General features: G+C 31.1%; 51 protein-coding genes and 1 pseudogene (1 of these 52 only partly in view). 24 read left to right on the forward strand and 28 right to left on the reverse strand.

All coding sequences use genetic code 11. From position 1 onward, the window contains the following. Positions 1–28 precede the first annotated feature (28 nt). From V9L05_RS23150 to V9L05_RS23160, 3 genes are all read right to left on the reverse strand, one after another. Entirely contained in the window at positions 29–994 is a 966-nt protein-coding gene (locus V9L05_RS23150) for a mevalonate kinase (protein WP_338815490.1), read from the reverse strand. 127 nt (positions 995–1,121) lie between these two features. Continuing rightward, positions 1,122–2,231 carry a diphosphomevalonate decarboxylase gene (locus V9L05_RS23155; RefSeq protein WP_338815491.1) on the reverse strand — a complete coding sequence of 370 codons (1,110 nt, stop codon included), beginning with the start codon at positions 2,229–2,231 and terminating at the stop codon, positions 1,122–1,124. Between the two features lie 143 nt (positions 2,232–2,374). Continuing rightward, a complete protein-coding gene (locus V9L05_RS23160; protein WP_338791045.1) occupies positions 2,375–4,237 on the reverse strand; it encodes an ABC transporter ATP-binding protein in 1,863 nt (620 codons plus the stop codon). A gap of 229 nt (positions 4,238–4,466) precedes the next feature. On the opposite strand from V9L05_RS23160, the gene V9L05_RS23165 reads away from it, so the two are divergent. The 17 genes from V9L05_RS23165 to V9L05_RS23245 all read left to right on the forward strand — a co-directional run bounded on the left by V9L05_RS23165 (position 4,467) and on the right by V9L05_RS23245 (position 22,343). Then, positions 4,467–5,732, forward strand: a complete 1,266-nt coding sequence (locus V9L05_RS23165; RefSeq protein WP_338815493.1) for an ABC transporter ATP-binding protein — start codon at positions 4,467–4,469, stop codon at positions 5,730–5,732. Between the two features lie 9 nt (positions 5,733–5,741). Continuing rightward, complete coding sequence (locus V9L05_RS23170) at positions 5,742–6,812, forward strand: DegT/DnrJ/EryC1/StrS family aminotransferase (protein WP_338815494.1); 1,071 nt, start codon at positions 5,742–5,744, stop codon at positions 6,810–6,812. After that, positions 6,809–7,510 carry a WbqC family protein gene (locus tag V9L05_RS23175; RefSeq protein WP_338815495.1) on the forward strand — a complete coding sequence of 234 codons (702 nt, stop codon included), beginning with the start codon at positions 6,809–6,811 and terminating at the stop codon, positions 7,508–7,510. The genes V9L05_RS23170 and V9L05_RS23175 overlap by 4 nt, the downstream gene beginning before the upstream one ends. Further along, positions 7,507–8,136, forward strand: a complete 630-nt coding sequence (locus V9L05_RS23180) for a class I SAM-dependent methyltransferase (protein ID WP_338815496.1) — start codon at positions 7,507–7,509, stop codon at positions 8,134–8,136. Before V9L05_RS23175 ends, V9L05_RS23180 begins: the two co-directional genes overlap by 4 nt. A gap of 20 nt (positions 8,137–8,156) precedes the next feature. Continuing rightward, the gene (locus V9L05_RS23185; RefSeq protein ID WP_338815497.1) at positions 8,157–8,819 is read left to right on the forward strand and encodes an acetyltransferase; all 663 of its coding nucleotides are present in this window, start codon (positions 8,157–8,159) and stop codon (positions 8,817–8,819) included. Beyond that, entirely contained in the window at positions 8,816–9,745 is a 930-nt protein-coding gene (locus V9L05_RS23190; protein WP_338815498.1) for a hypothetical protein, read from the forward strand. Before V9L05_RS23185 ends, V9L05_RS23190 begins: the two co-directional genes overlap by 4 nt. Further along, complete coding sequence (locus tag V9L05_RS23195) at positions 9,660–11,546, forward strand: hypothetical protein (protein WP_338815499.1); 1,887 nt, start codon at positions 9,660–9,662, stop codon at positions 11,544–11,546. The genes V9L05_RS23190 and V9L05_RS23195 overlap by 86 nt, the downstream gene beginning before the upstream one ends. Before the next feature lie 17 nt (positions 11,547–11,563). Then, positions 11,564–13,072: a glycosyltransferase gene (locus V9L05_RS23200; RefSeq protein ID WP_338815500.1), complete on the forward strand. Its 1,509-nt coding sequence runs from the start codon at positions 11,564–11,566 to the stop codon at positions 13,070–13,072. A 53-nt stretch (positions 13,073–13,125) separates the two neighbouring features. Next, complete coding sequence (locus V9L05_RS23205) at positions 13,126–14,199, forward strand: glycosyltransferase family 2 protein (protein WP_338815501.1); 1,074 nt, start codon at positions 13,126–13,128, stop codon at positions 14,197–14,199. A 29-nt stretch (positions 14,200–14,228) separates the two neighbouring features. Further along, the gene (locus V9L05_RS23210) at positions 14,229–15,371 is read left to right on the forward strand and encodes a glycosyltransferase (RefSeq protein WP_338815502.1); all 1,143 of its coding nucleotides are present in this window, start codon (positions 14,229–14,231) and stop codon (positions 15,369–15,371) included. After that, positions 15,368–16,237 (forward strand): NAD-dependent epimerase/dehydratase family protein, encoded by an 870-nt coding sequence (locus V9L05_RS23215; protein ID WP_338815503.1) that lies wholly within the window; start codon positions 15,368–15,370, stop codon positions 16,235–16,237. The genes V9L05_RS23210 and V9L05_RS23215 overlap by 4 nt, the downstream gene beginning before the upstream one ends. Before the next feature lie 39 nt (positions 16,238–16,276). Beyond that, positions 16,277–17,335 carry a glycosyltransferase family 2 protein gene (locus V9L05_RS23220; RefSeq protein ID WP_338791061.1) on the forward strand — a complete coding sequence of 353 codons (1,059 nt, stop codon included), beginning with the start codon at positions 16,277–16,279 and terminating at the stop codon, positions 17,333–17,335. Between the two features lie 7 nt (positions 17,336–17,342). Then, positions 17,343–18,461 (forward strand): DegT/DnrJ/EryC1/StrS family aminotransferase, encoded by a 1,119-nt coding sequence (locus tag V9L05_RS23225; protein WP_338815504.1) that lies wholly within the window; start codon positions 17,343–17,345, stop codon positions 18,459–18,461. A 100-nt stretch (positions 18,462–18,561) separates the two neighbouring features. Beyond that, positions 18,562–19,632: a glycosyltransferase family 9 protein gene (locus tag V9L05_RS23230; protein ID WP_338815505.1), complete on the forward strand. Its 1,071-nt coding sequence runs from the start codon at positions 18,562–18,564 to the stop codon at positions 19,630–19,632. A 156-nt stretch (positions 19,633–19,788) separates the two neighbouring features. Further along, complete coding sequence (locus V9L05_RS23235) at positions 19,789–20,811, forward strand: bifunctional phosphoglucose/phosphomannose isomerase (RefSeq protein ID WP_338815812.1); 1,023 nt, start codon at positions 19,789–19,791, stop codon at positions 20,809–20,811. An 87-nt stretch (positions 20,812–20,898) separates the two neighbouring features. Continuing rightward, positions 20,899–21,594, forward strand: coding sequence for a lipoyl(octanoyl) transferase LipB (gene lipB, locus V9L05_RS23240; protein WP_338815506.1), 696 nt, complete (start codon positions 20,899–20,901; stop codon positions 21,592–21,594). 125 nt (positions 21,595–21,719) lie between these two features. Next, positions 21,720–22,343, forward strand: coding sequence for an aminodeoxychorismate/anthranilate synthase component II (locus V9L05_RS23245; protein ID WP_338815507.1), 624 nt, complete (start codon positions 21,720–21,722; stop codon positions 22,341–22,343). Positions 22,344–22,425: 82 nt separating this feature from the next. Here V9L05_RS23245 and V9L05_RS23250 read toward each other — a convergent pair whose 3' ends face one another. Further along, complete coding sequence (locus tag V9L05_RS23250; RefSeq protein WP_338815508.1) at positions 22,426–22,872, reverse strand: hypothetical protein; 447 nt, start codon at positions 22,870–22,872, stop codon at positions 22,426–22,428. 380 nt (positions 22,873–23,252) lie between these two features. On the opposite strand from V9L05_RS23250, the gene ychF reads away from it, so the two are divergent. Next, positions 23,253–24,350, forward strand: coding sequence for a redox-regulated ATPase YchF (ychF, locus tag V9L05_RS23255; protein ID WP_338791068.1), 1,098 nt, complete (start codon positions 23,253–23,255; stop codon positions 24,348–24,350). A gap of 170 nt (positions 24,351–24,520) precedes the next feature. Next, positions 24,521–25,351 carry a tetratricopeptide repeat protein gene (locus V9L05_RS23260; RefSeq protein ID WP_338815509.1) on the forward strand — a complete coding sequence of 277 codons (831 nt, stop codon included), beginning with the start codon at positions 24,521–24,523 and terminating at the stop codon, positions 25,349–25,351. On the opposite strand, the gene V9L05_RS23265 is transcribed toward V9L05_RS23260, so the two are convergent. The 9 genes from V9L05_RS23265 to V9L05_RS23305 all read right to left on the reverse strand — a co-directional run bounded on the left by V9L05_RS23265 (position 25,352) and on the right by V9L05_RS23305 (position 34,864). Next, entirely contained in the window at positions 25,352–25,822 is a 471-nt protein-coding gene (locus tag V9L05_RS23265; RefSeq protein ID WP_338815510.1) for a GNAT family N-acetyltransferase, read from the reverse strand. It lies immediately after the preceding gene. Positions 25,823–25,832: 10 nt separating this feature from the next. Further along, the gene (locus tag V9L05_RS23270; protein WP_338815511.1) at positions 25,833–26,780 is read right to left on the reverse strand and encodes an MBL fold metallo-hydrolase; all 948 of its coding nucleotides are present in this window, start codon (positions 26,778–26,780) and stop codon (positions 25,833–25,835) included. Positions 26,781–26,939: 159 nt separating this feature from the next. Further along, the gene (locus tag V9L05_RS23275) at positions 26,940–28,313 is read right to left on the reverse strand and encodes a hypothetical protein (RefSeq protein WP_338815512.1); all 1,374 of its coding nucleotides are present in this window, start codon (positions 28,311–28,313) and stop codon (positions 26,940–26,942) included. Between the two features lie 113 nt (positions 28,314–28,426). Beyond that, entirely contained in the window at positions 28,427–29,299 is an 873-nt protein-coding gene (locus V9L05_RS23280) for a nucleoside phosphorylase (protein WP_338815513.1), read from the reverse strand. A gap of 123 nt (positions 29,300–29,422) precedes the next feature. After that, positions 29,423–29,950 (reverse strand): hypothetical protein, encoded by a 528-nt coding sequence (locus V9L05_RS23285; protein ID WP_338815514.1) that lies wholly within the window; start codon positions 29,948–29,950, stop codon positions 29,423–29,425. Between the two features lie 26 nt (positions 29,951–29,976). Continuing rightward, positions 29,977–31,362, reverse strand: a complete 1,386-nt coding sequence (locus V9L05_RS23290; RefSeq protein ID WP_338815515.1) for a caspase family protein — start codon at positions 31,360–31,362, stop codon at positions 29,977–29,979. A gap of 235 nt (positions 31,363–31,597) precedes the next feature. Continuing rightward, positions 31,598–32,590 (reverse strand): CPBP family intramembrane glutamic endopeptidase, encoded by a 993-nt coding sequence (locus V9L05_RS23295; protein WP_338815516.1) that lies wholly within the window; start codon positions 32,588–32,590, stop codon positions 31,598–31,600. A 95-nt stretch (positions 32,591–32,685) separates the two neighbouring features. Beyond that, positions 32,686–33,597 carry a succinylglutamate desuccinylase/aspartoacylase family protein gene (locus V9L05_RS23300; RefSeq protein WP_338815517.1) on the reverse strand — a complete coding sequence of 304 codons (912 nt, stop codon included), beginning with the start codon at positions 33,595–33,597 and terminating at the stop codon, positions 32,686–32,688. A 157-nt stretch (positions 33,598–33,754) separates the two neighbouring features. Beyond that, the gene (locus V9L05_RS23305) at positions 33,755–34,864 is read right to left on the reverse strand and encodes a phosphodiester glycosidase family protein (protein ID WP_338815518.1); all 1,110 of its coding nucleotides are present in this window, start codon (positions 34,862–34,864) and stop codon (positions 33,755–33,757) included. 133 nt (positions 34,865–34,997) lie between these two features. On the opposite strand from V9L05_RS23305, the gene rsmH reads away from it, so the two are divergent. From rsmH to V9L05_RS23320, 3 genes are all read left to right on the forward strand, one after another. Continuing rightward, entirely contained in the window at positions 34,998–35,930 is a 933-nt protein-coding gene (gene rsmH, locus V9L05_RS23310; RefSeq protein ID WP_338791087.1) for a 16S rRNA (cytosine(1402)-N(4))-methyltransferase RsmH, read from the forward strand. A gap of 66 nt (positions 35,931–35,996) precedes the next feature. Continuing rightward, positions 35,997–37,496 (forward strand): histidine ammonia-lyase, encoded by a 1,500-nt coding sequence (gene hutH, locus V9L05_RS23315; RefSeq protein ID WP_338815519.1) that lies wholly within the window; start codon positions 35,997–35,999, stop codon positions 37,494–37,496. A 9-nt stretch (positions 37,497–37,505) separates the two neighbouring features. Then, the gene (locus V9L05_RS23320; RefSeq protein WP_338791090.1) at positions 37,506–38,225 is read left to right on the forward strand and encodes a hypothetical protein; all 720 of its coding nucleotides are present in this window, start codon (positions 37,506–37,508) and stop codon (positions 38,223–38,225) included. Between the two features lie 90 nt (positions 38,226–38,315). On the opposite strand, the gene V9L05_RS23325 is transcribed toward V9L05_RS23320, so the two are convergent. From V9L05_RS23325 to V9L05_RS23365, 9 genes are all read right to left on the reverse strand, one after another. Beyond that, positions 38,316–38,609: a hypothetical protein gene (locus V9L05_RS23325; protein ID WP_338791091.1), complete on the reverse strand. Its 294-nt coding sequence runs from the start codon at positions 38,607–38,609 to the stop codon at positions 38,316–38,318. A gap of 402 nt (positions 38,610–39,011) precedes the next feature. Next, on the reverse strand, positions 39,012–40,292 hold the full coding sequence (gene argH, locus V9L05_RS23330; RefSeq protein WP_338815520.1) for an argininosuccinate lyase: 1,281 nt from the start codon (positions 40,290–40,292) through the stop codon (positions 39,012–39,014). Positions 40,293–40,463: 171 nt separating this feature from the next. Continuing rightward, positions 40,464–41,534: a M20 family metallo-hydrolase gene (locus V9L05_RS23335; protein WP_338815521.1), complete on the reverse strand. Its 1,071-nt coding sequence runs from the start codon at positions 41,532–41,534 to the stop codon at positions 40,464–40,466. Positions 41,535–41,751: 217 nt separating this feature from the next. After that, positions 41,752–42,531, reverse strand: a complete 780-nt coding sequence (argB, locus tag V9L05_RS23340) for an acetylglutamate kinase (RefSeq protein WP_338815522.1) — start codon at positions 42,529–42,531, stop codon at positions 41,752–41,754. A 124-nt stretch (positions 42,532–42,655) separates the two neighbouring features. Then, positions 42,656–43,666, reverse strand: a complete 1,011-nt coding sequence (locus V9L05_RS23345) for an N-acetylornithine carbamoyltransferase (protein WP_338815523.1) — start codon at positions 43,664–43,666, stop codon at positions 42,656–42,658. Positions 43,667–43,761: 95 nt separating this feature from the next. Continuing rightward, the gene (locus tag V9L05_RS23350; protein WP_338815524.1) at positions 43,762–44,892 is read right to left on the reverse strand and encodes an aminotransferase class III-fold pyridoxal phosphate-dependent enzyme; all 1,131 of its coding nucleotides are present in this window, start codon (positions 44,890–44,892) and stop codon (positions 43,762–43,764) included. Positions 44,893–45,005: 113 nt separating this feature from the next. Continuing rightward, a complete protein-coding gene (gene argC, locus V9L05_RS23355) occupies positions 45,006–46,058 on the reverse strand; it encodes an N-acetyl-gamma-glutamyl-phosphate reductase (protein WP_338815526.1) in 1,053 nt (350 codons plus the stop codon). Continuing rightward, positions 46,048–47,310, reverse strand: coding sequence for an argininosuccinate synthase domain-containing protein (locus V9L05_RS23360; protein ID WP_338815813.1), 1,263 nt, complete (start codon positions 47,308–47,310; stop codon positions 46,048–46,050). The genes argC and V9L05_RS23360 overlap by 11 nt, the downstream gene beginning before the upstream one ends. Before the next feature lie 19 nt (positions 47,311–47,329). After that, positions 47,330–48,025 carry a GNAT family N-acetyltransferase gene (locus tag V9L05_RS23365; RefSeq protein WP_338815527.1) on the reverse strand — a complete coding sequence of 232 codons (696 nt, stop codon included), beginning with the start codon at positions 48,023–48,025 and terminating at the stop codon, positions 47,330–47,332. Positions 48,026–48,477: 452 nt separating this feature from the next. Between V9L05_RS23365 and V9L05_RS23370 the strand changes: the two genes are divergently transcribed. Beyond that, entirely contained in the window at positions 48,478–49,308 is an 831-nt protein-coding gene (locus tag V9L05_RS23370; RefSeq protein WP_338815528.1) for a Sir2 family NAD-dependent protein deacetylase, read from the forward strand. Positions 49,309–49,661: 353 nt separating this feature from the next. Here the strand turns inward: V9L05_RS23370 and V9L05_RS23375 are convergent, their stop codons facing one another. Both V9L05_RS23375 and V9L05_RS23380 read right to left on the reverse strand, forming a co-directional pair. Then, positions 49,662–50,126, reverse strand: coding sequence for a nucleoside 2-deoxyribosyltransferase domain-containing protein (locus V9L05_RS23375; protein ID WP_338815529.1), 465 nt, complete (start codon positions 50,124–50,126; stop codon positions 49,662–49,664). A gap of 63 nt (positions 50,127–50,189) precedes the next feature. Further along, positions 50,190–50,588: a group III truncated hemoglobin gene (locus V9L05_RS23380; RefSeq protein WP_338815530.1), complete on the reverse strand. Its 399-nt coding sequence runs from the start codon at positions 50,586–50,588 to the stop codon at positions 50,190–50,192. A 106-nt stretch (positions 50,589–50,694) separates the two neighbouring features. Here V9L05_RS23380 and V9L05_RS23385 point away from each other — a divergent pair, with 106 nt between their 5' ends. Next, positions 50,695–51,615: a hypothetical protein gene (locus V9L05_RS23385; protein ID WP_338815531.1), complete on the forward strand. Its 921-nt coding sequence runs from the start codon at positions 50,695–50,697 to the stop codon at positions 51,613–51,615. A gap of 89 nt (positions 51,616–51,704) precedes the next feature. Here V9L05_RS23385 and V9L05_RS23390 read toward each other — a convergent pair whose 3' ends face one another. The 4 genes and pseudogenes from V9L05_RS23390 to V9L05_RS23405 form a co-directional block, all read right to left on the reverse strand. Continuing rightward, entirely contained in the window at positions 51,705–54,239 is a 2,535-nt protein-coding gene (locus tag V9L05_RS23390; RefSeq protein ID WP_338791110.1) for an ATP-dependent Clp protease ATP-binding subunit, read from the reverse strand. Between the two features lie 308 nt (positions 54,240–54,547). After that, positions 54,548–55,213, reverse strand: coding sequence for a WbqC family protein (locus tag V9L05_RS23395; RefSeq protein ID WP_338815532.1), 666 nt, complete (start codon positions 55,211–55,213; stop codon positions 54,548–54,550). 343 nt (positions 55,214–55,556) lie between these two features. Then, positions 55,557–56,744: pseudogene (locus V9L05_RS23400) on the reverse strand (type ISP restriction/modification enzyme). Between the two features lie 36 nt (positions 56,745–56,780). Continuing rightward, a protein-coding gene (locus tag V9L05_RS23405; protein WP_338815533.1) for a hypothetical protein crosses the window boundary here: on the reverse strand, positions 56,781–57,671 show its 3' portion. 78 nt of this gene lie beyond the right edge of the window; the window shows 891 of its 969 coding nt (coding positions 79–969); the start codon falls outside the window, past its right edge; it ends in the stop codon at positions 56,781–56,783.

Consider the following 57,671-nt stretch of genomic DNA (forward strand, 5'->3'; position numbering starts at 1 on the left):
GTAATGAAATTATGCAAAATAATTACTCTCAAATCTCATAAACCACCCTAACTTGATACTGCGAAAAATGATGTTTTACTTTATCAAAATCTTTTGCAAAACCTAAAATAAAGCCTCCACCCCCTGCACCACAGAGTTTTAAGTAATAATCATTAGTTTGTAAACCATGTTTCCAAAGTGGACGGTACAAAGATGGAATCATAGGTTGGAAATTTTTGTATTGAAAATGAGATAAATCACTCAAATTTTTAAACATACCTTCCAAATCATTGGCTAAAAAAGTTTCTATACAAGCGTTATTCAAGGGAATAAATTGATTCTGACACGCATCTGCAAAGGCTTTGTTTTTACATTTTTCTAAAAAAAGATTTACTAAAGGCTCAGTTCTGCGTGGTCTGCCTGTATTTAATAAAAAAACTGCTCCTTTAATTGTATCATTTTTATCTTTACTAGCTTCAAAATCTGGAATTTGAGTTACTTCAATATGTTGTTTGCTTTTTATGAGTAAAGGCATATTCAAATAACAAATCAACGGATCAAAACCCGAACTAGAACCGTGAAAATGACTTTCCATTTTAGCAAAAACCTTTTTTAAATTACTAATTTCTTCTGTCGTCGGAACTCCATTTGCAATTGGTAATTTTTTGCGTGCATAACGCTGATACATCGCAGCCGTCAAAGAGCCTGAACTGCCCACACCAAAACCTTGTGGAATGGTAGATTCAAAGAAAAGACCTTGTTCTAAATCAAAATCTAAGGACGTAAAATCAAAGGCAATCGGAAAATCGTCTTCTTTCACGAGTTCTTTGAGATAATCAGCAAAAGTTCGAAGTTCATTATTAGATTGTATAATCTTAGAAGAAACTTGAGTAACATTTTTAAATATTAATCTTCCTTGAAATAAATCGTAAGGAAGAGCAAGTCCCATCGCTTCGTGAATGATGCCGTACTCGCCAAAAAGGAGTATTTTTGAGTTAAAAAAAGGAGATTTCACTATAAATTTAGAATTTGGATTTCAGAATTTAGAATTAAATACAATTCTATTATTCGTGTATAATTTTTTTATGATTTTGTAAGATGAGATAAATAAAAACAAAACTATATTTGAAATTAACTGGTAACTATTTACTGATTACTGGTAACTGATCAATAAGGTATTTTCCTTCAAAACAAAAAGGTTTTAATTCATTTTCAATAAAAGTCAAACATTCTTTTTCAAACTTTTTAGGATACAAAACGTGTACATTTGCACCTGCATCAAGCGTAAAACAGATAGGAATATTTTTTTCTTGACGGTATTTCTGAATTTTTTTGATAATCGTTAGTGTTCCTGTTTCCATCAAAATAAAAGGAGGAGAACTACACATCATGAGAGCATGAAGTACAAAAGCCTCATTTTCTACAACTTCAATAAATGTTTCTGTATCGCCTTTTTCTAAAGCAAGAATGAGTTTTTTTAGATTTGAATGTGCTAAGTTATAGCGAGTTTGTGCAAAAGGATTGTCTTCCATAAGTGCATGACCTGCACGACTAGAAACACTTTTTTCTTCTGCTGAAACAATTAGAATTGTATCTTGATAATTTTGAAAAATAGCATGAATTGGTAGAGAATACGGACTAGCAAACAAATCAGATGTGTTTTTTATGGTTTCTGTTTGTCCCCACGTAGTAATAGGAATGTTTGAATAAACCGAACGAGCAGCACTTCCAGAACCCAAACGAGCCAAATAAGAGGCTTTTTGATAAAACTCTTCTTCGTTTTGAAGTGTATTTAAGAGGTTTTTTTCCAAATCACACAAACACAAGGCTAAAGCTGCCATACTAGAAGCTGATGAGGCAATTCCTGCCGAATGAGGAAACGAATTTTGAGAGTAAATTTTGAGATGAACAAAACCTAAAAAGGGTTGAGTAGGCAAAAGACTTTCTAAAAACTTACGTATTTTTTGTTCAAATTTTCCATTTTTTTCGTTTTCAAACCAGAACTCTAAAGAAATTTCTGATTTTGATTCCCCTTCTTTTTTGGTTGCAAATTCTAATCTTGTTTCTGTAAAAGCATTGGTAAGTGTAAAACTTAAGGAAGGATTGTTGGGAAGTTGTACGCCATGTTTGCCCCAATATTTTATAAGAGCAATATTTGAAGGACTTTTATGAGTGATTGTTCCTTTTTTTTCTTCTTTTGATAGAAGAGAAGTTTCCTTAAAAAAATCGTTGTCTGTTACAGAAAAATTCATGAATAGAAAGTTAAGTGTTGTTGGTGTCGCTTTGCTAAAACACCAACAACGGCGAAGTAAGCGAAAATCCATAAATCAAAAGCACAAAGTTACTTATCAAAATGGATAAATACTTTTTTTTGAGAAATGTTTTGAGGAAATTTCTATTTATAGCCCTCTGCTTGCAAATTAAATAGTTCAGCATATTTCCCATCTTTTTCTAAAAGTTCGGTATGTGAACCAATTTCTAAAAGTCCTCCATTTTGTAAGACCAAAATTCTGTCAGCCATTCTTACTGTAGAAAAACGATGTGAAATCAGAACTGCTGTTTTTCCTTCAATCAGTTCTGCAAAACGCTCAAAAACTTCGTGTTCTGCTCGGGCATCTAATGCTGCTGTTGGTTCATCCAAAATATAGAGTTGTGCATCTCGCATATAAGCACGTCCTAAAGCTACTTTTTGCCACTCTCCACCTGAAAGCGAGACACCACCATTAAACTTTCTACCTAACATTTGCTCATACTTTTCAGGTAGCTTTTCTACTACATCATTTGCTAGACTTTTTGTGGCAGCTTCAGTAATTAATGTTTTGTTTTCTCGTTCTTCAATATTTCCAACAGCAATATTTTCAGAGGCACTTAATTCAAATTTGACAAAATCTTGAAAAATGACACCTATCAAATTTCGTAATTGTGTGGGATTATATTCTCTCAAATCGTGTCCATCTAACAAGATTCTTCCTTCTGTTGGGTCGTAAAGTCGTGCTAAAAGTTTTACAAGTGTTGTTTTTCCTGCACCATTTTCTCCTACCAACGCTAATTTTTCGCCTTTGTGAAGCGTAAAAGAAAGATTTTTGATGGCATAACGTTCTTGATTTTGATATTTAAAACCCACATTTTCAAATACAAATCCTTCTTTGATAGGATTTGGAACTTGTCTTTGTGTTTCTGTAACAGGAATTAAAGGTTCTAATTCTAAAAATTCAAATAAATCTTTGAGATAAAGTGCACTTTGAGCAATACTAGAAAAACGTCCCATTATTTGTTGCAACATAAAACGAAGTCTTTCAAATGAGCCAGCCAAGAAAGTCAAATCTCCTAAAGAAATAACTTTTGTAATTGTTTCGATAATGATGAGAACATAAGCTACGTAATAAGAAGCTGTACCAATAAGTGAAAACAAACTTCCCCAAAAAGCTCTTTTTTGAGTTAATGATTTGTTTTCAGTGTAATAATTATCTGAAAGAAATTTGAAACGATTTGCCAAAAAATCAGATAAGCCAAACACTTTGAGTTCTTTGGCAGAAAAATCACTTGCCCCAATATAACGCAGATAATCTAATTCTCTTCGCTCAGGAGTCCAGCTTAAAGATAATGAGTAAGCACGTTCGTTGAAATGTGTTTCTCCCAAAAAAGCAGGAACTAAAGCCAAAATTAGAATCAAAATAAGCCAGCCATTGAAAGCTACTAAGCCAATAGCTAATGAAACAAGTGTAATAATATCTTGTCCTTGAGATAAAACTTGTGACATCAGAATTACACGTCCCGAAGTCTGCTGCCTTGCTCGTTCTAGTTTATCGTAGAAGGTCGCATCTTCAAACTGCTCTAAATCTAGTTTTGAAGCATGTCTAATAAGCTGAACAGAAGTGTAGTTTGCTACCAAATCACCTAAAAGATTATCAGTAAGCGTAATTATTCTACTCAATATCTCAGAAAAAATAGTAAGCCCTAATTCTATTCCAACCAAAATCCAAAGGTATTTTGTATTTTCAGAAATAAGCTCAAAAGCAGTATCAGAATTAATGAGTCGTACAATTTCATCAACAATCAATTTGCCAACATAGAGTGTAACAAGTGGAATAATTGCCTTGAAAACTCTAAGAATTAGGGTTGTGAAGGCAAAACGTGGACTTGTCTTCCAAATGAGTTTGAAAAAGCGAGGTAAGTAATTGAGTGCCTTTGCTTGGTCTTTTATGGTCAGTTTTTCTGCTTCTTCTTTGCGTTTTCGGTTTCCGTCACCTTTTGCCATTTTTATCTTTTCTATTTAATTTGAAGTTTTTATTTGATTCTAGTATGTATTGCTATTCAATTACAAAGTTAAGGTAAAATAGTTTTCATACCTGTTTCTCAATCTTTATTTAAGAGAGAAAATTTGTAAACTTGAATTTTTTACAGACTTTTTATCAAAATATACTATATTTGTCTTTTGTATCCTTATTCAATTATTTTTTATTTCATAATTTACTGACCCTTTCTGAATGAGTAATATTGTTATTAAAGCTACCGATATAAGCAAACAGTACCGTTTGGGGCTTGTAGGAAGTGGAACGCTTAGAGATGATGCAGCTCGTTTTTGGGCAAAGATAAGAGGAAAAGAAGACCCTACCCTGAAGATAGGACAAACCAATGACCGTACACAAAAATCTAATTCAGATTATGTGTGGGCATTGAAAGATATTAATTTTGAAGTACAGCAAGGCGAAATACTTGGTATTATTGGAAAGAATGGTGCAGGAAAATCAACACTCCTCAAAATTTTATCAAAAATAACTGCTCCCACAACTGGAAGTATCAAAATAAAAGGTAGAATTGCTAGTCTTTTAGAAGTAGGTACAGGTTTTCATGGAGAACTTACAGGTAGAGAAAATATTTATCTCAATGGTGCTGTCTTAGGCATGTCAAGAAGAGAAGTAACTCGTAAATTAGATGAAATCGTGGATTTTGCAGGTGTAGAAAAATATATGGACACTCCTGTAAAACGTTATTCTTCTGGTATGACAGTCCGTTTGGGTTTTGCTGTGGCTGCTCACTTAGACCCCGATATTTTGGTAGTAGATGAAGTGTTGGCTGTTGGAGATGCAGAGTTTCAGAAAAAGGCGATTGGAAAGATGCAAGATGTTTCTAATCAAGAAGGTAGAACTATCCTTTTTGTTAGTCATAATATGAATTCTGTTAAATCTCTTTGTAATAGGGGCTTACTTCTTGAACATGGCAGTATTTCTTTTGATGGAAATATTGATAAAGCTGTTGCAAGATACTTAGGGGGGGATACTACAAAGTTAAATTATAAAAAGTTAGATGATACTTGGGCTTTAGAAGGCTTTACTTTAAAGTCTGTTGCTGTCAAAAATAGAAAGAAGACAATAGATGAGCCTGTCGCACAAGATGATGATATTGAAGTGATATTTGATTATGAGTTTTATGAAGCAAATAATGAACGTTTTGATATAACTCTTCACTTTAAAGGAGAAGATGGCACATACCTCTTTGTTGTAAGTACTGGCAGTGCTTTTGAAAATGGATTAAAGCTTGGTAAAGAAAAGTTGAAAATGTATATCCCATCAGATTTTTTCAATGAAGGAGAGTTTACTATAGATGTTTTTTTAGTAAAAGGAAAAAGGGTAGCTGTAAAATATGAAAAGGATGTTATTAAATTATTAGTTATTCCTAGAAAGAGAGATATAGGCGTTTACTCTGGTAAGGAAGTCGGTTTTATCCAACCTCAATTTGAATGGTCATATTAAAAAACTAAAATGATAAACGTAACAAAAACATACCTACCTCCTTTAGAGGAATACCAAAACTATTTAAAAAAAATATGGGATTCTGCTTGGCTGACTAATCGTGGCGAATTGGTAAAGGAATTAGAACAAAAACTAACTTCTTTTCTTGGAGTTCCTAATTTGTTATTTGTCAATAATGGTACGATTGCTTTACAAATTGCTATAAAAGCACTAGATTTGAAAGGCGAAATTATTACTACACCTTTTAGTTATGTGGCTACTACCTCTAGTATTGTTTGGGAAGGTTGTGAGCCTATTTTTGTAGATATTGAAAAAAATACGCTTTGTATAGATGCTGATTTAATTGAAAATGCAATTACAGAAAAAACAACTGGTATTTTGGCTACTCACGTCTATGGAATTCCTTGTGATGTAGAGAAAATAGAAAAAATAGCCCAAAAGCACAACTTAAAAGTCATTTATGACGCAGCACATTGTTTTGGGGTAAAGTATAAAGGTCAGTCATTATTAAACTATGGAGATATTTCAACTCTTAGTTTTCATGCTACCAAACTTTTCCATACAGGTGAGGGAGGTGGAATTGTAGCCAATAATAAAGAAGTTTTTGACAAATTATTTTATATGCACAATTTTGGTCATAATGGACCAGAAGATTTTTTTGGTGTGGGAATAAATGGTAAAAGTTCAGAACTTCATGCAGCTATGGGATTGAGTATTTTGCCTTATATTCAGCAAATTGTTGCAAAACGAAAAGAAATTAGCTTGCTTTATGATGAATTATTATTGAAAAATACTTCTTTAAGATGCCCAAAACTTCCAAAACAAATAGAGTATAATTATCCTTATTACCCAATTCTATTTGACTCAGAAGAAAAGCTGTTAGATGTACAGAAAAGACTCAATGATAATAATATATTTCCTAGAAGATATTTCTATCCTTCTTTAAATACGTTAAAATACACGAAGTCTTTTTCTTGCCCTGTATCAGAAAATATTTCAACTCGTGTCTTGTGTCTGCCTTTGTATTATGATTTGGATTTATCTGATGTAGAAAAAATTGGAAAACTAATTATCTTATGAAACTAGCCATTATGCAACCCTATATATTTCCATATATAGGATATTTTCAACTTATAAATGCAGTAGATAAATTTGTGATTTATGATGATGTAAATTATATAAATAAAGGATGGATAAATAGAAATAAAATATTGGCAAATAATAATGAAACTCTATTTACAATACCTTTGCAGAAGGCAAGCCAAAATAAAAAGATTAGAGAAATAGAGATAAATTATACACAAAAAGGAATAAATAAATTTATTAAAACAATACAAAACTCGTATTCAAAAGCTCCTAATTATTCAAAAGTAAGTATGTTTATAGAAGATATATTACTATACAAAACGTACAAAAATATTTCTGAGCTAAATACATATTCTATCAAACAAATTTGTAATTATCTAAATATTACTACGCCAATTATAGATTCTTCTAGTATTTATGAAAATGAAGAACTAAAAGCACAATATCGAATTTTAGATATTTGTAAAAAAGAAAAAGCGACTGTATATATTAATCCAATTGGAGGAAAAGAAATATATGATAAGCCCTTGTTTGAAAAGCAAAATATTGACTTGTTTTTTATAAAATCTGAACCTATTATTTATTCTCAGTATAAAGAAAATTTTGTTCCTTTTCTGTCTATTATCGATATAATGATGTTTAATTCAAAAGAAACAATTCAACATTTTTTATCTAAATATCAACTTTTATGAGTAAAAAAGAGAGTTATCTGAAAATTATAAACCATTATGAAAACTGTTATCAACAATATGGAGATACTAGTAAGGGGATGGATTGGCCTAATTTAGAAGATGCCATACTCAGATATAAAATAATGTTGGAAGTTATTAGGGATAAAAATGCCCAAAATACACTACTTGACTTTGGGTGTGGAACAGGACATTTATATCAATATATACTTGACAATGATATGAAAAACATTGTTTATAGTGGACTTGATATTTCATCAAAATTTGTTGAAGTTGCTTCTGAAAAATACCCTCAAAACTTATTTTATAATTCAGATATTTTAAAGGAAGGGGAAAAAATACCTAATTTTGATTATATTGTTTGTAATGGTGTTTTTACAGAAAAAAGAGAGTTATCATTTGAAGACATGTGGGAGTATTGTCAAAATATGCTCATAGCTTTGTTTGAAAAAGTTGAAAAAGGAATAGCATTCAATGTAATGTCTAAAGCTGTAGATTGGGAAAGATGGGATTTGTTCCATTTACCTATAGATTTATTAGTTGATTTTATGACTAAGAAGTTGTCAAGAAATTTTATTATCCGAAATGACTATGGTTTGTATGAATACACAGTATATTTGTACAAGTAATACTTTAAGAAAATTAGTTTATGAAAAAAGTTATTATCTTTGGCATACAGGATTTTGCAGAGTTAGCACACTATTATCTAACAAATGATAGTGAATATGAAGTCGTCGCTTTTTGTGTAAATGAAGAGTATATGCCTAATGAAAAGAGTTTTAAAGGATTGCCTATTGTCTCCTTCGAAAATTTAGAGGAACATTATTCTCCAAGTCAGTTTAGCTTATTTGCACCTATGGCTCCCAAAAAGATGAATACTATCAGAGAAAAAGTGTATTTAGAGGGAAAAGAAAAAGGTTATTCTTACATAAGTTACATAAGTTCTAAAGCAACAATTTTTAATTCAAAAATTGGAGACAATTGTTTTATTTTAGAAAATAATACCATTCAACCTTTTACAAATATTGGCAATAATGTTATTATGTGGAGTGGTAATCATATTGGTCATCATGGGAAAATTGAAGATAATGTGATGTTTACTTCTCATGTAGTTCTTTCAGGACATTGTGTTGTAGAAAAGAATTGTTTTTTTGGGGTAAATGCAACTATAAGAGATGGACTGACTTTAGCCAAAGGAAGTTTGATTGCCATGGCAGCTTCTGTTACAAAAAATACAGAGGAATGGAGCATATACGTAGGAAATCCTGCAAAAAAACTAGACAATAAAAATAGTTTAGATTTGAATATATGAAATGGACAAAACAAGGACTGATTTATTTACCTAATCAATTTCATGACTGGAATCAAAGCCATGCACAATGTCCTGTTGTATATCCTGTCAATGATTCTGTATGGCGTATTTATTATGCTACAAGAAATAAAAATGGACAGAGTCAAATTAGTTACATAGAAGTAGAAGCTAACAAGCCTAAAAATATTATTTATGAACACGATACTTATCTCTTTGATTTTGGTAAAATAGGTACATTTGATGATAGTGGTTTAATGCCTTCTTCTATAGTAAAACAGAAAGATACAGTTTATTTATATTATATTGGTTGGACATTAAAAAAAACAGTACCTTATCACAATTCTGTGGGAATAGCTATCAGTAAAGATAACGGTAAAAGTTTTGAGCGTTTATATGAAGGCTCTATATTACCTCCTATACATACAGAACCTTATTTTACAGGAACTTCTCATGTTCTTATTGAAGATAATGTATGGAAAATGTGGTATCTGTCTTGCACTAAATGGGAAATTATTAATGATAAACCTGAACCTTTTTATCATATTAAATATGCAGAGTCTTTAGATGGAATTCATTGGAAAAGAGAAGGAGTAGTAGCCATAGATTTCAAAGATCAAACAGAAGGAGGAATAGTAAGTGCTTCTGTTTTGAAGGAAAATAACATTTATAAGATGTGGTATGGATATAGAAGTGCCAAAGATTATAGGACTACAACTGAAAATACATATCGCATAGGTTATGCAGAATCCAATGAAGGCAAATCATGGAAACGACTTGATGAAGATGTAGGAATAGAACTTTCAGAACAAGGATGGGATTCACAAATGATTTCTTATCCCAATGTCATCCAAAGCCAAGGTCAAAAATATATGTTTTATAATGGTAATGGTTTTGGTAAAAGTGGCTTCGGATATGCAACCCTATAAAAAAAATAAAATGCTTTCTTTATTAAAGAATAATCAATACATTCAATCTATATTGATTGGTCTTTCATACGTGTTTTTTGTTGTTTTATTTTTAGGCAATGAAACAATACAAGTAGGACTGTTCATAGGATTTATAATTATTTTCTTGTCACATTTTATACTTATTAGCAGGAAATCTATTAATAAGTATTTAACAATTACTGTATATGCAGAAGTATTTCCTTTAGCTCGTGTACTTTATGCCATTCTTTGTTTGTATACAGGAATACAACATATTACTTTAATTTCTTCAGGTTTAGAACCTGTCAATTTTCCTCGTTTAGGCTTAGAAACACCTAGTATTTTAGCTTATTTGACAAGTGGAATCTATATTTTAGCACTAATAATGCTTCTTATAGGTAGGTATATTCAACTAGCATGGATAGTAATATTTATTACTGGGATTTTTGTTATTCCTTTTTCATTAGAGATTTTTATTAAGAATATTATTAATTTTTATGCTATATTTATACCTGTTTCTTTATGGAAAGGTGAATATGATGAGAAGCAAAAACAAGGAAGTGCTGCTGTATTATTAATGGGACTCTCATTTGCTTTTTTAGTTACAGGTGCTGGTGTATATAAATTGTTAGACCCAGTTTGGCAACAAGGCTTAGGATTATATTATACTATGAATATTCCATTTTTTCCAAAAGAACATCTATGGTTTATTTTGGATTATGAGTGGCTTATGAGATTTCTAAATTATTTAACTATAGTTGTAGAAACGCTTGCATTACCGTTGTTTTTATTCAGAAAAACAAGGGTTTTAGGTGTGCTTATGATAGTTTTTTTAGCATTTTTCCTAGCTTATCCTATGGCTGGAATTGGTGTAGTAGGAGGGCCTATACTTATTGCTATTTGTCCTATATTTTTTGCTATTTGTCCAGTTTTACATCCTTATTTAAATAAAAGTAAACGATTTTTAGATAAATTAAACACTTTATTAGATTCTCCTAAATCGCATTCTTTTGATTTTCTAAATAAAGAATATGTTTATCTATTTTTGTTTTGGTGGTCTGTATCAGGAATGTTTTATTATACATTAAAAAATTTACCTAAGTTTACCACTAATCCTCCAGCTTATAGAACATTTGTTAATGTTAACACAGAACCTTTAAGAGAAAGAATTCCGACAGCAATATATTGGAGGCTAAAAATAATAGAAAAAGGGTTAAAATACACACGACCAAATATTTATGCAGAGTTTATTTGGTTACTAGAACTATTTGATTACAATCATCTATTTGGTAGAATAATTTTTAAAATAGAATATTTTGATAAAAACAATAAAAAATATGAACCTGTTACATTTTTTGATGATAATGGTGCTGTATCTAGTGATTATCCATTGATGGCAAATGAAAAGTATATTCTCAGTGCATTCAGAATGATGTGGATTAAACAGAATTGTGGTTTGAATTCTTACTTTGAAGAAGATTTTTTAAGAAATTTCTTACCTCTTATTAAATATTGTAACAATGAAATAGAACAAGATATAGATATCACAAAAGCTATAATAAGAATAAAACCTATTCATCAACCTTACAAATATCAAGGCAACTATAAACCATGGGAAAATGAAGAATGGAAACCCTTTTTTGAAATAGATTATCGAAGTAAAAAGCGTACATACCATATAGAAAGTTTAGGTAAATACGATTTTAGCAAATTAGAAGTAGATGCTTTTTTAGAAAAAGAATTGCTACCCTGCAAGGGAAGAGAATGGGATTACTCAGAACCAAATACTAAAATAAAATAAAGACTAATTTGAAAAATATGAACGAATTAATGGTAGCTATTTGGATGGTTACTTATAATCACGAAGCATTTATTGATGAAGCTTTACAAGGAATCATTAATCAAAAAGCAGACTTTAAATATAAAGTTTTTATTGGGGAAGATTTTTCATCAGACAAAACCAAAGAAATATGTTTAAGGTATCAAAAAGAATATCCTGATAAAGTAGAGTTAATAACTAGAGATAAAAATATTGGTAATATTGCTAATGCTTTAGATATATATAAGGTTTGTTTTGATAGTTCTGCTAAATATATTGCTATGTGTGAAGGAGATGACTATTGGACAGATACTAACAAACTTCAAAAACAAGTAGATGTTTTAGAAAAAAATCCTCAATATGTTGGCAGCTTTCATGAAACAGAAACTATCAATGAAGAAAGAGAAAAATTAGAGATTATATATGGTGGAAATACAGAAAATATCGTTAAGACTGATGATTTGCTTACTACCAAATCTCTTTTTCATACTTCTTCTTTTTTATTTAGAAGAAAGTATTTAGAACTTCCTAATTGGTTTGGGCAAACAGTAAGTGCAGATATGGCACTATTTACGATACTTTCTTCGAAGGGAAATATAATAAAAGTAGATGGGAAAATGAGTGTATATAGAAAGCATAAAATGGGATACACAAATACAGATTTTGTCAAAAATACACTACACCAAAACAGAATAGCACTGATGAGAAAATTAGATAATTATCTAAATTATCAACACCAAGAAAAAATAAATAAAGTAATACAGCATCACAAGGAAGAATTAATGAAAAATATTAGTGATTCAAATGAGTTCGATCCGTTTCTAAATCCTCCTTTTACAGAAGAAAATTTAGATAGATATTATACTAGAAAATCTATATTAGAAGCCTTAACTAGTTATATTACAGAGTTTAAAGGTCATTTTTTGGATGTGGGTTGTGGTAAAATGCCATATAAAAATTATATTATTCAAAATTCGTTAGTAGAACAATATGTGGGTTTAGACATAGAAGAAGCCATTCAATATGATGAAAAAATAAAAGCTGACTTTACTTGGGATGGAATTAATATGCCTTTCTCTGATGCTAGTTTTGATTCTGCTATGGCTACCGAAGTTTTAGAACACTGTCCAGAACCCGAAATAGTTTTAAAGGAACTACATAGAGTATTAAAGCCTCATGGGTTGTTCTTCTTTACTGTTCCTTTTTTATGGAATCTTCATGAAGCTCCTCATGACGAATACCGTTATACACCTTGGGCATTAGAAAGACATATTAAAAATTCAGGTTTTAGTTATGTAGAAATAAAAGGATTAGGAGGTTGGCACGCTAGTCTGGCTCAAATGTTAGGACTTTGGGTAAGAAGAAGTCAAATAACAGAAAAAAAGAAAAAAGTGTTTTCAAAATTGCTTAAGCCAATTATTCATCAACTTATAAAGAGAGATATAAAACCACAAGGTTTCGGACAGGAAACAATGATGACTGGATTATATGGAATAGCCATTAAATAAAAATTCTCTATACTAATATTATCTTTGATCTAAACATCTAACAGTATTCTTGAATGAATAAAAATGAGCCTATAGTTAGCATAATAACACCTATTTTCAATAGAAAAGACTTGATTAAGGAAACTCATCAATCAGTAATTTCTCAAACTTATACAAGTTGGGAGTGGATTATTGTCGATGATGGTTCGGAAGATAATTCTTGGAAAATCATACAGGATTTTGCTCAACAAGATAATAGAATAAAAGTTATAAAGAGAGAGCGAATACCAAAAGGTGCACCTACATGCAGGAATATCGGATTAGAAGTTGCGAAAGGCGAGTATGTTATTTTCTTAGATTCAGATGATTTATTGGCAGACTTTTGTTTAGAACAAAGAGTAGAAGCCATAAAAAAGGAAGGAAATAAATATGATTTTTTGGTCTTCCCCATACGAACATTTAGACAAAATTTACTTGACATCAATCACTTACAGCTTCCATCTCAATATGATGATTTAGAGGAATTTATCCTATGGAATACGCCTTGGTATACAACAGCTCCTATTATAAAAAGAGAAAAAACAATACAGTGGAATGAAAAATTAGCTCTTTATCAAGACGTAGATTTTAATATAAGAATGATTGTAGCAGAAAGAACTTACAAGTTTATTTATGCCAAACCTGATGTATATTGGCGTTATACAGAGCACAACAGTATTTCTCGCTCTAATTTGTTTACACCTCAAAAGTTAGAAGCTCGTGTTTTTTTCTTAGAAGGAATATGTGAGGCTCTAAAAAAGGGAGATAAATTAAAAAAATATGATAAAGCTATCTATACATTAGCAGAAAGATTTATCTTTGATTTTATTTCTCAAAATCAATACGCTTATTTCAAAGAAATATTAAGTTTGTTGGTCAAGTATGAAATAATTACTACATTAGAATTTTATAAGTTATATATTATCTTGCCACTCATCCATAACCAACTACATTATACATCACTTCCTGTATTGTGGAAATTAAGTAGAAAGCTATATTCAATTACTAATCAATCAATTCCTATTACTGATACTAAAAAAATAATGCGAAGTAAAGAACTAACAGATATAAAAGAGTATATGAAGGTTTATCATCAATCAAAAAACTAATTCATTAATTATACATAAAATCATTTTATATGTCTAATATTGCTATCCTATCTCCAAACAAAACAGCTATTAGTGAAACATTTATTAAGAACCATAAAGAAAAATTAAGAGGAAATATTTCTTATTTTTATGGAGGGGCAATTCCAAATTTTGTAGGTGATGAATATGCCTTAATAAACTTTGAAAAAAAACCTTCATTTATTGATAGATTAAAAAGAATGCTACCTGCTTTTATATACGATAGAGTTCCAAAAAGCGAATATGATCCAAAAGAATTTTTTGCTAATGCTTTAAAAGAAAAAAAAATAGAAGTAGTCTTGGCTGAATTTGGAACGACAGCAGCCGAAATATATCCAATCTGCCAACAACTTAATATTCCTTTAGTAATATTTTTCTTTGGTTTTGATGTCTTTATGACAAATGTTCAAGAATTTCATAAACAGAACTATAAAAACATGCTTCAATATGCTTCTTCATCTTTAGTGGTGTCTAAAAGCATGATTCCTGTTCTTAAAAAATTTGGTGCAGATGAGAACAAAATAATTTATAATCCAGCCTCTGCACACGAAGATTTTTTTAAACTCAAACCCACTTTTGAGCAAAATAATTTTATTTCTATCACTCGTTTTGTAGATAAAAAAGCACCTTACTATACTATTTTAGCTTTTGCAGAAGTTCTAAAACAAATGCCAAATGCTAAACTAAATATTATAGGAGATGGATTTTTAAAAGAAACGTGTGAAAATCTAGTCAATTATTTAGAGATACAAGACAAAGTAATTTTTCATGGTGCTGTGGAAAAAGATACCTATATGAATCTCATGGAAAATTCAATCGCTTATGTTCAACATTCTATTCAAGCTCTTTCAGGAGATAGTGAAGGAACTCCTGTTGCTATTATGGAAGCTCAATCGGCTGGTTTGCCTGTTATTTCTACCTATCATTCTGGGATTCCTGAAATTGTAATCCATGAAAAAACAGGATTTCTTACAGAAGAGCACAACGTAAAACAGATGGCTCACTATCTTATAGAAATCCTTAAAGATAAAGAAAAAGCAAAAAAAATGGGAGAAGCTGGAAGAGTTAGAATAAAAGAAAATTTCTCCAATGAGAAACATATAGATATATTACAGACTGTTTTAGAGCAAGCCATCAAACAGAAAAATTCATGAGCAAGAAAAAAATTCTTATTATAGGCTACGGATTTGTAGGACAAAATATATACAAAAAGTTAGATAAAAATCTATTTGATGTTACCGTTTTGTCACCTCATACTGAAGACAAACCTGAAATAGGATTTGTTAGAGCTAAATTACAAGACCTAACGAGCATAAAAGATTTAGATTTAGAAAACACTATTATCATTCATACTGCTCATGTAGGTTATCCATTACACGACCAAGATACGCTTTATAGAGAAGTAGAAGAAAATCTCAATCCTTTTTTGTTACTGCTTGATTTTATCAAAAATAGCAAAGGATGTAGAGTTGTTTATATTTCTTCTGGAGGAGCTATCTATGGAAAACCTCAAAAATTACCTGTTATGGAAAGTCATGTTTTACAACCTATTTCTTTTTATGGTTTGTGTAAAAAATATATGGAAGAAGCTCTACATTTATATTCTATGCAATATGGTTTAGAATATGATATTGTTCGCCCTTCTAATATCTATGATTTTAATTGGAAGACAGGTAAAAAACAAGGTTTAATTAGTGCATTGGTAAAATCAATAGAAGAAAAAACATTATTTTATTTGTGGGGAGATGGAAGCGCAAAAAAGGATTATATCCATGTAGATTGTTTTTCTGAAGCTATAACTAAAATTGTTGATACCAAAGCCAGTAATACTGTTTTTAATGTGAGTGCTAATAAAAGTTATAGTACGAAAGACATTATAAATTTAGTAGAAAAAAAATATGGACAAAAAATAAATATAATACAGAAAGAAGTAAAAAATCAAGATATTTCAGAAATACGTTTAGACAATACAAAAATCAAAAATCATATAAAATGGAATCCAAGAATTGATATTTTTTAATTGTATTTTATACATCTATTTCTGTGTAAAACCTAACTAATGAATCCTCTAGTATCTATTATAACACCGTTATTTAATCGCCAAGAACTTATCAAGGCAACAGCTAAATCTGTCTTAGAACAACAATATGCAAATTGGGAATGGATTATTGTTGATGACGGCTCAACAGACAACTCTTTACAAGTAGTAAAAGAATATCAAAAAAATGATGATAGAATAAAAGTTTATCAAAGAAATCGTCTACCTAAAGGAGCTTCCACTTGTAGGAATATAGCAACAGAAAATGCTGAAGGGGAATATATTATATTTTTAGATTCTGATGATTGTTTGTTGCCTCATTGTTTGAAACAACGTACTCAAGTAGCTCTTGAGAATCCAACTATGGATTTTTGGGTATTTCAAAACTTGATTAAGGACGAGTCTGATACTACTTCTATAAAACTATGGAATATTATTACAGAAGAAGAAACATTTCCTCGTTTTTTAAAGCATGATGCGCTTTGGGTTACAGGTTCTCCCTTATATAATCGTAATTTTATAAAATTATATCCTTTTGATGAGAGTTTACCTTCTTGGCAAGATTATGAATTGCATGTCAGAATTTTATTGGATAAACCCAAATTTGAAATATTTTATCAATTGCCTCCAGATCTAATTGTCTTTACTCATACAGAGAAAGACCGAATTAGTATAAAATTAAAAAGTATGGAACACCTAAAAATTCATACAAAAATATTAGAAGGTTTTTGGAATGTTTTATGCAAAACTAAAGAGTGTGAAAAATATCAAAGTATATTTCTAAAACGTTTTTTTGGACAAGCAGAATATCTTTGGGAGGTGGTAGAAAATCGTTCAGAAGCCAAAAAAGCTCTCAGAATAATAAAAAAGTATAATCTGACTTCTAGTTTTACATATAAAAGAATACAAATTTATTACCTATTAAAATATTGGTTACACTTTGGTAAAATGCCTGCTTTCATCAGAGATAGTCTGCGTAAATTTACTTTTAAAAAAGTTTTGCCTAAAGAACTACAACAGAAGTTTCGTGTTTTTATAGGAAAAATAGACTATAATCCAGAAGATTATCCACAAATATAATATTGGAATGCTTCCCTACGAAAACCTAAACCACTCCAACCAATCTTTTTTTAAAGAATATCAAAAGAAATTCAATCAAATTTTAGAAAAAGGATATTTTATTTTGGGAAATGAAGTCGCAGAATTTGAAAAAGAATTTGCTACTTACTGCGAGACTGATTTTTGTATTGGTGTGGGAAATGGATTAGATGCACTTACAATTATCTTAAAAGCACTAGCTGAAAAATATGCTTTTTCTAAAGAAAAGGATGAAGTAGAAATAATTGTTCCCTCAAATACCTATATCGCTACTATTTTAGCTATTCTTCAAAACGGTTTCAAACCTGTTTTGGTAGAGCCTGATATAAACATATATAATATAAATCCATCAGAAATTGAAAAAGCAATAACTCCGAAAACCAAAGTGATAATAGTGGTTCACTTGTATGGAAAACTCTGTCAAATGGACAAAATACAACAGATTGCTAAAAAATATAATTTGCTTATTGTAGAAGATGCTGCTCAAGCCCATGGTGCAAGTCTTGAAATTAATTCTGAGAATAAAAAGGCAGGAAGTTTTGGAATTGCAAATGGTTTTAGTTTTTATCCAACCAAAAATCTAGGGGCATTAGGTGATGGAGGTGCAATTACTACAAATGATTCAGAGTTAAACGAATTATTTCGTTTGCTTCGAAATTACGGTTCAAACCGAAAATACTATAATGAAAAAATTGGTTTTAATTCTCGTTTAGATGAACTTCAAGCAGCTTTTTTGTGTATCAAACTTCAAAAATTAGATGAAATAAATACTCACAAACGAAAACTAGCCAAAATCTATTTAGAAAATCTGAAATCTGATTTTATTCTTCCAGTTGTAGAACCAAACTATTACGATGTCTATCATATCTTTGCTATTCGTCATCCCAAAAGAGATAAATTAAAAACCTTTTTACTCAAAAATGAAATTGGTACAGAAATTCATTATCCAGTTCCACCAGCCGAACAAAAAGCACTAGAAGGGGTTTTAGATAAAACTTATTTTCCAATTGCTAAACAGATTCATCAAACTATTCTGAGCCTTCCAATTTCGTATTTTCATACTGAAAATGATGTTCTGAGAGTTATTGAAGTGATGAATAAGTTTTAAAATTTGATTTTGATATATATTGCCTTTAGGTAAGTCAAATTTCATTTCCAAAGTGTCAGAAATATACTTAAATTTGCAGAAAAACAAACGAAAATAACCATTGAAAAAAATACTCATTCTTCGTTTTTCTTCTATTGGAGATATTGTCTTGACTACACCAGTCATTCGTTCTCTCAAAATGCAATTTTCTTCTGTGCATAATGAAGAGTTACAGTTGCATTATGCTACCAAAGCGAGTTTTGAAACTGTTTTGAAATACAATCCTTATTTAGACAAAATTCATTTACTTCAAAAACAGCAGTCACTTTCTGATTTTATTTCTCTTCTCAAAAAAGAAAATTTTGATGTAATTATTGATTTACATAAAAACCTCAGAACCAGTATTATAAAGTTTAGATTAGATGCAAAATCTTATACTTTCGAAAAACTAAATTTTGAAAAGTGGTTGTATGTCAATCTGAAAAAAAACAAAATGCCTAATCGTCATATTGTCGAAAGATATATGGATACACTTAAGGATTTAGGAATTTCTTTAGAAGAAGATGAAAAACAAAGCGATAACAAAACAAATAAAGAAGTAAAAGGATTAGATTATTTTTTAGGACAAGAAGACCATTTTGAATTAAATTGGTTACCCAAATCACATCAAGAAGGATATATTGCTTTTGCAATTGGAGGAGCGCATAACACCAAAAAACTTCCTTTAAAGAGAATGATTGAGCTTTGTGATAAAATAAATAAGCCTATTGTTCTGTTGGGAGGAAAGGAAGATGCTGAAAACGGACAAGCAATTTTTGATTTTTTTGAGAAAGATAGAGATACCTTTGACTCGCAAGAAGCAATTGAAAAATTAGGAAAAAAAACACGTATTTTTGATGGATGTGGTAAACTTACACTAGGACAATCTGCTTCTTTACTTAAACAATCAAGAGTAGTTTTTTCGCATGATACTGGTCTTATGCATATTGCAGCAGCTTTTAAGAAAAAAATATATTCTATTTGGGGAAATACTACACCTGCTTTGGGGATGTATCCCTACAAAACACAATTTGTTGTTTTTGAGAATAATAAAATTAATTGTCGCCCCTGTTCAAAAATTGGTTTTAAAGCCTGTCCTAAAGGTCATTTTAAGTGTATGAATGATATAGTATTTGATTTTTGGATTCAATAAAAGTTATTGACTTTTTGCCAAAAATATCAAGTTTATAATTCAAAATTCCTTATTTTTACATTTTTGTTTTTGTTCCGAATTATGATTGATGGAACATATTAAATTAAAATAGCAGAAAGTGAAAAATATCTAAAAATAGACAATACGACTAATAAAATAAATAAAAATATAATCATGATGAATGAATTAATTTCTAGTTTTCCTAAACAGTTGGAAGATGCATATTCAGCTTTTCAAAAACTTTCCCTTTCTTCTTTCGAAAAATCAGATAGAAAAATATCTAATATAGTAGTAGTGGGTTTGGGAGGTTCTGGAATTGGAGGTAATTTGATACAAACTATCACTCGTAGTTTATTAAAAATACCTTACCAAGTTTGTAAAACGTATAATTTACCAAGTTATATCAACGAAAACACACTTTTTATTGCTTCATCATTTTCTGGAAATACAGAAGAAACTTTAGCTTCTTTGGAAGAAGCACAGCGAAAAGGAGCATATATAGCTTGTCTTACTTCAGGAGGAAAAATAGAGCAAATAGCTAATGAAAAAGGATTTGATTTAGTTCCTTTAAAATCTCTAGCAGCTTGTCCAAGAGCTCATTTGCCTTATTCTGCTACTTCTTTGTTGTTGCTTTTACATCATTACAGACTTATTGATATAGATTTTGGAACAGAAATTAAAGAGACTGTAAATAGCCTAAATCAAAAAAATGATACTATAAAAACAGATGCAAAAGAAATAGCTATTTCTCTGAAAGATAAATTTCCAATTTTATATGCAGATGCAATTTTAGAACCGATGCTCATTCGTTTTCAACAACAAATTAATGAAAATGCAAAGCAACTTTGTCATGTGGCTGTTTTTCCAGAAATGAATCATAATGAACTAGTAGGCTGGCATTTACCAAAAGAAATTTTATCAAAAACACATATTCTACTTTTTCATTCAGATTATGATCACGAAAGAGTGAGCAAAAGAATGGAAATTTGTGAAACTATTTTTAATAAACACACAAATTCTATTACCCATATTTCAGCAAAAGGAAATTCATTTTTAGAGCAAGTATTTTATTTAATTTATCTTACTGATTGGGTTTCATATTATTTAGCAGAAGAAAATGGAGTTGATCCTTTTCCAGTAGAAGTAATTAATTATTTAAAATCTTCTTTACAAGAATAGTAGCTTATGCTTTAGCCTGAGAAATATCTACCGTACATTTTAGTGTGCGAAAAACTATTATCTTTTAAGAAGTGAAAAAATAAAAACATGCAAACAGTTTTATTCGAACATTTAGGAACTCTTTCTTATCAAAAAGCATGGGATTATCAACAAGAAGTTTTTGATAGAATTTTTGACGTAAAAAAACAGAATCGTCAACTAAAAGAAGAACAAACTCCTACACCTAATTATCTTCTTTTTTGTCAGCATAATCCTGTTTTTACAATGGGAAAGGCTGGTTCTTTAGATAATTTATTGCTTTCTGAAAAAGAACTAAATCAAAAAGGAATTGAATATTTTGAAATAAATAGGGGTGGAGATGTGACTTTCCATGGACTTGAACAGCTTATTGGGTATCCTATTTTAGACTTAATGAACTTCAAACAAGATTTGCATTGGTATTTTAGAGAATTAGAAGAAGTCATTATTCAGACAATGCAAACCTATAATTTAGATGCAGGTAGAGTAGAAGGACTTACAGGTGTCTGGATAGATCCTAATTCAGAAAATCCAAGAAAAATATGTGCTATTGGCATTCGTGCAAGCAGGTGGATAACTATGCACGGTTTTGCACTCAATGTAAATACAGATTTATCTTATTTTGATTTAATAATTCCGTGTGGGATAAAAGATAAAGGGGTTACTTCTTTAGAAAGAGAAGTAGGAAAAAAAATAAACATGCAGGAAGTAGAAGAACGAGTAAAACGGCAGTTTGAAAAAAGATTTGATGTGAAAATTGTGTAAGAATTACGAATTACGAATTACGAATTACGAATTTTACTCATTAAAAAACAATGTTATTTATACTAACTATCAAAGAAACGAAGTTTCGTACTGATAACTGATAACTGATAACTGATAACTGATAAATGATTCTACTACTAGATAATTTTGATTCCTTTACTTATAATTTATGGGATTATGTACAGCGTTTGGGAGTTGAGTGTAAAGTTTTTAGAAATGATACATCTTTAAAAGAACTTCAAGAACATAATTTTACAGGAGTTATACTTTCTCCTGGGTTTGGGAAACCTCAAGAAGCAGGAAATATGATGGACGTAATTGATTATTACTATCAAAAATTACCTATTTTGGGAGTTTGCTTAGGACATCAAGCATTAGGAATTTATTTTGGCGCAAAGCTAATCTATGCAGAAAAACCAATGCATGGTAAAGTCTCAACTATTGAATGCAAAGTAAACCAAAAAACAGATTTACTTTTCCAAAATATGCCTTCAAAAATAGAGGTTGTTCGTTATCATTCTTTACTAATAGATTTAGAAAAAAATAATACATTACTATATCCCACAGCTTACACAGAAAAGAACGAGTTAATGGCATTTTCTCATATAACACTTCCCATAAAAGCAATTCAATTTCATCCAGAAGCTGCTCTGACAGAATACGGTTTACAAATGTTAGAAAATTGGCTTTCTCTAACCACAACCAAAAAAATAATCAAAGAAGAAGTGTGCCATACTGATAAATTGTAGTCGCAGACTAAGCTTAACAATTTTATTTTGGAACACTACTAAACTGGATGCCGAATATATAAATTGATTTTTTTGCTTTAGGCTAATCCATATAGAAAATAAATGCAGTTCCATGTCTATTTTTTTCTCTTTTTAGTTTACCTTCTGAAACTAACTCTTCTAATAATCCCGTCAACTTCTCCTCTGACAAAAGTATCAAGTTTTCATAATTTTTAGAATGAAAAAAATCCATTTTAGCAAAATTAATTAGACAGTATAAATAAAACTCATCTTGTCTATTACTGGTATAATTAAAAATAATATCTATGTAATTGTTCCTGTCAGTATAATAAACTAAACAACTTGCACCATTACCATGAAAATTATATCCTATGTTTTTTGCTTCGTCTAGTATTCCACTTTTAGGAATTAATCCTTTATTTGTCGCTAATGACAGATTATCATAGCTAAAAGTAGTGTATAGCAAATTTAAAGAACTTCTAATTTGATTTACATAATCGTTTACTAACTGTAGCATTAGCTCTTTCATTTTGTAGAATTTATTTCAGTTATAAAAATAATTTGGCTCTTCCGACTTTTTAGCGATAAATGCTATCTTGTATTTTGTTCAAGTCTGTACCTTTAGGTCTGACTTGGACAAAATAAGCCTTTCCGAATCATAAATACGTGTTTTAACTTGGTCAGCCTTTCAGTACAGACCAAATTAAAATAAAAGTTAGTACTTAAAATACAACATTTCGCTAAATTGTCGGAAGAGCCACTCATTATTATCATATTGCACAATTTATAAAATTTTTATCAAATAGGTAGCAACTAAAAAACTTTTTTACCTTTCCAAACTTTCGTACCTTTGCGCTTTCAAATTCTAAAAAAATAGGTATTTATTTATATAAACAAGAAAAATAGATTATGGGATTACGTTGTGGAATCGTTGGTTTGCCAAATGTTGGGAAATCTACTCTTTTTAATGCTTTATCTTCAGCAAAGGCAGAATCAGCCAATTATCCATTTTGTACGATTGAGCCAAATGTAGGTATCGTTACTGTTCCAGATGAGCGTATTGCAGTTTTGGAAGACTTGATTACACCACAGCGAACTGTTCCAGCAATTATCGAATTTGTGGATATTGCAGGTCTTGTACGTGGCGCAAGTAAGGGCGAAGGGCTAGGAAATCAGTTTTTGGCAAATATCAGAGAAGTAGATGCGATTGCTCATGTAATTCGTTGTTTTGAAGATGATAATATTATTCACGTTGATGGAAAAATAAATCCAGTTTCAGATAAAGAAACGATTGATATTGAATTGCAATTAAAAGATTTAGAAACAGTAGAAAAACGTCTTGTCCGTATAGGAAAAGCTGCTCGTACTGGTGACAAAACAGCAAAAAAAGAATTTGAGGCTTTCGAAAAAGTAAGATTACATTTAGAACAAGGAAAAAATCTTCGTTCTTTAGTTTTAGAAAAAGACGAAAACGAAATTGTAGAAGAAGCATTTTTGCTTACTCGCAAACCTGTAATTTATGTAGCCAATGTAGATGAAAAATCTATTCATACAGGAAATGCACTTGTAGACCAGCTCAAAGAATCTGTAAAAGATGAAAATGCAGAAGTAGTTATGGTTTGTGCTTCTATCGAATCTCAGATTGCAGAATTGGAAGACCAAGAAGAAAAAGATATGTTTTTGGAAGAATATGCGCTTAAAGAATCTGGTCTTAACAAACTTATTCGTAGTGCATACTCTATTTTAAACCTAATTACTTATTTCACAGCAGGTGTAAAAGAAGTTAGAGCGTGGACAATCGAAAGAGGTTGGAAAGCTCCAAAGGCTGCAAGTGTTATTCATACTGATTTTGAGCGTGGCTTTATCCGTGCAGAAGTAATCAAATTAGAGGATTATACAAAATACAGAACTGAAGTGGCATTGAAAGAAGCTGGAAAGTTAGCCGTAGAAGGAAAAGAATATGTAGTAGAAGATGGTGATGTAATGCATTTTAGGTTTAATGTATAATAAGAATTGATAGAAAAGTCTATCTTCAAAAAACTACTTTCTTATTAAAAAGAGAGTAGTTTTTTTTTATTCTAATTTTAAAAACTCAAAAAGGCAACTTTTTTGCATTGTTTAGAGTAAAAATAAATATAATCCTATCTTAAAGTTATTTTAATTATTTGTTTACCCTAATGAAGTCAAAAAAAACATCGGATATTACAGACTCTGCTGATGAAAGTGAAATTGCAGCCAAACAAAACAACATATCAATAAACAATAAAAAACTAGTCGATTCTTTTACTAGAGGAATTTACTTTCTTCTTATTTTGAGTGGCTTTTTGTTTATGGCATCTTCTTGCAAACCTTCTGTAAAAAAATATACAGAAAATGCACGTCAGTTGATGTTAGAAGGAAAGTTTGAAGAAGCAATTCCTATCTTAAATACAGCTATCAAAAAAAACTCTAGTAGTCATGAAGCCTACAATTTGCGTGGTGCTGCTTATTTAGAACTTGATAGATTTGAAAAAGCAAAAGAAGATTTAGATAAAGCTATTAAACTTCATAAAAAAGACTATCGATATTTTTATAATCGTGCAAAAGCAAAAAAAGTCCTTAAAGAATACGAAGCTGCTGTCGAAGATTATAATAAAGCAATTGCTCTCAACGAGCATGTAGCAGATATGTATTTAGAAAGAGGAGAACTCTTTTTAACTTTACACAAAGGAAATGAATCTATAAAAGATTTAGACAAGGCTGTGATGCTCAATGCTTCTGAAAAGATGGCTTACTTCAATAGGGCAGAAGCACATTATTTACTTCACGAACTTAAAGAAGCAATTATAGATTTAGAAAAATGTGTTCGTTTGGATGAGCAGTTTGGAAAAGGACATTACCGTTTGGCTCAAATTGCCTTAGAAATAAATCAAAATAGGGCAAACAGAGATATTTGTCTGCATCTTAAATCGGCTATTAGTGGAGGTTGCCCAGAAGCTGAAATATTGATAAATAAGGTTTGTAGATAATCACAGATTCATCCTCATTTGATACAAATCAAATCCTTTTGCCCAAAAATCTTTTTCAGTTTTCTCTACTTCAAAACCCATTTTTTGATAAAATTTATACGCTAATTGACTTGTTCTGACAACAATAAGTTTGATTTTTTTACTCTGAATATGATTTATTCTATGTAAAAGAAGTTTTTTTCCAATTCCTTGTCCTTGAAAATTTGGATGAATAATATCCCACGAAATACGAGCTAATGGAATTGTTTCATCAGGGAAATAATTAATTCCACCACAACCTATAATTTGATTTGTGGTTTTGTCTTCCATCACAAAATAATCTTCTTTATATTTTTCTAAATATTCTATAAAATCTTCTTGTTCTGATTCTTCAAAGTAAGTGGGAATATTTAATTTGATTAATTCTATAAGTTTTTCTTTATCAGATTCTTTATAATTTCTGATAATATTTTCTACATTTTTGTTTTGCATTGTAGTTGTTTTACGTTTTCGTCTGATTAAAAGCATCTAAACATTCATCTATCAAAAGTTGTATATTATGGTTGTATTTACGAGAGTGATGCACAGGATTTACCTTTTTTACTTGCGCTCTGCGTGCTACCAATCCTGAATTTTTAGCAGTGCTATGATGATTTTTCAAAGCAAGTGCTTTGTCTTCTTCCAAATAATAACTTTCAATAAATAACTCATCAGCTTTTTGAAAAAGGTGTACAATTTTTTCAAAATTCTCTTCTGAAGCTAAATGATCCATCACATATCCTAGTTTGTAACCTTCTTCTACAAAAATATAAGAAAACAACTCTTTGGCTAGATAATTAGAATTCTCTATTTGAATATTTTTTTCGGGCAAATTCTGTTCAAAGGCTTCTTTCAACTCTTTTACCCACTTACCAGCCTTAAATGGAAAGTCTTGAATCTTAGTTTTAGGATGAGTTTCAAATAAATAGGCTATTGAAGGTATACTGTGATTTAGTGAGGTAAATTTAACTTCAAATACATCATTTTTGTAAATGATTTCATCTTTGATAGTTTCAATCAACTTAATATCCCAAGACGGAGGAGTAATTTCGAAAATAGTAATGGCATTATCTAAACCTATTTCTCTAATTTCATATTTTACAGCATTAGGTTCGATTAAATTCCATGTGTAGCCCAAAAGTTTTGCTTGTACATTTTTGGCTATTCCTTCTGGTCCACAAATAGTAACAGTACGTTGAATACCTAACTGATGTCTAAAAATGGTATCAAAATTACAAAAATGGTCAATATGCGTATGACTAATGAAAATAGCGTTTACTTTCAAACAATCTGCAACACTAAGCTGACTAGCCTGCCCACAATCACAGAGATAAACCCAACTATGATTAGGAACAGTAAGCATAAGACAAATATCTTCATTGGGTAAATTTTTGAGTGTGCCTTCTATCATTATTGTTTGCTTTTAATGTGTTTAATTATTGATTTGAGCTTCAAACAAAAATATCTGTATCAAAAGTTCCTTAGTTTTGTTTAAGTGAGAGTTGAGTAGCTATTATCAGAGTTATTTTGGATTACAAACAAACTACTGATTTTTAAAAGATTACTATAGTCAATTATAGATATTTAATTCTCTATGATAGGCTTTTACTTCTTCATTCATTAAATCCCATTGCCATTTCCAAAAAGTTGTTCCTTCTGAAAAAGTATTGTATATAATTTCTTGTGTTATTTCGTCATTATAGCCATTATAATCCATAATGTTTTCAGTAGTTGAACGTTTAAAATATATTTCAGAATTTAATCTTATTTTATCTATTTTCTCTTGTCTGAGTTGTACTAATTCTTTGTTGAGTTCATTCCGTAATTCTCCTAATGTTTTACCAAAATTCCCAACTTTGATATTGTCTTTATAGAGCTTATTCTTATCTAGGTAAGTCCTTAATTGCATTTCTCTAGCTTCTATTCTTTTTAGTCGCTCTTTATACATATTTGTATTGTTCCATGGATGATGTAGTCCTAGTGCATGTCCTAATTCGTGTACAAAGGAAATATATCCACCTCCTACAGCACTAGGATTCATCATAATATAATTACTATTTCTTGGGTAAACTTTTGCGTGTCCAAGTTCCATACCTTGTTGTTGCATGGAACTCATCAAAAATAGTATTCCATCGTAAGGTTTGTTTTTCTCAACATACTCTTTGTAAATTTCGTCATCAAATCCTTTGTTATATCTTGGAATACTTTGTTTTCCTTCCTTATCTGTAAATACAAAAAGTAATTTTTTCTCTCTATATTTCTCTACATCTACTATAAAATCTTCCGTTTCGTCAAATACGATATTAATTAATGCTTGATTAAAATATTTACTCTTGAATTTTTCCTTTAATTTATTCATCCATTCTAGAGTCATTTGATTGAATACTTTTTCATTATAAGTATTATCTCTCTCATTTCCTTTTAGCCTTAAAAACTTGATTTTTAATGTATTCAAATTACGATTAGCATAGAAACACACTTTACCTACTACAATTTTATCTTGATTTATTATTTCTACAGTGGTATTTACAGTTAATGGTTTATTACATTCTATACTTACTTCTTTATTTTGTGCTTCAGATAAAGGAAATTTATTAGGGATAAATTTAATACCCTCAACAGATTTAAACTCAATACTATCAGTATTAATATCTTCGTTTGTTTCCACTTCAATCCTCAATTTTACGCCCATCTGATTAGGAAACATACTTATCCAAGGAATTAAATATTCTTGGTTTATTAAAGTTGTTGGTTGATAAACTTTTTTCAATTCTTCATAGCTCAAACAAGTTTTTTTATAATCTTTTCGCATCCAATCAAATCCAAATTCCCCATCATAACTATTCAATCTACGTAAATGAACAACATATCCTGTAGAATTTTCTTTACAAGACTGACAATTTATACACATTAAAAACAATAAAATATATAATATGATTTTCATAAATCTATTTTTTATGTGCTAAAACTCCACTATGTCGTTGGTGGGACACCAACAACGGCAGGTTATAGCCGTTGTCGGTGTCTCACCGACGACCATCAAAGACAATTTCTTATTTATAAACTGATAATTCTCTCCAACGTGTAATCAATCAAATTATTAACTTCTTCTTGTGGATTTTCTGAAAACTCATGCGTGATTCGATTGGCAAGAATGGCATTAAGAGAAAGCATTTTGTGTCCTAAAAGTCTGCCCATAGCATAATACCCTGCTGTTTCCATTTCCATATTGGTAAGTGGAAAATCTTCAATTTTATTTCTGATTTTATCTAAATAATTATCTGTTTTGGGTTTTAATCTCACTTCTCGTCCTTGTGGTGCATAAAATCCAGGGCAAGTAAGTGTATTTCCTTTTATCATCTTCACAGTTGTAGTGCTTTTTGTAAAATGATTTACCAAACTTTCATCTGCTGAAACTATATACGGATTAAAATCAACTTTTGCATTTTCTTTAATCTGTTGAGAAATTTCTTGTTCTTTTTGACTTTGTTCTAATCTATAAAACTGCATCAAAGTATCCATTCCAACAGCATTTTGAGAAGCTAAAAGTGTTCCTACAGGAATGCTTTCCTGCAAAGAACCCGAAGTTCCAACTCTAATAATGGTAAGCGAAGTCAGTTTCTTTTTTATTTCTCTTGTTTTGAAATCTACATTGACAAGTGCATCTAATTCTGTCATCAAAACTTCTACATTATCTGTTCCCATTCCTGTCGAAATTACAGAAATTCGTTTTCCTTTATACGTTCCTGTATGTGTAACAAATTCTCTCTTATGAATTTTGACTTCTATAGAATCAAAAAACTGACTTACAAAAGGCACACGTTCAGGGTCACCTACTGTAATAATTGTGTCTGCTAATTGTTCAGGTTGAAGGTTGAGGTGATAAATAGAATTATCAGGATTGATGACGAGTTCGGAAGATGGAATCATAGCTTTTAGTTTAGTTATTAAAAAGCAAAATTACTAATTTATGATAAACGAAATGAAAAAATAGCATAAAAAAGCCTTTTCATTTTCAGAAAAGGCTTTTTGTAGATAAAAATGGAATTTAATTTATTCTTTTTTCGGAACAATAGATTGAATTAGCTTAATAATCGTGTTTTCAGACTTTAAATCTATATAAAACATATCTTCTTTTTTATCTTCCTCTTTTTTTGGATTTTTGAGAATGGAATGCTTTGCAACTGCTTTTGCACAAGGATTATCTGAAAAGACAATGTCTAAAGTATCTTTTTTTGTCTTTAAACGCATGGCATACTTTGGCATCATCATACACTTTTTTTCTACATCAGAAATATAATTTGTTGTATCTAAAAGAGTATTTTTAAGGCTATCTGATTGTTCTTTGGAAGTATAAACTTTGGCGTATGCTTCATAATCACACAAATAGATTTTACTTGTATCTTGTTCTATGGGATTAGTGGGCGTGTCTTGTATTAAAAAAAGTTCTACTTCTTCTGATTCATTGATTACTTTTTGCATAGCATGTAATTCTTTTTCTTTGCAACTACTCAAAATAAATAAAGATAATCCGAAAGTAAAAATGGCTATATAAAAAAACATTTTTTGAGGAAAATTCATAAGTGCTAAATTTAATTTGGGGATGATTATCTTTTACTGATTTTGGTGTAATAAACTGGATTTTGAGTAGTACAGTTTCTACAACCTGTATCTGTTTTATTGACTGTATTAGCGTGAGATTTTTTCAAAATATTTTCCCAAGAAGGTTCTTGTGTTTTAAGATAGCTAATTTCTTCGTGAAAAGCCTGTAAAAAACTAAGTGTAAAAAATCCTCCATTCACACTATTTGACCAAGAAACTTGTCCAGCACTAGAAGAAGTAACAATTAGATTTCCTTTTGTAGCCAAAAATAATTTTTGTAGTTTTTCTATATGAGGTGTTTGATACGAACGACCAGCCAAAAAGCTCGTTTCAGTCATTTTATTGATTCCAATATCAGAGTTACAACAATCTGTAATGACAATATTTAAGCGTGCGCCCTTTTTATCTAAGAGATTATAAACAGAGGAAACAGAAAGGGTTGTTTCTGCTGTGAGTTTGGTATAAGGTGAAGCACGAATATCCATTTGAGGATAGGCATCAGTTTGGTCAGACCAACGAAAACCGTGTCCACTATAATAAAAAACAACAATATCATTACTGCTTGGGTTGAGTCCATTCAAAACCTGCATCGCATTTGTTTTGGTAAAACTGCTTCCTTTGACTTCATATTTTCTAAAATCAACTTTCAAAGCACTTGCAATATCTTCAAATTCTTTGGTCATATTTCGGCTATCCGTTTCGCAGCTTGCTCCAATATCTCCAATACTACTATTGACAAGCATTACCAAGTGCATTTTTGCTGCTCCATAATTTGCTTCTTGATTTTGCTGTTGAGTCGTATTGTTATCATAATGCTCTTGCGCTACATGGCTATCAAGCTCATTATCACGCATGTTTTGAAAAGCTAAATATTCTTTTTCATTATCCCAATAAAATTGATGTAAATACTCATCTGTAAGTTCAGAAACTTTTAATTCTTTATATGAATCAACTCGTTTGAGAGATTCTTCGCTAAAATTTGGGTCGTCGGTTACAAATGGTTTTTCTCCTTTCGTGTTTTTATCCCAAACCCATACAAAATGATCAGGGTTATAAGATTGTTGATTTACTCTTGAGCCAGAATTTTTTGTAATAAACTTTGGATTTTTACCCTGCATAACAAAATAGTTATAGCCATCTTCTTGACCAGAGTTAGAAGTATAATCTATATTGACAACATTATAAATGTCATTAAAGGTATAAGCTACACGCATATAAGCATCTTCCTCATTAAAATAAACTAAGAAGCCTTTGTATTTTACTCCTGATGCTGAGAACTGAATTTCATATAAGGATTGAGAAAAAACGGGAACAGAGAGAGTTAGAAAAAACGAAAATAAAAGTATTCTCCAAATATAGGAGGTTTTGATAGATTTTTTATGATTTTCCATAGGTAAAATATAGATAAGTAAAGAAGTTGGTTTTCAAAAGTACACAGATGTACAAGTTCAAAAAGAAAGCCAAAACTTTTAACTTTCATTTATAATTGAAAGTTAGTTTTATATCTGTAGCTATGCTATCAAATTAAATAAAAAAGACATTTCTACAAAAGATAATAGAATTACTTCTTGTAGAAATGTCAGTGTATTGTTGATTATCTAAAATTAAGAAAGGCTTACTTTTGCTTTACCATGATTTTTTGCCTTCTACTACTTCCTCCACTTTTTTATTCATCTGTTTTTGGATAAACTTTAAAATACCAACACAAAGCAAAATACTCAAAATACCTAGTGGAATCATTGTAGCAAAATCGTTTGTTTCCATTGCTGGAGCATTGAGCATTTCTTTATCAACAAACAAAAACAGAATCAAAGTAAGTCCATTATTGAGAATATGCGCCCAAATTGGAACAGTAATATTATTAGTGTAGATATATAAGTAGCCAAATAAAGCACCTAAGAGCATACGAGGAATAAAACCATAAAATTGAAAGTGAATAGCACTAAAAATAATGGCTGTTATCCAAATGGCTGCGTGTTTGTTTTTGGTAAGATTCTGAAAGAGAGGTTGTACTACTCCTCTAAAAAATACTTCTTCGGTGAGTCCTGCCAAAATAGCAACTACTATAAAACCTAAAATTGCTTGCATAGGCGAAGCAAAATCAGTCATAAAAAGAGTTAGTGTTTGTGCAGCATCTTCTTTTTCTCTCATCCATGTTTCTAAGCCTTTTAAGGCTTCAGGAAATTCTACTGCTCCATTTAATGCTCCTGTTACCCAAACAGCAGGAAAAGCAACAATAGCAAGCACAACTACAACTAAGAAAATAAAAGCAGGAGTTTTGTATCTTCTTAGAAAAGGCTCTTCTAAAAATTGTTGAGCCAAATCAGGATTCATGACATGAACTGTTCCATTGTTTGGATTAGCTTGATTAAACTTATAGACGTATTTAGTAAAAAATAAAGCAGCTCCCAAAAAACTGAAAATCTGTGTAAAGCCTTGCAAAATCAAAATAGGTGTGCGAAGTTCTGGGTGTGCACTCATATTTTGCATCTGATTTGTAAATTCTATAATAGGAATGTCATAAACTATTGCAATCAAAAACATTCCAATAAGTTGGGAAGCAAATAAAGCTAAAACAGTAATGACCAAAAGCAAGAGAAGCGAAAATATATATTTCATAGAGGTGTTTTTAAAGAAAAAAGTTGTAATTTTTCTAGTAAATCAGTAGTATTTTTATCTTCAAAATTACTATAATTAAGAAGAAAATTGAATTTTTATTTCACAACAAAAAAACCATCATTACCTTCATCTTGATATAAAGGCATCAAAATATAGCCTTTATAAGGTGAGCGAATTTCTTTTCCATCTTGATATGCTAATAATTGCCCTTCTTCGATACTATCAAAATTACCAAAACCTTCTAACATCTTAAATGTCGAATTTTCTGGTATTTTATGGATATATTCACAGTTTAGATAATTCGGAACGCCTGTTCTGATAGTTTCTCCTAAAGTATGTTCTAAATTTGGAATAGGCTGAGTAGTCATTTGAAGAGCTTGCATGATACGCCAAACTCCTAAGGTAAGGTTATTTGCAGAATTCTCTTTTCCTATTGTTCCTCCTTCAAAAGCAAAAGTTTCATAATTCCATTGTTCCATATAAGTCATGGCAGTTCCTTGTAATTTTTTATCTAATCCAAGAATAACAGGAATTTCTAAAAGTTGAGCAAGTTTGTCATCTGTTGTTGTGGTTCTGACTACAAAAGCTCCATTTGGCGCAGAAGTAGTATGCAAATCTATCAAAATACGTCTTTTGTAAGTATCGTGAGGAATGACACGCAAAACTTCAATAAGTTGGCGCAATTCTTCATATTCTGAAATTTCTGAATCAGGTGGAATATTATCGATCAAATCATTGAGCCAAATTCTGTTCAAATCAGTTTGTAAATAGCGTTTTTTTTCTTTTAGTGCTTGCAAGTTTCCACCAATAGCTACAAAATGTCCATTAAAAAGTCGCTTATCTAAATGGGAAGCAAGATATTCTAAGGCATTATAACCTGCTTGTTCGTTTCCGTGTAAACCACCAATACAAACCAAAAGTGTTTGATTATCTCCTCCAGAGATATTTCCAATGATACGCTTAAAAAGTGTTGATGTGTGTGTGGTTTCCTGTGATTGTTGAGTCATCTATCTTGTTAAAAAGGTCAGGGAAAATTTCAATAAAACCCTAAACTTCCCAATATGTTTTTGAAGAAGTTTAGGGTAAATAGTATAGTACGCAGAATAATGCGTAAAGATACAAAAAACTAATTTTTATTAATTCAGTAAATATCAAGTTATTTGCTTATTTTTTCCTAACTCCCAGCACGTTAGGGATTTCCCAAAAATGATGATTATTATCATTCAAATTAAAATTAGTTTCATAACTTCCTTGTTTTGAAATTACACTATCGCCATACTTTATAAAAAATGAAGTTTCTGGTCCTCCTTCCAAATACATGATTTTTTTGATATTGAGTTCTGATTTTAAAAGCATATCATTGTAAGTCTGAACATTATAGGGCGAACGAGTATGAATAAAAAGGACATTTGAATTCATATCTTCTGCCAAAACAACCATACTCCAATAACGCTTTTGATTTCCCCAACGATTTTTTTGTCGGCAATCTACCAAACGCAAATTCTGAATCAGTGTATTATAGTTTTTGATAGTTTCTTGCCAATTTCCACACGAATTATCCATATCTATAATCTGAAACTCAGGCAAATTTTTGTTTTTGGCTTCTTCCTTCAAATTAAAAGCTGCAATAGAATTATACTTTTCTGTAAAATTAGGATTATTTACAAACTCAAAATCTTTCATATAACCTGCGCTCATTCCGTCCATTTGGAACATAGAAGCATTAAAGGCAGTAATCAATTTCTCAGCTTTTGCCCATTTGGGAGCTGTTTTAGTTCCTTTTTTCTCAAATGACTTTTCAGAAATTTTTTCTAATGAAGAAATCAAATCTAACTTAAAAAATTTCATATCGATTCTCAAAACAGAAATCTTACTATCTGCAATATTTGACTTTATGGGAGCATCAAATTCAGCATATTCCAAGCCTTCTTCAAAAACTTTCCAAACTATCTTTGTTTCTACTTTTCTAGGTGTAAAAGTTGGAATTACTTCTTTTGGTTCTTGGTAATTAGAATCGCCATAAATCCAACCTGCTTTTTCTCCGTCATAGTAAGGGTCGTTTTTATCTTCTTTCTTTGAATCAGTTTTAGTAGAATCCAAGTCAATAATTTTACTTGTAGGAATTAGTATAGAATCTGATTGATTATTCGAATTTTCTTTTTGCTTTTCAGTTTGGGAAGAACTCACTGTACAAGAAAAACAAATCATTATAGAAATAAATACTAAAACAAATAACCTTATCTTTGTAGCGAAAATCAAAATAAAATGTTGCATAATGTAGCTTACTCTTTAGAGTGAGAAATAATGTATCGTAAATTTTAGTTTGCGACCAAATGAGTTTTTGTTCTCAAAACGGAATGGGCATTTTTATATTGTATGAAATTTTTGTAAAAAATATAGCAAATAAATGGAATCTACTTATCACAATCCTGTCATGCTTTCTGAATGTATAGAAGCATTGGATATAAAAGAAAATGGAATTTATGTCGACCTTACTTTTGGAGGAGGAGGACACAGCCGAGCAATTTTAGAAAAACTAACTACAGGACGACTCTATGCCTTTGACCAAGATTCGGATGCACAAGCACAAGCACAAGAATTAGCCAAAACAGCAAATACACTTGAAAATCCTTCTCGTTTTGTTTTTTTGAAGGCTAATTTTAGATACTTAGCTAAATATCTGAGAATGTATAAAGTAGAAAGTGTAGACGGGATTTTGGCAGATTTAGGGATTTCTTCGCACCAAATAGACGAGCCAACAAGAGGATTTTCTACTCGCTTTGATGCTGATTTGGATATGCGAATGGATACTTCAACGAGCCAAACAGCAAGAGATATTTTGAATGAATACGGAGAATCTGAATTACACAAACTTTTTGGAATCTATGGAGAAATAAAAAATGCCAAAACTTTAGCTAAAACAATTGTAGCCTCAAGAATTAATAAACCTATTGAAACCACGACTGAATTTAAATCCATTTTAGAACGTATTGCCCCTAAACGACAAGAGTTTAAATACTATGCACAAGCATTTCAGGCATTGCGTATTGAAGTCAATCAAGAAATGGAATCTTTGGAGGATATGCTTCTTCAATGTGCTGAAGTTTTGAAAAAAGATGGACGTTTGGTCGCTATGTCGTATCATTCTTTAGAAGACCGACCTTTGAAAAAAATTATCCAAATGGGAAAATTGCATGGCGAAGTTGAAAAAGATTTTTATGGAAATATTCTAAAACCTTTTGAAGCCATAAATAGAAAACCAATTACTGCATCAAAAGAAGAAATTGAGCAAAATCCTAGAGCTAGAAGTGCAAAACTCAGAATTGCTAAAAAGCTGTAATTCAAAAAATAATTAAATTAGAACCTAATCTTTGTAGGAAAACACAAACAAAAATAATTTTACTTTATGCTTCATAAAATATCAAATCAAACTATTTCTATTCAAGAAATTTATCAAATTGCTAAATCTCACACAAAAATAGAGCTTTCAGAAGAAAGCAAAGCACAGATACAAAAAGCACAAGCTTATCTGGAAAATCTTATCACACAGAGCGAAGAAGCTGTTTATGGTGTCAATACTGGTTTTGGGTATTTGTGCAACTACAAAATTCCTAGAGAGCAGATTAGTGAATTACAAGAAAATCTAGTGATGTCGCACGCTTGTGGAATGGGCAATGAAGTGCCTACTTTTATCGTTCGTTTGATGTTGCTTCTCAAAATTCAATCACTTTCTTACGGACATTCAGGCGTTCAGCTTCAAACGGTGCAACGACTTGTTGATTTTTATAATGAAGATATTTTGCCTGTTGTTTATGAATTGGGTTCTTTGGGTGCATCTGGCGATTTAGCTCCTTTGGCTCATCTTGCCTTGCCTGTAATTGGAATGGGAGTAGTTCAGATAAAAGATGAAAATGGAGTTTATCAAAAATATCAAGCAGAAGAAATTTTAAAACAAAAAAACTGGAATCCAATAAAATTAAAGGCAAAAGAAGGTTTGGCAATGCTCAACGGAACGCAGTTTATGAGTGCGTATGGGGTTGCATGTATGGTAGAGGCTCAAAAACTTAATAGTATTGGTGATACAATTGGTGCACTTTCAGCAGATGCTTTTTTATGTCGTTCTGAGCCTTTTGATGAACTAACACACAAAATTCGTCCCCATAAAGGACAAATTGCCACAGCAAAAACAATTAGAGAACTCTTGGAAGGAAGTGAAATAATGTTGCAACCCAAAGCACATGTTCAAGATCCTTATTCTTTCCGTTGTATGCCACAAGTGCAAGGCGCAAGTAAAGATGCTTTCAATTATATCAATTCTGTTTTTGAGTGTGAGATTAATTCGGTTACAGACAATCCAAATGTTTTTCCTGATGAAGACAAAATTCTTTCAGGGGGGAATTTTCATGGACAGCCACTAGCTATTTCTTTAGATTTTGCAGCTATTGCACTAGCAGAACTGGGAAGTATTTCGGAACGAAGAACCTATTTATTGATGGCAGGAGAGCGAAATTTACCTCCTTTTTTGGTGCGTGATTCGGGTTTGCATTCGGGAATGATGATAGCACAATATACAGCAGCTTCGATAGTCAGTCAGAATAAGCAACTTTGTACGCCTGCAAGCGTTGATAGTATTATTTCCTCAAAAGGACAAGAAGACCATGTTAGCATGGGAGCAAATGCAGCGACAAAACTCTATAAAATTCTTCAAAATGTAAAACGAATTTTGGGAATCGAACTCATGGCAGCAGCCCAAGCGATAGAATTTAGAAGACCTCTGAAGACATCAGATAAACTAGAAGAATTTTTATCAAGGTATAGAAATTATGTAGAACCTCTACAAAAAGATAGAATTCTGCACGATGATATGATAAAAAGCGTAGTTTTTATAGAAGAAACTGAAATTTAAAATCAAAAAATGATTCATTCTCACAGACTTACAAGCAAAAACAAAAGACACAAAAGTTTTTTAGAAGAAGAGCGTAAAGACCCCATTACTGGAGATAAACTTATCGAAGGAAATGAAATCGTACTTTGTGGAGCTTGTAAGTCTGCTTTTTTGTTGGATTCGTGGAATTATATGGCTCATAGTCATTGTAATCAACCTTTTACATTAAAGGAAATTCCAATGAAACAGCATGTGGTAAAAGAAGTGAAGATAGAAGTAGAAAAGAAATATAAACTCATTCTTAAAGATGATAATGAATTTTTAAGAGCTTTTTTAGTTCTTCCTAATCTATTCTTTTCAATTCCTATATTTCTCATGTCTATGATTCAAACTAATTTTTTAAGTCAATTTTTGAGTCTTTTTTTTATAGCTCTTATTTTGATGTCTCTGTTTGCATATTTACTCGTTCAAAAAAACAAAATCATTTTTGATAAAATAAAATTCATAGTATCTCTACCTTTTAATAGCAAAATAGTCTATTTGTCAGAAGTAGAAAAGTTAGATTTTTTTGCTTCTGATAAAAATAAAGACATCCTTTTTTTAGTGATTTTTTTTGAAAATGGACGAACTAAAAGAATGAAAATAATGAGAAATAAAAAAACTATTTCAGAACTAAAAGGACTACAAGAATATTTTGAAGAAAATAATTTGAGTAATAAAATTTCTGTTTTCATTGATAAGTTGATCTGAAGAAAAATCTAATAGAAACTTTGTCAGTAGTTGTTTGGTAATCCAAATAACTCTGACAACAGTTTGAAAAAAGATAAAAGTTTTTTCTAATTATACCACATAAACATATAATGATTTCCATACAGTTTGAGCAGGTTCTTTATATTCCCATCTCATTCCTTTTTTAGCAAAATAATCAGCTATTTTTTGTGCCTCTTCTTCTGAGGTTGCTTCCCAACAAATCCATGTTTTAGGTTTTCCAAGTTCTCTTTTCATAGCGACTGGATTTGCTGTTACTCCAATACACATATTTTTATATTTCTTTTTCCAAAATAAAAGTACACGTTCTTTGCGATAGTCTGCTTCACGTTCGATAGCTTTTGCGATTCTTTGTAGCTTGCTCATACTTCTAGATATTTAAGATTGATATTATTTTGTAGTTAAGATAAAGAGGTTGGTTAGACAAATTGTCTTTCTTTATCCTCTTTCTATACTACAAAGATAGAAGCGTAGAACGTAAAGGATTTGAGGTGTAAATTATTTTTTGAAAATAAATGAAAATTATATTCAAAGTGCTTGAGCATCAAATATATATCTAAATAATCAGTGAGAAAATTTAATAAAGTAGTCAGAAATTTTTTATGACTTTTGAGGATATTAAAAAGAAAGCACAAAGTAAAATACTTAAGTAATTGGGCATAATTACATATAACAAAACCCACGATTAAAATCGTGGGAAAATGGGTTTCATTTATCTGTGTTATATTTTTTGCGTCTGAAATTTTTGATTAAAAAATAGAAAAAAAACTAAAATGCTTCATCAAATTTTGACTTGATTTCCTTCAAACAAAGATTTCCGATACTTCCCTCGTGTGTGTGACGTACAGTTTTTTCAGGATTAAAATTTCCTTCTAAAATCTGTTTCCCTAATTGCTGATAAGCTTCTCTAAAACTCATTCCATTCAAAACCAGTTTGTTGAGTTCTTCAACGCTATACACATAATCGTAGAGCGAATTATCCATTATGTTTTCATGAACAATGATATTTTCTAGCATAAAATGACAAACAATTAAATTTTCTTTTGTCGTTTCGATGGCTTCCATTACACTTCCTTTCAAAAGTTGAAAATCTCTATGATAACCACTAGGTAAATTATTGGTAATCATAATCAGCTCGGCAGGAAGATTTTGAATTTTGTTACTTTTCCCTCTCAAAAGCTCAAAAACATCAGGGTTTTGTTTGTGAGGCATAATACTAGAACCTGTTGTTAGTTCTTTTGGAAAACTTAGAAAGCCAAAGTTTTGACTATTGTACAAACAAACATCCATCGCAAATTTTGAAAGTGTTCCTGCTAGTGATGCTAAGGCAAAAGCAACTGTTTTTTCTAGTTTTCCTCTACTCATTTGCGCTGCAATAACGTTGTAATTGAGCGTCGAAAAACCCAATAAATCGGTCGTCATTTGTCTATCAATCGGAAAAGAACTTCCATAACCAGCAGCCGAACCAAGTGGATTTTGGTCAGTAATTTTATAAGCAGCATTGAGTAAAATAATATCACTAATCAACGTTTCGGCATACGCACCAAACCACAAACCAAAAGAAGAAGGCATCGCAATTTGTAAATGGGTATAACCTGGTATGAGAATATCCTTATGTTTTTCACTCAGCTTTAAAAGCAAATCAAAAAGATTTTTAGTCAATTCTTTGATTTCCTTCAATTCATCTTTCATGTACAAATGCAAATCGACAAGAACTTGGTCGTTACGAGAACGAGCTGTGTGAATTTTTTTACCTGCTTCTCCAATTTTTTGAGTAAGTTGAAATTCTATTTTAGAATGAACATCTTCAAAATTATCTTCAATTACAAAAGTTCCTTCTTCAATTTCTGCTTGAATTTCTTGTAACCCTTTTTCAATATCTTGCAATTCTTGTTCTGTCAGAATTCCAATTTTGTGTAGCATTTTGGCGTGTGCCATATTTCCCAAAATGTCGTATTTGGCGAGTTTCATGTCCAAAACTCTATCGTTTCCGACGGTATACGTTTCGATTAAATTGTTGATTGAATAACCTTTATCCCAAAGTTTCATAATGTTTTTTTTATAATTATGTCGTTGGTGAGGACACCAACAACGGCTAGATTTATATTTTAAGAATAAACGACCTTTTTTAATCTGTTGCTTAATTGATAACCAATAACTTAAAATCGTAATTAGCTTTGCTGCTTTGACAGGTCGTAATTTTTAATTCGTAATTGTTCTTTAGATAATTTTTGATAAAAGTTGAATATAAATTTCAATAGCTTCATTTATTTCATCAATAAAAATAAATTCGTCGGCACTATGCGAACGCAAAGAATCTCCTGCACCCATTTTCAAAGATGGACAAGATAAAACAGCTTGGTCGGAAAGTGTTGGCGAACCATAAGTAGTTCTACCTAAATCAATTCCTGCTTTTACAATCGGATGAGAAATATCAATGCCCGAAGAATTGAGATTAAATGACCTTGCCACCAACTTACTTTTTGTGTTTTGATTCAAAAAATCAAAAATTTCTGTGTTTGTATAAAGTTCATTAAAACGAACATCAATCACAAAATGACACGAAGCAGGTACGACATTGTGCTGCTCTCCTGCATTAATTTGTGTTACACTTATTTTGACTTTTCCTAGAAGTGGCGATATTTTCGGAAAATCATAATTTTTTAGATAAAAAATATCTTCTAAGGCTTCATAAATAGCATTTTTTGTATTTTCGTGTGCTGCATGTCCTGCAATTCCTTTAGCATATCCATCAATGACTAGTAATCCTTTTTCAGCGATGGCAAGTTGCATGTGTGTAGGTTCACCAACAATAGCAAAGTCAATTTTTGGTAATTCTTTCAAAAGTCCACACAAACCATTTTTTCCAGAACTTTCTTCTTCGCCTGTTGCTGCAATGAGCAAATTATAGTTTAGATTTGGCTCTTTATAGAAATGAACAAAAGTAGCTAACAAAGAAACCAAAGAACCACCTGCATCATTACTTCCCAAACCAAATAATTTTCCATCTTCGATAGTCGGTTCAAAAGGATTTCTTGTATAGCCTTTGTTTGGTTTTACGGTGTCGTGGTGTGAATTGAGTAAAATAGTAGGCTTGTTTTCATCAAAATGTAGATTGGTTGCCCAAACATTATTATTACTTCGTTTAAAATCAATTTCATATTTTTTTAAATAATCAGAAATTAAAATGGCTGTTTCATCTTCTTCACTAGAAAATGACTGCGTAGAAATTAGATTTTGAAGTAATTGAATGGCTTTTTCTTGAAGGTTTTTTATGGTAGTTTTTTTCATTTTTTTCTTGGTTTTACATGTTTTTTAATTCAAAAAACAATCGTAATTGTAGGTTCAAGGCTTGCCTTTGACTTGTGATTTTATTGTTTTTAAAAACTAAAAAATGATTGTATTTGTAGGTTGTAGGTTCGCCTTTGACTGTATTTTGAACTGAAAAATGACTGTATGACAAGTCAAAGGCGAGCCTTTAACCTACTAATTTTGAAATCCTATTTTTTTATAATAAAATTTCAGTATGTGGCAAATCCGTATTTTTGATAAAATCAATATTGCTAATAATTACTTTTTGAACGCCTTTTTGAAGTGCATCAAAACAGTTATCTAACTTTGGAATCATTCCTTGATAAATAATTTCTTGCTTTTTCAGTTCTTCATATTCTTGAAATTTTAGTGTAGAAATAATTGAATTTTCGTTTTCTGTATCTCTTAAAACACCTTTTTTCTCAAAACAATAAATTAAAGTCGTTTCATAACTTTGACTTAATGCAACGGCAAGACTTGAAGCAATTGTATCAGCATTTGTATTTAATAAAGTTCCTTTTTTGTTGTGAGTAATAGCAGAAAAAACAGGAATTGTATTTTTTTGAAGTAAAAAGTCAATTATTTCTGTATTTATTTTTTCAATATCTCCCACAAAACCATAATCAATATTCTTTACAGGACGTTTTTTTGCCAAAATCGTATTTGCATCTGCACCTGATAATCCTAGTGCATTACAATTTTTACTTTGAAGAGTTGCTACAATTTTTTTATTTATAAGTCCTGCGTAGACCATAGTAACGACTTCTAATTCTTCTTTTGAAGTAATACGTCTTCCTTCTACCAATTTCGAAACAATTCCTAATTTTTGACTGATTTGTGTAGCTATTTTTCCACCTCCATGAATCAAAATTTTGGGAACAGAAAGAGCAGCAAAATTTTCTAAAAAAGTATCCAATTCGTTTGGATTATCGATACAATTTCCTCCTATTTTGACGATATAAAGTTGTTTTTTCATAGTTTTAGTAGTGCGTTGAGTTCTTCAGAACTGAATGTAACGCTTCCTCAGAAGCGTGATATTTAAGATAAATCACGCTTTTGAGAAAGCGTAATAGTTCGTTTGTGAGCAAACGAATACACAATTAATACGGAATAGGATAACCAAATTTTTGTTCCAAAATGTTAAATAACACTGTTTGAGCAGCATAAACTCTATTGTGTGCTTGTTCCAAAACAACAGAGTTTTGACTATCAATTACTTCATCCGTAACCACGACATTTCTACGAACAGGCAAACAGTGCATAAATTTGGCGTTATTAGTCAGTTTCATTTTTGCTTCATCGACTATCCAATGTTCTAAATTTTGCCCTATTTTGCCATAGTTTCCATTTTCATCAGAAAAAGAAGACCAATTTTTTGTATAAATAAAATCAGCATCTTTGAAGGCTTCTTCTTGATTGTGAGTAACAGAAACTCCTTTTGCAAAATCTTCACTAAGCTCAAAACCTTTCGGACAAGCAATAACCAATTCTGAATCTGTATTTTTGACCCAATCGACAAACGAATTTGGAACAGCTTGTGGCAATGCTTTTGGGTGAGGAGTCCATGACAAAACTACTTTTGGTTTTTTGACACCATTTGATTTTGTATTTGATTTCTCTCTAAATTCTTCAATCGTCAAAACGTCTGCAAAAGATTGTAAAGGATGAGCTGTTGCACTTTCTAAAGAAATAACAGGAACGAGCGCATGTTTTATAAATTTTTGGAGGACTTTTTCTTCATAATCGCTTTTTCTATCAGTCAAAGAAGCAAAAGTACGAACTCCAATAATATCACAATATTGCGAAATTACACCTGCTGCTTCTTTGATATGCTCTTGTGAATTTTGATTCATAATTGTTCCATCTTCCATTTCAATCGCCCAACCATCTTGCTGAACATTCATAATCATGACATTCATTCCCAAGTTCATGGCTGCTTTTTGTGTACTCAAACGAGTTCGCAAACTTGGATTAAAGAAAAGTAAACCTAGCGTTTTTCCCTTTCCAAAATCAGCATGAGAAAGAGGTTTTTTTTTGAAATTTTGGGCTGTATTTAGCCAGTCTTGCAAATTTGGAACATCTGCAAAAGAAGTGAAGTTTAGATTTTTCATTGTGATTTATTATGTCTTTATTGGAAGTAAATTTAGATTTAAAAAGAAATCCATATTACCAAACAGGGTTTTAACCCTATTTTACTAGAAAAGAATTAAGATAAAATTTTATGCAAAGCCTTTATAAAAGGTTTGAATTCAGCGTAAGAAATAGACAAAGGTGGCAAGACACGCAAAACATTTGGATTAGAAGATGAGCCTGTAAAAATATGATGTTCATAAAGTAGTTTTTGGCGTAACTCTTTAATAGGAAATGGCATTTCAATTCCTAACATCAAACCTCTTCCTTTGACTTTTTGAACAGAAGGAACTTTCGATAAATCTTCCATTACCTTTTTACTAACTTCATTTACATTTTCTAGTAAATTATCACTTTCTAGAACTTCCAAAACTGCCATACTTGCAGCACAAGCCAAATGGTTTCCACCAAAAGTAGTTCCTAACATTCCATGATGTGCTTCAATTTTTGGGTTTATCAAAACTCCACCAATAGGAAAACCATTGCCCATTCCTTTTGCCATCGTAATCAAATCAGGTTGAATATTTGCCCACTGATGAGTAAAAAACTTCCCACTTCTACCAAAACCACTCTGAATTTCATCAAGAATTAGTAAAGAATTGTGTTTTTTACACTCATCTTGCAAAAATTGAAGGTAGTCCTCACTTGCCATATCCAAACCTCCAACCCCTTGTATACCTTCCAAAATAACAGCACAAACATCTTTTTGAGAAAGCGCTTCTTGTAATTGTTTTTTGTTATTTAATTCTACCCATTTTACTTCAAAATTATTTTCATTAAGAGGAGCAGAAAGTTTAGAGTTATCGGTAACATTCAAAGCTGCTGCCGTTCTGCCATGAAAGCTATTTTTGAAAGCAATTACTTTTTTCTTTTTGGTATGAAAAGAGGCTAATTTTAGTGCGTTTTCAGTAGCTTCTGCGCCACTATTGCACAAAAAAAGTTTATAATCTGGATAACCACTTTGCTCAGTTAGTCTTTTAGCTAATTCATTTTGAATTGGAATATCTATCGAATTTGAATAAAAACCAATTTGAGAAAGCTGTTCAGAAATGCGTTTGACATAATGTGGGTGAGAATGACCAATAGAAATAACGCCATGACCACCGTAAAAATCAAGGTATTTTTCGCCTTCATCTGTATAAATGAAAGCTCCTTTTGCTGAAGTTGGAGAAAGGGAATATTTTGGATAAACGTCGAATAAATTCATGTTTTTATATATTTTAATCCTCGTTGACAGCAAAGCCTCAACGACGGTTTATTTTTACTATTTTAACCGTCAACGAGCTTAAAAGCGTCGTTGAGGGAAGGGATAAAAATGTTTTAAAAGTAATTAGCCTTGAAAGCAAGTCCCGTTTTTTGAGGAAAATCAAATTGTAAATTCATATTTTCAATGGCTTGTCCTGCTGCACCTTTCAATAGATTATCGATACAAGAAGTAATAAGAATTTTATTATCAATTTTTTGAATATGTAAAAGACAATAATTTGTATTTACAACCTGCTTCAAATCAATGGGCTTTTCACTAATTTTGACAAAAGGAGCATTTTTGTAGAAATTTTGATAGATAGAAATAATTTCTTTTTCAGACGTATTTTCATCTAAAGTAACATACATACTTGCAAAAATTCCTCTTGTAAAATTTCCTCTTAGTGGAATAAAATTAATTGTTCCTTTAAAATTTTGAGATATATCTTTCAAACTTTGCTCAATTTCCCCCAAATGTTGATGAGAAAAAGGTTTGTAAATAGAAACATTCTCATTTCTCCAACTAAAATGAGTAGTGTCTAAAAGTGATTGTCCTGCACCTGTTGAACCTGTCAGCGCATGAACATGCCATTCTTTTATAGTTGGAAAATGTTTTGTTAAAGGCAAAGTTCCTAATTCAATCGCTGTTGCAAAACATCCAGGATTAGCGATATAGTTACTTTCTTTTATTTTTTGAGAATAAATTTCAGGCAAACCATAAACAAATTCTAATTCTTTTTCCTCATTTTTTTCCAAATCTTTTTCTTCGTCTTTTATAGTTTTTACTTTAAGAATTTTGTCTTTATTCAATCTAAAATCATTACTCAAATCTATAATTTTAGTGTCTTCTAAAAACTGATTTTCTAACAAAAAACGAGTAGAATTTTCATATCCCAAACACAAAAAGACAATATCAATTTGAGGATTTACTTTTTGAGAAAAAACTAAATCAGAGTGAAATAAATCTGTATGAATTTCGCTGATTTTTTTGTCAGAATGAGAATGACTATATATAAAATCAATTTCTGTATGTGGATGATTGATAAGACAACGCAAAAGTTCGCCAGCTACATACCCACTTCCTCCAACAATTCCGACTTTAATTTTCTTGATTGTTTTATTTTCCATTTTGTTGTTGTTTTTGCTGTGCTTTATTTTGAGCTTTGGTTTGAACCTTATTTTGTACTTGGTTAAAAATTTGAAGCGAATTTCCTAGAATTTTTGTAAATCCTTTCACATCATCTCCAGACCAATTTTTGTTCATTTCTCCATACTCTCCAAAATCCGATTTCATCAAATCAAAATCTGACTCAATTCCTTCAATTACAAAACGATAAGGAGCTAACTCAACAAATACTTTTCCTATAACATTCTTTTGAGAATCCTCTAAAAATGTTTCGATATTTCGCATAACTGGCTCAAAATATTGCGATTCGTGGATAAACATTCCGTACCAATTACTTAGCTGTTCTTTCCAATACATTTGCCATTTTGAAAGCGTGTGTTTTTCTAAAGTATGATGTGCTTTTATGATAATACTTGCTGCTGCTGCCTCAAAACCAACTCTTCCTTTTATTCCAATAATCGTATCTCCTACGTGCGTATCTCTTCCGATTGCATATTTATTTGCTATATCTTCTAGTGTTTGAATGACTTTTACAGGGTTCATTTTTTTATTATTGATACCACAAATTTCTCCGTTTTCGAATTCTAAAGTAACTGTTTCATTTCCATTATTTACAAGCTGACTTGGGTAGGCTTCTTCTGGAAGTGATTTGTGAGAAGTGAGCGTTTCTGCACCTCCTACGCTTGTTCCCCAAAGTCCTTTATTGATAGAATATTTTGCTTTTTCCCAATCTAATTCAACGCCATGCGATTTTAGATAAGCCACTTCTTGTTCTCTTGAAAGTTTTTGCTCTCTAATCGGTGTCAAAATTTCTATTTGAGGAGCAATTAATTGAAAAACTAAATCAAAACGCACTTGGTCGTTTCCTGCGCCTGTGCTTCCGTGTGCAATATAATCGGCTTCTATTTTGGTCGCATAGTTTGCTAATGCAATGGCTTGATAGGTTCTTTCTGCACTTACTGACAATGGATAGGTATTATTCCGAAGTACGTTTCCAAAGATTAAATACTTAATAATTTTGTCATAATATTGTTTGGTTACTTCTAAAGTTGTGTGATGAAACGAGCCTAAATCGATAGCTTTTTGTTCGATAGCTTGAAGTTCTTCTTCTGAAAAACCTCCTGTATTTACGATTGCTGTATGTACTTCAAGATTTTTTTCGTGAATTAAATATTTGATACAATAAGAAGTATCTAAGCCTCCACTAAATGCTAAAAGGACTTTATTAGAGCTGATTGATTTATTTTGAGACATTTTTTTAGGAGATTTGAGGTTATTTTGATTTGTTTTCATGATAGATTACATCTTTAAGTCGTGGAAATATGCTGATTTTGAGTTGTAGACGAAGGCTGCGAAGTTTGAGAAAACGGACAAAATTTTCCCATTTTTGTCGTTTTTCTTCAGGTTTTGAAGGAGCTTTGTAAGTAGCCAAATCGCACATCATACCTGTACAGAGGCATAATTTTCGTTCATTGCGTTGCAAAATATCGTAATTGACACAACTTTGACAGCCTTTCCAAAATGCGTCATCTTGTGTGAGTTCGGAAAAAGTAACAGGTTTGTAGCCTAAATCAGAATTGATTTTCATGACAGCTAGACTTGTCGTAATTCCAAATAGTTTTGCATCAGGATATTTTTTCTTAGAGAGTTCAAAAATTGCCTTTTTGATAGATTTGGCTAAACCTGTTTTTCGATAATCTGGATGAACAATCAAACCCGAATTGACAACATATTTTTGGTCTTGCCACGTTTCGATATAACAGAAACCAACTACTTTTTTGTCTGTTTCTTGCCCTGTTTGATTGTCAAAAGCTATAATTGCTTTTCCTTCTTGCATTTTTTGCTGAATATAAATTGGGTCACGTTTGGCAATTCCTGTTCCTCGGGCTTTGGCTGCTTCCTCAATCATTTGACATAGCAAAGAACCATACTGCTGATGGCTTGCATCAGCAACTACTATTGATACCATAAAATAGAAAGAATATAGAATAGAGAGTATGCTAAACTACCCAACAAAAAAATGGGTATAACAAAACTGTATTCTTATTGAAATAAAAAGAGAAAGAAAATGAATGAGATTTTATAAATACGATAATACGGACGAGGGAACGACAAAACACGTAGTTCTGTCAAAACTATATAGACGCACCAAGGCGAAAACGTCGTGAACGTTTTACGCTAGTAGAGCTGATTGAGATTTGCTCTTGTGAAGGATAATATGTGCAATAGTTTTTTGTCATTGATAAGACAAGGTTACAGTGTTTTTTTGTGAAATCAAAATTTATGCAAGAAATATAGATTATATTTTTGATATTTTATGAATATAGAAGTATTATCCCTTCAGATTCACCTGATAAAAACAATTAATAAAAAATAATCGTACTATTAAAATTGATTCAACTAAAAAAAATCTTTAATCAAATGGAAAAACAAACCTTACAAACTATCACAAATTGGCTCAAAGAAGCTAATGCCATCGTCATTACAGCAGGTGCAGGAATGGGCGTAGATTCTGGATTGGCAGATTATCGTGGAAAAGAGGGAGGACAATGGGGAAAAGTAGAAACTGAAACCGAAAAAACAGTTTTTGAAACCGTTAATCCTGCTGCATTTTTAGAAAATCCTTCTTATAGTTGGGATTTGTTTGGGAAACGAATGGAAGAATACGAAAATACGCAGCCACATCAAGGCTTTTATATTTTGAAAAAATGGATTCAAAGATTTGATTTAGATTATTTTGTCATTACTTCAAATATTGATTCTCACTTTCAGAAAGCAGGTTTTGAGGAAGAAAAAATTAGAGAATTACATGGTTCGTTGGCTTATTTTCAAAGCAGTGATACCAAACTCTCTGATAAAATTTGGAAAAATGAATTGACAGGAAAGCAAATTCAATTAGGAACTTATGATAATCGTTTTCCGATGTGTCCTCATTCGAAAGTTATGGCTCGCCCAAATGTCTATATGTTTAGAGATGATACATTTGTAAATACTCGTACAAAAACACAAGAAGAAAATTTCCAAAAATTCTTAGATAAAAACAAAGGAAAAAATATAGTTGTTTTTGAGATTGGTTCAGGACCTCATGTACAAGCTGTCAGAATGAAAACACGCTTTTTGAAAACTAATTATGATGCAAAAATTGTACGTATTAACCCAAAAGATTTCAAGATAAAAGCTCCTCATATTGGAATTGATACAGGTGCTTTAAAGGCTTTGAATGAAATTGACTTATTCGTAGAAGGGGAATAAAAAAAACAGTAAAATTTTTCAATTATTTTAATGAAAATAAAAACTTATTTTCATTGTGGTCGTTATTATATCAGATTTGCAAATCACATCAACCTGTATGATGAAAAATAGAGGAGCAGTAGCCGAAAAGCTCATAGAGTAGGCACATTTTTATCTGTTATTTTAAATTCATTTCATTATTATGGCTAATAAACCAAGCACTCCGAAAACTGAAAAAGGCAAACAAACACCTTCTAAGCCTGTACCAGCTAAAAAAACTGAGAAAGCAGCTCCTAAAAAGGATAAAAAATAATCCCTTCATTTAAGGAAAATGAAAAAGACTTAGACCTAAAGAGGTTTAAGTCTTTTTTAATTTAACCTAATACAGCTTGAATTTCTTTTATTAATTCTTCTAGATTTTCTACTTGTTTCACTCCAAATCGCTGACAAACAATATCTACATTTCCTTTTCGCCAATAACCTATCGGACAACAAACAATTATATTATTATTTCTAGCAAAAAGTCCTAATTCTAACAAACTAATAGGAGCTTTTGAAGTAGGTGCAAAATAAAAAACAATCAAATCAGCTAGTTCTAAAGCATCTAATTCCCAAGTTACTTGTTCATTGAAATGAGTATTTTCAATAGTTTGTTCCCAAGAACTATCCCAGTCTTTTCTGCGTGGATTAAAAAAACAAAGATTTTGATTTTCTTTGAGAGAAGAAATAACGTCTTGTTGCCAATCAATAGCATTTCCCATGTCTATACTTCCTGCTAAGAAAATACTTTTTTGATTTTGAGAGAGTTTGATTTTTTGAGGTGGATAGATTACATTCATAGGTGTTAAAAAAAATAGAGTTGTATGAAATATTTTAGGTTATGCAGAATGGAAGCATTTGCTCTAACTTTTTTTTCCATTCATATATTCCAGTTTTGACTGAAAAGTATAGGCAATAATTGACGCTCTTTGTTTGGCTTCTTCAGCTTTATTTCCCTCAAAAAGCTCATCAACAGTTTCTTTAAATAAAGCAAGCCAGTTTTCAAAATGGGTTGCATCAATAGGAAGAGAAATATGTTTTTCAAATGGATTCCCTTTATAACCTCCTTCTCCAAACAAAATTCCATTCCAAAAACGATACATACTTGGCAAATGAGTTTCCCAATGTACACCAGCAAAATCATTAAAAATAGGCGACAAAATCATATTTTGATTTACTTTATCATAAAAAGTATCGACAAGTAGTTTTATATCTTTTTCGTTCTGGATATCCTGTTTAGATTCTTCTTTTATGTGTTTCATAGGTTTTTAATTGATTAGTTACTTTGCAGCAATTTCTATAAAATTAACGTGATTAAAAATAATGAATGTCATTGTTTATTAATCTAACCTAATTTATTCCAATTTTATGAGAAAATATCTACTTACTTCACTTTCATTTTTACTGCTTTTCTACTCACAAAATTCCTTTGCTCAAAGCAAAAAAGAAAATCAAGACACTACCAAAAATCAGGAACAACCAGTTCCAATAAAAGAATATTATGAAAGTGGGAAATTAAAAGTAGAAGGTTTTGTCAAAAATAATCGATACGATAGCACTTTTATTTCTTATTATGAAAATGGACAAATAGAAGCACAAGGAAGTTTTAAGGATTGTGTTTTTGAGACAAATACGATTAGAATTGAAGTTTTAGGGTTTGCATACTGTAATACAGGAAACTTTTATAAAAACAATAAATTAATAAAAATTTTAGACGGAAATAGAAATGGGCAATGGAAATATTATTATGAAAATGGACAAGTAAAGGCAGATGAAAAGTACATTTGTGGAAAGAGAATAGGCTTACAACTTGAATATTACTATTCTGGAAAGTTAAAATGTAACACTTTTAATAGTATAGAGAATACTATAAAAACTTGTTATTATGAAAATGAAAATGTAGAAAGTATAATTAAATATAGTACAGAATATGAACCCAGTACAGAAAAGGATAGTACAGTTATCAAAATAAAAATAATAGAAACTATAGAGTATTATGAAACAGGAGAACTAAAATACACATCTAAAGAAAAAAATGGAGATGAAGATGGGAAATGGTTTGAATACTGGAAGAATGGATTTGTTAAAATGAAAGAAGAATTTAAGAATGGGCTAGAGAATGGAACATTTATAGATTACTATGAAAATGGAAATGTTGAATGGCAAGCAGAAATGAAAGATGGAGAGTATGACGGAAAACAATATCATTGTAATCAAGAAGGAAAAGTAACAAAAATAGAAACTTGGAAAAACGGAAAACTCATCAAAACAGAAATCCCAAATCAATAATAAATTTTATCAAAACACAAAAAAATCCCTTTTCAAAATAAATTGAAAAGGGATTTTCTAGGTATATAAAACGAGAGTTCAAATTTTACTTATTCCTCTGTTTTCTTTGTTTTTTGCTTTTTAATTTTGACAGTCAGTTCTGGCTCGCCTTCTTTGTGGTCTGCCATTAACGTATCGCCTTCTTGTACTTCGCCTTTCAAAAGCTCCTCTGCAACTGGGTCTTCCAAATATTTTTGGATAGCTCGGTTGAGTGGTCTTGCTCCATACTGTTTATCAAATCCTTTTTCTGATAAAAAGTCTTTTGCAGCTTCTGTAAGCTCAACTTCATAACCCAAAAGTTTGATACGATGGAATAATTTACCCAAAGAAATATCAATAATTTTGTGAATATGTTCTCTTTCAAGAGAATTAAAGACAATTACATCATCCAAACGATTCAAAAACTCTGGAGAGAATGCTTTTTTGAGTGCTTTTTGGATTGTATCTTTCATTACTTCGTCGCCTACTTCTTGTTTGGCTTGTGTAGAAAAACCTACACCTGCACCAAAATCTTTAAGCTGACGAACTCCAATATTTGAAGTCATGATAATGATAGTATTTCTGAAATCTACTCTACGACCTAATCCATCAGTCAAGATTCCATCATCCAAAACTTGTAATAAAATATTGAAAACATCTGGGTGTGCTTTCTCAATTTCATCAAGCAAAATAACACTATAAGGCTTACGACGAACTTTTTCAGTAAGCTGTCCACCTTCTTCATAACCAACATATCCTGGAGGCGCACCTACCAAACGAGAGATAGAGAATTTCTCCATATACTCACTCATATCGATACGGATAAGCGCATCTGGACGGTCGAAAAGATAAGTAGCCAATACTTTTGCAAGTTCCGTTTTACCTACACCTGTTGGTCCTAAGAAAACAAACGAACCGATTGGTTTATTTGGGTCTTTTAAGCCTACACGAGTACGCTGAATAGCTTTTGTAAGTTTGACAACAGCTTGGTCTTGTCCGATAACCTTTCCTGTCAAGGCTTCTTTCATTCCCAAAATTTTCTGTCCTTCGCTTTGCGTAATACGTTTTACTGGAATTCCTGTCATCATCGCAATTACTTCTCCGATGTTATCTTCTGTAACTGGATAGGTCATTTTGCGTGTTTCGTGTTCCCACTTGTATTTTGCACGTTCTAATTTTTCAATTAGGCGTTTTTCTTTATCTCTAAGTTGTGCAGCCTCTTCATATTTTTGGCTTTTGACAACTTGATTTTTTTCTACTTTTACGTCTTCGATATCAGCTTCTAGTTTCGTAATTTCTTCTGGAACGTGAATATTATTAATATGCACTCTTGCGCCAGCTTCATCCAAAACATCAATCGCTTTATCAGGCAAGAAACGGTCTGTAATATAACGTTCTGAAAGTGTTACACACGCCTTAATAGCCTCGTCATCATATTTTACGTGGTGATGAGATTCGTACTTGTCTTTGATATTATTCAAAATTTGTACGGTTTCTTCTACATCAGTAGGCTCAATCATAACCATTTGAAAACGACGAGCTAATGCGCCATCTTTCTCAATATACTGACGGTATTCGTCTAAAGTTGTTGCACCAATACATTGTATTTCGCCACGAGCCAAAGCAGGTTTGAACATATTCGAAGCATCAAGCGAACCCGATGCGCCACCTGCGCCAACAATAGTATGAAGTTCATCAATGAAAAGAATAATATCTCTATTTTTTTCTAATTCACTCATAACAGCTTTCATACGTTCTTCAAACTGACCACGATATTTTGTGCCTGCAACAAGTGAGGCAAGGTCAAGCGTAACAACACGCTTACCAAATAAAATACGAGAAACTTTGCGTTGAACGATTCGAAGGGCTAAACCTTCGGCAATGGCAGTTTTACCAACCCCTGGTTCACCTATCAAAATAGGATTGTTTTTCTTACGACGAGAAAGAATTTGAGCTACACGCTCAATTTCTTTTTCACGCCCAATGATTGGGTCTAGTTTGTCATCTTCAGCAAGTTTTGTAAGGTCTCTACCAAAGTTGTCTAAAACGGGAGTACGTGATTTTTCGGTTGCTTTTCCTTGAGTTCCACCTGTACCAGACGGTTCTCTTCCACCACCAAAAATACGTCCTTCATCATCATCATCTTCGGCAGCCGAAGTGATGGGTTTGTCTGTGTGATATTGGAGCATTTCTTTTACTACTTCGTAGGTAATATTAAATTTTTCTAAAATATGAGTAGCAATACTATCCTCATCTCTCAAAATAGATAAAAGCAAATGTTCTGTTCCGATTAAATCAGCTTTAAAAATTTTTGCTTCTAAATAGGTGATTTTCAAGACTTTTTCAGCTTGACGAGTAAGGGGAATATTGGCAAGATTGCGAACATTATACGTGGCTGTACCTTGTGAATGGCGTTCGATTTCAGCTTTTAATTCTTCAATCGTAACACCGAGTTTCTTTAAAATATTGATGGCACTTCCTTCTCCTTCTCGTATCATACCGAGCAATAGATGTTCTGTGCCTATATAATCATGTCCAAGCCTCAAAGCCTCTTCTCTAGCTAGAGAAATTACTTCTTTGACTCTGTCTGAAAATTTGGCTTCCATAAGCAGGTTGTATATTGATTTAGTAAAATTATATCTTGATTGTTGTCTGATTTGCCAAATATTGTTTTATCTAAATAATTAAATAAAAAACTTTAGCTAATTTATTTCTTACTTTTATAAATAAGCAAAAAATATCTCTTATTTACAAGTTTGAACGGCTTAAAGCTATAAAATGTTTAGTTATATGGCTATCTAAGAAACTTCAATGATAAAATTCCAAATTTTTAATAGAATTAACTTACTGATTATCTTAGATTTAGTTTGAATCTAATCCTTTCTTTATTTAATTAGTAATTAATGATTTATAGCTAACCATTTATAATTGAAGTAGCATTTGTTCCTTCATTGAATAATAAATCCAAGATACTCAAATTGTTTTCAAAAGTAGAGTTACTTGATTTGTTTTCAGTAGTAGAACTATTACTTTCTTGTTCATTATTTTCAAACTTATTGCCAAATGTTTGATAATATTCTTGATGTGTAAAAATGGCAGGTTTTTTTGGCGAAATTATATTTCGCTTATCTAAAATTTTGTTACTAGGTTGTTTTTCAAAACTTTCTGTTTTTTCAAGTGGAATGGAAATACGGAGGAGTTTCTGACAGATAGTCAGAAGTTTGTAATTAAATTCCCATAAAAAAGCTGGAGGATTTTCATATAATGGTTCTAAAAAATCAGCGTAATGAATAAAAAAAGGACTTTTACCATACGCAGATTTTATACTTTGCCAGTGCTGACGATTCCAATCTGTCGAATAATCAATCTTTACTTCTGTAATCAGTGTTTTCTGACTTCCTTTCTGTACAGGAACAGTTAGAGCTAATCTTCCATTTGCGCCCAAAATATAGGCACGGTTACGATAGCTTTGTTTATTAAAATTTTCGTTAGCTTCTAAAATTACTGTATCAGCTTTTAAAAGTGTTTTCCAATAATCTAAGCTAGGTAGATAATGAAGTTCTATTAGAGTTTTTATCATTGAGTTATAGAATGAGTTTTGTGCATTTAAAAAGTAAAATTACGAATAAAAAATCACTCCTTCTTAGCTGACTTGTAGCAAGCAAAACTTTATACTACACTCAAAAAAATATTTGACGGTGTTGTGAAAAAGTATAATAAGTTATTTTGTTGTTGTTGTCGCTACGCTAAAACATCACCAACAGCTTTTACTTTTATTATTTATAAGTTAGTAACTCTGAAATACTTTAACGAAAATCATACTTTGTCGAACACCACCACCAATTTTACTCTCTAATAAACAAAATTCCTGTATTGAAAAATCCCTATTTAAATTCAATAAATAGAGGAATTTTTTATAAAAATTAATCTAGGATTTTATCAATCTCCTTCATTAGTCTATCTGTTTCAGATAAAGCAACAATGATTTTTTGATAGTGATTGATGTCTTCAAAAGTCAATTTTCTATCTCTTCTATCTTTGAGCCACTTTTGGGCAGGTTGATAACCTCCAATGTAAAACTCCCAAGCCGTAGCAGGAACATTGTCAAAATATTGAGTTTCATTGATATAGACTTTTCCTAATTGTGTCTTTTTATCAAGATTAAATTTTGGGCGTTGTTCTACTTCATTTTGTCCTTCTACTGGATAAGAAGTAATAAAATTATCTACTACATCACTTTCCAATAAATGAATCTGTCTTATCTAACTACCCAAATCAACCAATTTCCAAAACATTTTTTCATCACTAGGATACGGAACTCTAGGAAAATCTATTTTCAAAAACTCCTTGTATTTTTCTCTATAATTTGGCGAATGAAGAACAGCATAGATATAATCCAAAATATCAATAGGCGCAAATGTTCCTTTCTTTTGTATCTTTTCATCTGTAAATACTAAACCTAATTTTTGAGCGATTTGAGCTACTATTTCCTTTTTGAGATTGGGAATTCTGTCAGAACCTAATCCTAAAGAAAGTATTTGAGGTTTTGTTTCTTCTAATTGACTTTGAATTTGCTCAACAGTTGCTTTTGCTTCTTCATACGAACTCCGATGTTCTTCAAAAAAAATAGCATTATTTTCATCTGCATCAATAGAATTATAGAATGGAAGAACCTTTTTATTAAAGAAATTTTTCACTTGGTTATAATGATATTTTGCTTGTTGCAAACGAATTTTTAGTTCTTCTTTTTTCTCTAATGTTGAGGGACGATGTAAACGTTTGCGATTCGGATAAATGTAAAGAGGAAAAAGGTAGCCATTGTCTAAAGTAGAAACAGCAGATTTATCAGTAATAAGATTTGTAATAAAAAATTTACTTGTCAGATTATTACGTATTCCTTTCAAACTTAGTAACCCTAAATTAGAAACATCTATAAAATTTGTCATCAAACTTTCTCTACCTCTTTCTACCTTATTCAAATCATAATTTATATACCTCACATCAAATAAACGGTAAAGTATTTTTTCAATGTTATTGATTTCAAAACGTTTTTTTAATTCTTCTTTATCAAACTCTATCAATTCAGAGTCATTTGCTGTTGTGATTCCCATTCCGTGAATAGAAAACAAATCATTAATTTTAAATCCCTAACTATATATTTTTATTCCTTCAAAATCTTTAGGTACAAAAAAATAATTAGGAGAAAGTGTTTTTAAAGTTTTCCATTTTATAGATTTAAGGCTGTTTTGTTCTAAAAAATCAAATTTTAGTTCTCTATTCCCCATTAAATCAAAGTGAAAAATTTTAGCTAATTCATTCTTTTGTTTTTCTCCTGTTTTTACAAAAATGTTTATCGAAACGCCTTGCATAATATCAAATACATTTTGGTCTGGAGTTCCGTCTGCTAAAGTTTCTTTCTTTTTTGAATTTCCATGCAAGTCTAAAACATAGATTTCATCAAAACTTTCTAATAAATGTTTTCTCATCTGACGATGAATAATTCCATCTAAAAAGCTATTATTAGTGATAAAAGCCAAAACACCACTTTTATTTTTGTCTATAAAATGTTGTCCAAAACGAATAAATTTGATATAATCATCAGAAAGAGGTTGAATATTTTTCTCTTTTAAATTCTTTTTGTAGTCTGCAATAAGGTTTTGAATCCAATCACTTTTATTTGTGCTACTAACGGCATACGGAGGATTACCCAAAACAACCATTACAGGCGTATCTTTTTTGATTTTATTGGCTTCATTAGCTTCTGTACTGAGCCAACCTGCAAAACTTGTTTCTAGTTCTGTGGTTCCTTCTTCTAGTGAATTTGTCAGAAATACTCTAAAACGCTGCTCTTTTGTAGGCTTAAAATCAGTTTTCTTTTTTCCTTCTAAATCTCTATCTCCAATATCTTTTGCTTCAATAAATCCGACAGGAATATCATTTTTAGTTAGAACATAGTCAGGCGCACCACAAGCAATGCGTTTGGGTTCATTGGTAGCTGATACCTTTGGAACAATACTTTCTAAAAGTGTCTGTAAATC

Origin of the sequence: Bernardetia sp. Wsw4-3y2, from assembly GCF_037126295.1 — a bacterium.
GTDB lineage: Bacteria > Bacteroidota > Bacteroidia > Cytophagales > Bernardetiaceae > Bernardetia.

Coding starts and splice junctions, on each gene's coding strand:
- argC (WP_338815526.1), bottom strand. CDS start 46,058: ATGGAAAATAAAACAATCAAGAAAATTAAAGTCGGAATTGTTGGAGGA.
- V9L05_RS23245 (WP_338815507.1), top strand. CDS start 21,720: ATGATTCTACTACTAGATAATTTTGATTCCTTTACTTATAATTTATGG.
- V9L05_RS23190 (WP_338815498.1), top strand. CDS start 8,816: ATGAAATGGACAAAACAAGGACTGATTTATTTACCTAATCAATTTCAT.
- hutH (WP_338815519.1), top strand. CDS start 35,997: ATGCTTCATAAAATATCAAATCAAACTATTTCTATTCAAGAAATTTAT.
- V9L05_RS23285 (WP_338815514.1), bottom strand. CDS start 29,950: ATGAATTTTCCTCAAAAAATGTTTTTTTATATAGCCATTTTTACTTTC.
- V9L05_RS23300 (WP_338815517.1), bottom strand. CDS start 33,597: ATGACTCAACAATCACAGGAAACCACACACACATCAACACTTTTTAAG.
- V9L05_RS23335 (WP_338815521.1), bottom strand. CDS start 41,534: ATGAAAAAAACTACCATAAAAAACCTTCAAGAAAAAGCCATTCAATTA.
- lipB (WP_338815506.1), top strand. CDS start 20,899: ATGCAAACAGTTTTATTCGAACATTTAGGAACTCTTTCTTATCAAAAA.
- V9L05_RS23205 (WP_338815501.1), top strand. CDS start 13,126: ATGAATAAAAATGAGCCTATAGTTAGCATAATAACACCTATTTTCAAT.
- V9L05_RS23305 (WP_338815518.1), bottom strand. CDS start 34,864: ATGCAACATTTTATTTTGATTTTCGCTACAAAGATAAGGTTATTTGTT.
- V9L05_RS23345 (WP_338815523.1), bottom strand. CDS start 43,666: ATGAAAAATCTAAACTTCACTTCTTTTGCAGATGTTCCAAATTTGCAA.
- V9L05_RS23155 (WP_338815491.1), bottom strand. CDS start 2,231: ATGAATTTTTCTGTAACAGACAACGATTTTTTTAAGGAAACTTCTCTT.
- V9L05_RS23180 (WP_338815496.1), top strand. CDS start 7,507: ATGAGTAAAAAAGAGAGTTATCTGAAAATTATAAACCATTATGAAAAC.
- V9L05_RS23175 (WP_338815495.1), top strand. CDS start 6,809: ATGAAACTAGCCATTATGCAACCCTATATATTTCCATATATAGGATAT.
- V9L05_RS23375 (WP_338815529.1), bottom strand. CDS start 50,126: ATGAATGTAATCTATCCACCTCAAAAAATCAAACTCTCTCAAAATCAA.
- V9L05_RS23365 (WP_338815527.1), bottom strand. CDS start 48,025: ATGGTATCAATAGTAGTTGCTGATGCAAGCCATCAGCAGTATGGTTCT.
- V9L05_RS23290 (WP_338815515.1), bottom strand. CDS start 31,362: ATGGAAAATCATAAAAAATCTATCAAAACCTCCTATATTTGGAGAATA.
- V9L05_RS23160 (WP_338791045.1), bottom strand. CDS start 4,237: ATGGCAAAAGGTGACGGAAACCGAAAACGCAAAGAAGAAGCAGAAAAA.
- argH (WP_338815520.1), bottom strand. CDS start 40,292: ATGAAACTTTGGGATAAAGGTTATTCAATCAACAATTTAATCGAAACG.
- ychF (WP_338791068.1), top strand. CDS start 23,253: ATGGGATTACGTTGTGGAATCGTTGGTTTGCCAAATGTTGGGAAATCT.
- V9L05_RS23260 (WP_338815509.1), top strand. CDS start 24,521: ATGAAGTCAAAAAAAACATCGGATATTACAGACTCTGCTGATGAAAGT.
- V9L05_RS23325 (WP_338791091.1), bottom strand. CDS start 38,609: ATGAGCAAGCTACAAAGAATCGCAAAAGCTATCGAACGTGAAGCAGAC.
- V9L05_RS23320 (WP_338791090.1), top strand. CDS start 37,506: ATGATTCATTCTCACAGACTTACAAGCAAAAACAAAAGACACAAAAGT.
- V9L05_RS23200 (WP_338815500.1), top strand. CDS start 11,564: ATGAACGAATTAATGGTAGCTATTTGGATGGTTACTTATAATCACGAA.
- V9L05_RS23265 (WP_338815510.1), bottom strand. CDS start 25,822: ATGCAAAACAAAAATGTAGAAAATATTATCAGAAATTATAAAGAATCT.
- V9L05_RS23360 (WP_338815813.1), bottom strand. CDS start 47,310: ATGTCTCAAAATAAATCAATCAGCTCTAATAAAGTCCTTTTAGCATTT.
- V9L05_RS23225 (WP_338815504.1), top strand. CDS start 17,343: ATGCTTCCCTACGAAAACCTAAACCACTCCAACCAATCTTTTTTTAAA.
- V9L05_RS23390 (WP_338791110.1), bottom strand. CDS start 54,239: ATGGAAGCCAAATTTTCAGACAGAGTCAAAGAAGTAATTTCTCTAGCT.
- V9L05_RS23195 (WP_338815499.1), top strand. CDS start 9,660: ATGTCATCCAAAGCCAAGGTCAAAAATATATGTTTTATAATGGTAATG.
- V9L05_RS23210 (WP_338815502.1), top strand. CDS start 14,229: ATGTCTAATATTGCTATCCTATCTCCAAACAAAACAGCTATTAGTGAA.
- V9L05_RS23275 (WP_338815512.1), bottom strand. CDS start 28,313: ATGAAAATCATATTATATATTTTATTGTTTTTAATGTGTATAAATTGT.
- V9L05_RS23370 (WP_338815528.1), top strand. CDS start 48,478: ATGGAAAAACAAACCTTACAAACTATCACAAATTGGCTCAAAGAAGCT.
- rsmH (WP_338791087.1), top strand. CDS start 34,998: ATGGAATCTACTTATCACAATCCTGTCATGCTTTCTGAATGTATAGAA.
- V9L05_RS23170 (WP_338815494.1), top strand. CDS start 5,742: ATGATAAACGTAACAAAAACATACCTACCTCCTTTAGAGGAATACCAA.
- argB (WP_338815522.1), bottom strand. CDS start 42,531: ATGAAAAAACAACTTTATATCGTCAAAATAGGAGGAAATTGTATCGAT.
- V9L05_RS23380 (WP_338815530.1), bottom strand. CDS start 50,588: ATGAAACACATAAAAGAAGAATCTAAACAGGATATCCAGAACGAAAAA.
- V9L05_RS23250 (WP_338815508.1), bottom strand. CDS start 22,872: ATGAAAGAGCTAATGCTACAGTTAGTAAACGATTATGTAAATCAAATT.
- V9L05_RS23220 (WP_338791061.1), top strand. CDS start 16,277: ATGAATCCTCTAGTATCTATTATAACACCGTTATTTAATCGCCAAGAA.
- V9L05_RS23215 (WP_338815503.1), top strand. CDS start 15,368: ATGAGCAAGAAAAAAATTCTTATTATAGGCTACGGATTTGTAGGACAA.
- V9L05_RS23295 (WP_338815516.1), bottom strand. CDS start 32,590: ATGAAATATATATTTTCGCTTCTCTTGCTTTTGGTCATTACTGTTTTA.
- V9L05_RS23185 (WP_338815497.1), top strand. CDS start 8,157: ATGAAAAAAGTTATTATCTTTGGCATACAGGATTTTGCAGAGTTAGCA.
- V9L05_RS23385 (WP_338815531.1), top strand. CDS start 50,695: ATGAGAAAATATCTACTTACTTCACTTTCATTTTTACTGCTTTTCTAC.
- V9L05_RS23395 (WP_338815532.1), bottom strand. CDS start 55,213: ATGATAAAAACTCTAATAGAACTTCATTATCTACCTAGCTTAGATTAT.
- V9L05_RS23350 (WP_338815524.1), bottom strand. CDS start 44,892: ATGAATTTATTCGACGTTTATCCAAAATATTCCCTTTCTCCAACTTCA.
- V9L05_RS23280 (WP_338815513.1), bottom strand. CDS start 29,299: ATGATTCCATCTTCCGAACTCGTCATCAATCCTGATAATTCTATTTAT.
- V9L05_RS23270 (WP_338815511.1), bottom strand. CDS start 26,780: ATGATAGAAGGCACACTCAAAAATTTACCCAATGAAGATATTTGTCTT.
- V9L05_RS23165 (WP_338815493.1), top strand. CDS start 4,467: ATGAGTAATATTGTTATTAAAGCTACCGATATAAGCAAACAGTACCGT.